General features: G+C 67.8%; 63 protein-coding genes and 1 pseudogene (1 of these 64 only partly in view). 47 read left to right on the top strand and 17 right to left on the bottom strand.

What is annotated here, in order from left to right; all coding sequences use genetic code 11:
• The 4 genes from ACWDEW_RS37840 to ACWDEW_RS37825 form a co-directional block, all read left to right on the top strand.
• Window positions 1-956 carry the 3' portion of a glycosyl hydrolase 115 family protein gene (locus ACWDEW_RS37840; RefSeq protein ID WP_450519175.1) on the top strand. Its footprint begins 2,122 nt before the window's first position, so the window shows 956 of its 3,078 coding nt (coding positions 2,123-3,078); its start codon lies off the left edge, out of view; the stop codon is at window positions 954-956.
• A 55-nt stretch (window positions 957-1,011) separates the two neighbouring features.
• Entirely contained in the window at window positions 1,012-1,431 is a 420-nt protein-coding gene (locus tag ACWDEW_RS37835; protein ID WP_450519173.1) for a hypothetical protein, read from the top strand.
• Between the two features lie 169 nt (window positions 1,432-1,600).
• Window positions 1,601-3,520 carry a hypothetical protein gene (locus tag ACWDEW_RS37830; protein ID WP_450519171.1) on the top strand — a complete coding sequence of 640 codons (1,920 nt, stop codon included), beginning with the start codon at window positions 1,601-1,603 and terminating at the stop codon, window positions 3,518-3,520.
• A complete protein-coding gene (locus ACWDEW_RS37825) occupies window positions 3,517-4,038 on the top strand; it encodes a hypothetical protein (protein WP_450519169.1) in 522 nt (173 codons plus the stop codon). Before ACWDEW_RS37830 ends, ACWDEW_RS37825 begins: the two co-directional genes overlap by 4 nt.
• Window positions 4,039-4,111: 73 nt before the next feature.
• Here ACWDEW_RS37825 and ACWDEW_RS37820 read toward each other — a convergent pair whose 3' ends face one another.
• The 5 genes and pseudogenes from ACWDEW_RS37820 to ACWDEW_RS37800 form a co-directional block, all read right to left on the bottom strand.
• A complete protein-coding gene (locus ACWDEW_RS37820) occupies window positions 4,112-5,284 on the bottom strand; it encodes a hypothetical protein (RefSeq protein ID WP_450519167.1) in 1,173 nt (390 codons plus the stop codon).
• Window positions 5,285-5,301: 17 nt separating this feature from the next.
• Entirely contained in the window at window positions 5,302-7,914 is a 2,613-nt protein-coding gene (locus ACWDEW_RS37815) for a hypothetical protein (protein ID WP_450519165.1), read from the bottom strand.
• Between the two features lie 108 nt (window positions 7,915-8,022).
• On the bottom strand, window positions 8,023-8,583 hold the full coding sequence (locus ACWDEW_RS37810; protein ID WP_450519163.1) for a Uma2 family endonuclease: 561 nt from the start codon (window positions 8,581-8,583) through the stop codon (window positions 8,023-8,025).
• 34 nt (window positions 8,584-8,617) lie between these two features.
• Window positions 8,618-9,484, bottom strand: a pseudogene (locus ACWDEW_RS37805) (helix-turn-helix domain-containing protein); the annotation flags it as partial.
• Window positions 9,485-9,690: 206 nt separating this feature from the next.
• On the bottom strand, window positions 9,691-10,182 hold the full coding sequence (locus ACWDEW_RS37800; RefSeq protein ID WP_450519161.1) for an ATP-binding protein: 492 nt from the start codon (window positions 10,180-10,182) through the stop codon (window positions 9,691-9,693).
• A gap of 140 nt (window positions 10,183-10,322) precedes the next feature.
• On the opposite strand from ACWDEW_RS37800, the gene ACWDEW_RS37795 reads away from it, so the two are divergent.
• Window positions 10,323-11,192, top strand: a complete 870-nt coding sequence (locus ACWDEW_RS37795) for a helix-turn-helix domain-containing protein (RefSeq protein WP_450519159.1) — start codon at window positions 10,323-10,325, stop codon at window positions 11,190-11,192.
• Window positions 11,189-11,380 (top strand): DUF397 domain-containing protein, encoded by a 192-nt coding sequence (locus tag ACWDEW_RS37790; protein WP_450519157.1) that lies wholly within the window; start codon window positions 11,189-11,191, stop codon window positions 11,378-11,380. The genes ACWDEW_RS37795 and ACWDEW_RS37790 overlap by 4 nt, the downstream gene beginning before the upstream one ends.
• Window positions 11,381-11,395: 15 nt before the next feature.
• On the opposite strand, the gene ACWDEW_RS37785 is transcribed toward ACWDEW_RS37790, so the two are convergent.
• Window positions 11,396-12,568 (bottom strand): right-handed parallel beta-helix repeat-containing protein, encoded by a 1,173-nt coding sequence (locus ACWDEW_RS37785; RefSeq protein ID WP_450519155.1) that lies wholly within the window; start codon window positions 12,566-12,568, stop codon window positions 11,396-11,398.
• Between the two features lie 598 nt (window positions 12,569-13,166).
• On the opposite strand from ACWDEW_RS37785, the gene rpsJ reads away from it, so the two are divergent.
• From rpsJ to truA, 31 genes are all read left to right on the top strand, one after another.
• On the top strand, window positions 13,167-13,475 hold the full coding sequence (rpsJ, locus tag ACWDEW_RS37780) for a 30S ribosomal protein S10 (protein WP_003948644.1): 309 nt from the start codon (window positions 13,167-13,169) through the stop codon (window positions 13,473-13,475).
• A 17-nt stretch (window positions 13,476-13,492) separates the two neighbouring features.
• Window positions 13,493-14,137 carry a 50S ribosomal protein L3 gene (gene rplC, locus ACWDEW_RS37775; RefSeq protein ID WP_019072287.1) on the top strand — a complete coding sequence of 215 codons (645 nt, stop codon included), beginning with the start codon at window positions 13,493-13,495 and terminating at the stop codon, window positions 14,135-14,137.
• A gap of 5 nt (window positions 14,138-14,142) precedes the next feature.
• A complete protein-coding gene (gene rplD, locus ACWDEW_RS37770) occupies window positions 14,143-14,799 on the top strand; it encodes a 50S ribosomal protein L4 (protein WP_037747970.1) in 657 nt (218 codons plus the stop codon).
• On the top strand, window positions 14,799-15,218 hold the full coding sequence (rplW, locus tag ACWDEW_RS37765) for a 50S ribosomal protein L23 (RefSeq protein ID WP_033280018.1): 420 nt from the start codon (window positions 14,799-14,801) through the stop codon (window positions 15,216-15,218). Before rplD ends, rplW begins: the two co-directional genes overlap by 1 nt.
• A gap of 38 nt (window positions 15,219-15,256) precedes the next feature.
• Window positions 15,257-16,093: a 50S ribosomal protein L2 gene (gene rplB / locus ACWDEW_RS37760; RefSeq protein WP_007384068.1), complete on the top strand. Its 837-nt coding sequence runs from the start codon at window positions 15,257-15,259 to the stop codon at window positions 16,091-16,093.
• A 12-nt stretch (window positions 16,094-16,105) separates the two neighbouring features.
• A complete protein-coding gene (rpsS, locus tag ACWDEW_RS37755; protein WP_019072284.1) occupies window positions 16,106-16,387 on the top strand; it encodes a 30S ribosomal protein S19 in 282 nt (93 codons plus the stop codon).
• 40 nt (window positions 16,388-16,427) lie between these two features.
• Window positions 16,428-16,775, top strand: a complete 348-nt coding sequence (rplV, locus tag ACWDEW_RS37750; protein ID WP_003974262.1) for a 50S ribosomal protein L22 — start codon at window positions 16,428-16,430, stop codon at window positions 16,773-16,775.
• The gene (gene rpsC, locus ACWDEW_RS37745; RefSeq protein WP_093627312.1) at window positions 16,775-17,626 is read left to right on the top strand and encodes a 30S ribosomal protein S3; all 852 of its coding nucleotides are present in this window, start codon (window positions 16,775-16,777) and stop codon (window positions 17,624-17,626) included. Before rplV ends, rpsC begins: the two co-directional genes overlap by 1 nt.
• Before the next feature lie 5 nt (window positions 17,627-17,631).
• Window positions 17,632-18,051, top strand: coding sequence for a 50S ribosomal protein L16 (gene rplP / locus ACWDEW_RS37740; protein WP_010986348.1), 420 nt, complete (start codon window positions 17,632-17,634; stop codon window positions 18,049-18,051).
• Window positions 18,051-18,275, top strand: a complete 225-nt coding sequence (gene rpmC / locus ACWDEW_RS37735) for a 50S ribosomal protein L29 (RefSeq protein WP_005481220.1) — start codon at window positions 18,051-18,053, stop codon at window positions 18,273-18,275. Before rplP ends, rpmC begins: the two co-directional genes overlap by 1 nt.
• Window positions 18,275-18,562, top strand: coding sequence for a 30S ribosomal protein S17 (rpsQ, locus tag ACWDEW_RS37730; RefSeq protein WP_019072282.1), 288 nt, complete (start codon window positions 18,275-18,277; stop codon window positions 18,560-18,562). The genes rpmC and rpsQ overlap by 1 nt, the downstream gene beginning before the upstream one ends.
• 96 nt (window positions 18,563-18,658) lie before the next feature.
• Window positions 18,659-19,027, top strand: a complete 369-nt coding sequence (gene rplN / locus ACWDEW_RS37725; protein WP_003998823.1) for a 50S ribosomal protein L14 — start codon at window positions 18,659-18,661, stop codon at window positions 19,025-19,027.
• Window positions 19,028-19,029: 2 nt separating this feature from the next.
• On the top strand, window positions 19,030-19,353 hold the full coding sequence (rplX, locus tag ACWDEW_RS37720; protein WP_019072281.1) for a 50S ribosomal protein L24: 324 nt from the start codon (window positions 19,030-19,032) through the stop codon (window positions 19,351-19,353).
• Window positions 19,353-19,910, top strand: a complete 558-nt coding sequence (gene rplE, locus ACWDEW_RS37715) for a 50S ribosomal protein L5 (RefSeq protein ID WP_019072280.1) — start codon at window positions 19,353-19,355, stop codon at window positions 19,908-19,910. Before rplX ends, rplE begins: the two co-directional genes overlap by 1 nt.
• 5 nt (window positions 19,911-19,915) lie before the next feature.
• A complete protein-coding gene (locus tag ACWDEW_RS37710; RefSeq protein WP_003948630.1) occupies window positions 19,916-20,101 on the top strand; it encodes a type Z 30S ribosomal protein S14 in 186 nt (61 codons plus the stop codon).
• 210 nt (window positions 20,102-20,311) lie between these two features.
• Window positions 20,312-20,710 (top strand): 30S ribosomal protein S8, encoded by a 399-nt coding sequence (rpsH, locus tag ACWDEW_RS37705; RefSeq protein ID WP_013001411.1) that lies wholly within the window; start codon window positions 20,312-20,314, stop codon window positions 20,708-20,710.
• 22 nt (window positions 20,711-20,732) lie between these two features.
• The gene (gene rplF / locus ACWDEW_RS37700) at window positions 20,733-21,272 is read left to right on the top strand and encodes a 50S ribosomal protein L6 (protein ID WP_019072279.1); all 540 of its coding nucleotides are present in this window, start codon (window positions 20,733-20,735) and stop codon (window positions 21,270-21,272) included.
• A gap of 3 nt (window positions 21,273-21,275) precedes the next feature.
• A complete protein-coding gene (gene rplR, locus ACWDEW_RS37695; RefSeq protein WP_019055526.1) occupies window positions 21,276-21,659 on the top strand; it encodes a 50S ribosomal protein L18 in 384 nt (127 codons plus the stop codon).
• Between the two features lie 37 nt (window positions 21,660-21,696).
• Entirely contained in the window at window positions 21,697-22,302 is a 606-nt protein-coding gene (gene rpsE / locus ACWDEW_RS37690) for a 30S ribosomal protein S5 (RefSeq protein ID WP_006376045.1), read from the top strand.
• Window positions 22,302-22,484, top strand: a complete 183-nt coding sequence (gene rpmD, locus ACWDEW_RS37685) for a 50S ribosomal protein L30 (RefSeq protein ID WP_006376032.1) — start codon at window positions 22,302-22,304, stop codon at window positions 22,482-22,484. Before rpsE ends, rpmD begins: the two co-directional genes overlap by 1 nt.
• A gap of 2 nt (window positions 22,485-22,486) precedes the next feature.
• Window positions 22,487-22,942 carry a 50S ribosomal protein L15 gene (gene rplO / locus ACWDEW_RS37680; protein WP_043676833.1) on the top strand — a complete coding sequence of 152 codons (456 nt, stop codon included), beginning with the start codon at window positions 22,487-22,489 and terminating at the stop codon, window positions 22,940-22,942.
• A gap of 168 nt (window positions 22,943-23,110) precedes the next feature.
• On the top strand, window positions 23,111-24,424 hold the full coding sequence (secY, locus tag ACWDEW_RS37675) for a preprotein translocase subunit SecY (protein ID WP_019072277.1): 1,314 nt from the start codon (window positions 23,111-23,113) through the stop codon (window positions 24,422-24,424).
• Complete coding sequence (locus ACWDEW_RS37670; RefSeq protein ID WP_026179094.1) at window positions 24,424-25,083, top strand: adenylate kinase; 660 nt, start codon at window positions 24,424-24,426, stop codon at window positions 25,081-25,083. Before secY ends, ACWDEW_RS37670 begins: the two co-directional genes overlap by 1 nt.
• A 103-nt stretch (window positions 25,084-25,186) precedes the next feature.
• Window positions 25,187-26,023: a type I methionyl aminopeptidase gene (gene map, locus ACWDEW_RS37665; RefSeq protein WP_450519148.1), complete on the top strand. Its 837-nt coding sequence runs from the start codon at window positions 25,187-25,189 to the stop codon at window positions 26,021-26,023.
• 247 nt (window positions 26,024-26,270) lie between these two features.
• Window positions 26,271-26,492 carry a translation initiation factor IF-1 gene (infA, locus tag ACWDEW_RS37660; RefSeq protein WP_003948620.1) on the top strand — a complete coding sequence of 74 codons (222 nt, stop codon included), beginning with the start codon at window positions 26,271-26,273 and terminating at the stop codon, window positions 26,490-26,492.
• 59 nt (window positions 26,493-26,551) lie between these two features.
• Entirely contained in the window at window positions 26,552-26,665 is a 114-nt protein-coding gene (gene rpmJ, locus ACWDEW_RS37655; protein WP_003998809.1) for a 50S ribosomal protein L36, read from the top strand.
• Window positions 26,666-26,871: 206 nt separating this feature from the next.
• Complete coding sequence (gene rpsM, locus ACWDEW_RS37650; protein WP_019055531.1) at window positions 26,872-27,252, top strand: 30S ribosomal protein S13; 381 nt, start codon at window positions 26,872-26,874, stop codon at window positions 27,250-27,252.
• Window positions 27,253-27,321: 69 nt separating this feature from the next.
• On the top strand, window positions 27,322-27,726 hold the full coding sequence (rpsK, locus tag ACWDEW_RS37645) for a 30S ribosomal protein S11 (RefSeq protein ID WP_003956432.1): 405 nt from the start codon (window positions 27,322-27,324) through the stop codon (window positions 27,724-27,726).
• A gap of 116 nt (window positions 27,727-27,842) precedes the next feature.
• Window positions 27,843-28,865: a DNA-directed RNA polymerase subunit alpha gene (locus tag ACWDEW_RS37640; protein ID WP_019055532.1), complete on the top strand. Its 1,023-nt coding sequence runs from the start codon at window positions 27,843-27,845 to the stop codon at window positions 28,863-28,865.
• 83 nt (window positions 28,866-28,948) lie between these two features.
• A complete protein-coding gene (gene rplQ, locus ACWDEW_RS37635) occupies window positions 28,949-29,446 on the top strand; it encodes a 50S ribosomal protein L17 (protein WP_450519146.1) in 498 nt (165 codons plus the stop codon).
• 125 nt (window positions 29,447-29,571) lie between these two features.
• Window positions 29,572-30,411, top strand: coding sequence for a tRNA pseudouridine(38-40) synthase TruA (gene truA / locus ACWDEW_RS37630; RefSeq protein ID WP_450519144.1), 840 nt, complete (start codon window positions 29,572-29,574; stop codon window positions 30,409-30,411).
• Between the two features lie 5 nt (window positions 30,412-30,416).
• On the opposite strand, the gene ACWDEW_RS37625 is transcribed toward truA, so the two are convergent.
• From ACWDEW_RS37625 to ACWDEW_RS37600, 6 genes are all read right to left on the bottom strand, one after another.
• Window positions 30,417-32,453, bottom strand: a complete 2,037-nt coding sequence (locus tag ACWDEW_RS37625; RefSeq protein ID WP_450519142.1) for an acyltransferase family protein — start codon at window positions 32,451-32,453, stop codon at window positions 30,417-30,419.
• Window positions 32,454-32,502: 49 nt separating this feature from the next.
• A complete protein-coding gene (locus ACWDEW_RS37620; protein ID WP_450519140.1) occupies window positions 32,503-33,603 on the bottom strand; it encodes a sugar phosphate nucleotidyltransferase in 1,101 nt (366 codons plus the stop codon).
• A 16-nt stretch (window positions 33,604-33,619) separates the two neighbouring features.
• Window positions 33,620-34,849, bottom strand: a complete 1,230-nt coding sequence (locus tag ACWDEW_RS37615) for a glycoside hydrolase family 113 (RefSeq protein ID WP_450519138.1) — start codon at window positions 34,847-34,849, stop codon at window positions 33,620-33,622.
• Between the two features lie 25 nt (window positions 34,850-34,874).
• Window positions 34,875-36,326 carry a glycosyltransferase family 2 protein gene (locus tag ACWDEW_RS37610; RefSeq protein WP_450519136.1) on the bottom strand — a complete coding sequence of 484 codons (1,452 nt, stop codon included), beginning with the start codon at window positions 36,324-36,326 and terminating at the stop codon, window positions 34,875-34,877.
• A 233-nt stretch (window positions 36,327-36,559) separates the two neighbouring features.
• Entirely contained in the window at window positions 36,560-37,939 is a 1,380-nt protein-coding gene (locus ACWDEW_RS37605; protein ID WP_450519134.1) for a glycoside hydrolase family 26 protein, read from the bottom strand.
• Window positions 37,940-38,012: 73 nt separating this feature from the next.
• On the bottom strand, window positions 38,013-38,891 hold the full coding sequence (locus ACWDEW_RS37600) for a hypothetical protein (protein ID WP_450519132.1): 879 nt from the start codon (window positions 38,889-38,891) through the stop codon (window positions 38,013-38,015).
• Window positions 38,892-39,236: 345 nt separating this feature from the next.
• Here ACWDEW_RS37600 and rplM point away from each other — a divergent pair, with 345 nt between their 5' ends.
• The 3 genes from rplM (at window position 39,237) to glmM (ending at window position 41,805) form a co-directional block, all read left to right on the top strand.
• Entirely contained in the window at window positions 39,237-39,680 is a 444-nt protein-coding gene (gene rplM, locus ACWDEW_RS37595; RefSeq protein ID WP_013001400.1) for a 50S ribosomal protein L13, read from the top strand.
• A gap of 44 nt (window positions 39,681-39,724) precedes the next feature.
• Window positions 39,725-40,252 carry a 30S ribosomal protein S9 gene (gene rpsI, locus ACWDEW_RS37590; protein WP_093627302.1) on the top strand — a complete coding sequence of 176 codons (528 nt, stop codon included), beginning with the start codon at window positions 39,725-39,727 and terminating at the stop codon, window positions 40,250-40,252.
• Between the two features lie 194 nt (window positions 40,253-40,446).
• The gene (gene glmM, locus ACWDEW_RS37585) at window positions 40,447-41,805 is read left to right on the top strand and encodes a phosphoglucosamine mutase (protein ID WP_093627301.1); all 1,359 of its coding nucleotides are present in this window, start codon (window positions 40,447-40,449) and stop codon (window positions 41,803-41,805) included.
• On the opposite strand, the gene ACWDEW_RS37580 is transcribed toward glmM, so the two are convergent.
• Together ACWDEW_RS37580 and coaA are read right to left on the bottom strand one after the other, a co-directional pair.
• Window positions 41,802-42,743 carry a DUF389 domain-containing protein gene (locus ACWDEW_RS37580; RefSeq protein ID WP_450519129.1) on the bottom strand — a complete coding sequence of 314 codons (942 nt, stop codon included), beginning with the start codon at window positions 42,741-42,743 and terminating at the stop codon, window positions 41,802-41,804. The two genes, glmM and ACWDEW_RS37580, sit on opposite strands and share 4 nt — an antisense overlap.
• 22 nt (window positions 42,744-42,765) lie before the next feature.
• Window positions 42,766-43,734 (bottom strand): type I pantothenate kinase, encoded by a 969-nt coding sequence (gene coaA, locus ACWDEW_RS37575; RefSeq protein ID WP_450519127.1) that lies wholly within the window; start codon window positions 43,732-43,734, stop codon window positions 42,766-42,768.
• A gap of 178 nt (window positions 43,735-43,912) precedes the next feature.
• Between coaA and glmS the strand changes: the two genes are divergently transcribed.
• Window positions 43,913-45,760, top strand: coding sequence for a glutamine--fructose-6-phosphate transaminase (isomerizing) (glmS, locus tag ACWDEW_RS37570; RefSeq protein ID WP_450519125.1), 1,848 nt, complete (start codon window positions 43,913-43,915; stop codon window positions 45,758-45,760).
• A gap of 128 nt (window positions 45,761-45,888) precedes the next feature.
• Here the strand turns inward: glmS and ACWDEW_RS37565 are convergent, their stop codons facing one another.
• From ACWDEW_RS37565 to ACWDEW_RS37555, 3 genes are all read right to left on the bottom strand, one after another.
• On the bottom strand, window positions 45,889-46,656 hold the full coding sequence (locus ACWDEW_RS37565; RefSeq protein WP_450519123.1) for a DUF5995 family protein: 768 nt from the start codon (window positions 46,654-46,656) through the stop codon (window positions 45,889-45,891).
• A gap of 90 nt (window positions 46,657-46,746) precedes the next feature.
• Window positions 46,747-48,240 carry a ricin-type beta-trefoil lectin domain protein gene (locus ACWDEW_RS37560; RefSeq protein ID WP_450519121.1) on the bottom strand — a complete coding sequence of 498 codons (1,494 nt, stop codon included), beginning with the start codon at window positions 48,238-48,240 and terminating at the stop codon, window positions 46,747-46,749.
• 210 nt (window positions 48,241-48,450) lie between these two features.
• Window positions 48,451-49,335, bottom strand: coding sequence for an RNA polymerase sigma factor SigF (locus ACWDEW_RS37555; protein ID WP_450519241.1), 885 nt, complete (start codon window positions 49,333-49,335; stop codon window positions 48,451-48,453).
• Window positions 49,336-49,635: 300 nt separating this feature from the next.
• On the opposite strand from ACWDEW_RS37555, the gene ACWDEW_RS37550 reads away from it, so the two are divergent.
• The 6 genes from ACWDEW_RS37550 (at window position 49,636) to ACWDEW_RS37525 (ending at window position 54,910) form a co-directional block, all read left to right on the top strand.
• Window positions 49,636-50,007: an STAS domain-containing protein gene (locus ACWDEW_RS37550; RefSeq protein ID WP_019072255.1), complete on the top strand. Its 372-nt coding sequence runs from the start codon at window positions 49,636-49,638 to the stop codon at window positions 50,005-50,007.
• Window positions 50,008-50,158: 151 nt separating this feature from the next.
• Complete coding sequence (locus ACWDEW_RS37545; RefSeq protein ID WP_450519119.1) at window positions 50,159-50,686, top strand: ATP-binding protein; 528 nt, start codon at window positions 50,159-50,161, stop codon at window positions 50,684-50,686.
• Between the two features lie 172 nt (window positions 50,687-50,858).
• On the top strand, window positions 50,859-51,572 hold the full coding sequence (locus tag ACWDEW_RS37540) for an LPXTG cell wall anchor domain-containing protein (RefSeq protein WP_450519117.1): 714 nt from the start codon (window positions 50,859-50,861) through the stop codon (window positions 51,570-51,572).
• 31 nt (window positions 51,573-51,603) lie between these two features.
• Complete coding sequence (locus tag ACWDEW_RS37535; RefSeq protein WP_450519116.1) at window positions 51,604-52,464, top strand: COG1470 family protein; 861 nt, start codon at window positions 51,604-51,606, stop codon at window positions 52,462-52,464.
• Window positions 52,461-53,582 (top strand): hypothetical protein, encoded by a 1,122-nt coding sequence (locus ACWDEW_RS37530; RefSeq protein ID WP_450519114.1) that lies wholly within the window; start codon window positions 52,461-52,463, stop codon window positions 53,580-53,582. Before ACWDEW_RS37535 ends, ACWDEW_RS37530 begins: the two co-directional genes overlap by 4 nt.
• Entirely contained in the window at window positions 53,579-54,910 is a 1,332-nt protein-coding gene (locus ACWDEW_RS37525) for a hypothetical protein (protein ID WP_450519112.1), read from the top strand. The genes ACWDEW_RS37530 and ACWDEW_RS37525 overlap by 4 nt, the downstream gene beginning before the upstream one ends.
• Window positions 54,911-54,978: the final 68 nt, after the last annotated feature.

Genomic DNA, 54,978 nt, shown 5'->3' with positions numbered 1-54,978 from the left:
TGCCGGATGTGCTGTTTCCGGCGGTGCGGCGGATTGCGGTGGGGGAGGGGGCGGAGATGGGGGTGGCGGTGGAGGGTCCGGAGACGGCGGTGTGGTGGCCAGGGGGTGCGTCGGGGACGGGGGCGGCCGTGCTGCCTGTGTTCAGTCCGTATCAGACGCGGCCGCAGCAGTTCGTCGAGGTGTTCAACCGGGGGCGTACGCCCTTCGATTACCGGATCGACACGTCGGCGGTGCCGTGGTTGGCGGTGGAGCGGTCGCGGGGGCGGGTGGAGCGGCAGGTGCGGGTGGAGGTGGGGGTGGACTGGGCGCGGGTGCCGGTCGGGCGTGCGGAGGGGGTGCTGACGGTGACCGGTGCGGGGGCGTCGGTGGCTGTCACGTGCGTCGCGGAGAAGCCGTCGGCTCGGGAACAGCGAGGGCTGCGGGGGTTCGTGGAGGCGGGCGGTTACGTAGCGATCGACGCGGAGCACTACGACCGGGCGGTCGGCGGGTGGCGTCGTATCGACGGCATCGGGCGGACGGGTGCGGGGGTGACGCCGTGGCCCGTGACGCTGCCCAGACAGACGCCGGGTGGGGCGGGTTCGCCACGGCTGGAGTACGAGGTGGGTCTGGTGTCAGCGCCCTCCGGGGGTGAGGTGACGGTGTGGGCGTACCTGTCCCCTCGTAACCCTGCGTTGCCGACGGGCGGTCTGCGCTACGGCGTCTCCCTGGACGGCGGCCCGATCGAGACCGTCGACATCAACGTCGGTGCTGATGACGGGCTGTTGAACACGGTGTGGGCCCGCAACACCTCCGACAACGTCAATGCGACGTCGACGAAACACTCCGTGACGAAGGCGGGGGTCCACCGGTTGAAGTTCTGGATGGTGGACCCGACGGTGGTGCTGCAGCGGCTCGTGATCGACACGGGGGGTCTGCCGGCGCTGTACCTGGGGCCGTTGGAGAGTCGGCGGGTGTAGCGAAGGGGGCGTGGTGGGCGTGCTGAGTGGGTCGAGGGTGCCGGGTGTGGTGGGTATGTCGAGTGTGCCGGGCGTGCTGGGTGTGTCGGGTGTGCCGAGGGAGTTGGGCGTTTCGGCTCCGGGCTCGGCACTGAGCTCGGCACCGGGGAAGCTGGTGTCCTCGCCGGGGGAGAAACGGGCGGCGGCGAAGGCGATCGAGGAGCGCATCGAGCCCGACACGCTCGCGGCGGGGCGCTGGGCGGACGAGGAGAACGGCGCCGCCGTACGGGAGTTCGCGGCGAAGGACGGGGACGGGTGGCTCACCTCGGCCGCTCTCAAGAAGGCACAGGGGGCGTGGGCGGACCAGGTGAAGAACCTGATGGACCGGCTCGGCGCGGAGAAGGACGCGCTGCGGAGCGGGAACGCGGTGCTGACGAGTACGGATCTGGCGGTGGGGCCGACGTTGCGACAGCAGTCCTCGCTGGACACGTACTGAGGTCGGCTGGAGACGTGTTGAGGTCATCGGAACCATTGGGGCGACTGGGCGCATGCCGACGTATCACGAGATCATGACCACCGACCTCGCCGCGCTGACCACGGCGGCCGAGTGCTGGGACGGCATGGCGGGCGAGTTCGAGAAGCAGGAGACGGCGTACCGGCGGGACGTGCACGGCATCTCCATGGGCACGACGTGGACCGGGCTCAGCGCTGACGCGGCGAACGCCCGCTTCGACACCACGCTCAAGGAGTTCCAGTACGCGCAGACCGAGGCCAAGGGGATCGCGTCGCTGCTGCGGGACGCGCACGAGCGGTTCGTGGAGCTGCGGGGCCGGGTGGAGGCGGCGCGCTGGGACGCGATCCGGGCGGGCATGCGGGTCTCGGAGCAGGGGGTGGTGAGCCCCGGCCCCGACCAGCCCGCCACCCCCGCCGATCCGTATGCCGTGCAGTCGTGGCAGGACCGGATCGCCAAGGCGGTGCGTGATGTGACAGATGCGGACACGGGCGTCCGGATCGCGCTGGCGGGCGTCGTGGTCGACTCCGAACTGCTCGCCGGCGGGCGGGGGTTCAACGGCAGGGCGATGGGTGACGTAGAACGGTACGAGGCCGAGGAGACGGACCGGTACCTGGAAAGGCTCAGCAGGGGCGACGAGTTGACGGACGCTCAACTCGCCGAACTGGAAAGGTCCTTCCGCGACAACAGCGGCGACGAGGTGTTCGCGCGGACGCTTCTGGACGACCTGGGCGCGACGGACACGCTCCGACTCACGAACGAGCTGAACGACCGTATCCATGTCCGGGGCGGTGCCGGTGCGGGCACGTACGCGACGATCGAGACGGGCTTGGCGGACACGCTGGCGGCGGCGACGAGGCATCCGAACTCGGACTGGTACCGGAAGTGGCGCACCGACATGCGGCACGCGGGCCTCCAGCACTACGCCACCGACGCCCAGGGCCTCCACCTCGACAAGGCGGTCGGCTACCAGTCGCTGGTCACGCTGATGCGGAACGGCCACGGGTACGCACCCGAAATGGTCGAGGACCTCACCGACGACATGATCGCGGCGGAGAAGAAGCACCCCGGGATCTGGCGGGTGAAGGGTACGTACGCCGGGGCGCGCGACGGTTGGTTCGCCAACGACCCCGTCGACGGCATGCTCGGCATCATGAGCCGCGACCCCGCCGAGGCCGCGCGCTATCTCCATTCTGACGCCCACATGAAATACCTCATGAAGGACCGCGACTGGAATGTCACCCTGAACGACGAGGGCCTTTCGAAGGGCGGCCACCATGTCCCCCGGTTGGACGGTGACGACCGGGCGGGATTCGGGGCGGCGTTGCAGGCGGCGACGACGGGGATCGATCCGGCGGATCCGCATGGGGCACGGGTGGGGGACCGGGCGACGAACGATGCGGTGTTCAAGTCGGCGTTGACGTATCTGTCGGACAGTGGCGACGAATTTCCGCCGTCGCTGCGGAAGCCGATGGCCAATGTGCTGATCAGTCATGGGGATACGGTGCATGCGGCCATGAGCGAGGTCGATGTCGCCCATTCTCCCTTGGACCAGCATCGGCTTTTCGAGGTCGCGAAGCAGGTGTCCAAGGACGAGGGGGCGTACGGCACGTTGAACGGCGGAATGAACCAGGCAATGGTGTCCGCTATCCACAACGACCACTCCAACTCGGCCGCTTCCCTCAGCGCGGCCGGCCGCACCGTCGGTTTCCTGGAGGAGGCCCGGGTCCAGGCCGCGGGGGACCCGAAGGTCGCAGAGTTCGAGACCAAGCCGCTCTTCGACAAGGCGATCAGCTTTATCCCTGTGGTTAGCGGGGATGTGCAGACGGGGTTTGACTATGTGACGGACCAGTGGCTGGCTGATGAGCAGCGGCGGCTGGACAGTAAGCAGGCGGACGACAATGTCCAGGCGTACACCAAGAGGAACGGTCAGCTGATGGCCCTTGCCAATGAATGGAAAAGGGCGCATTCGCAAGATGGTGGCGTGCACTTTGATCCGCAGGCGGAGATCAGCCGATCAGCTGAGGACGGTATGGATCGTGCGACCGGGATGTCTGGGGAGCGATCTAGGTGAAGGTGCGTCTCTGTATCCTGTTCCTCTCATCTGCTCTCGTTGTGTCCTGCGGTAGTTCCAGCGACAAGGGAATTCCAGGCGTGATCTGTGGTACACGTATCGATCCCAATCTGGCGCGTCCGCTTGTGACGTCTACCCAGGACTGGCATGAGTACGATCGCGTTGACCGGGCAGAGGCAATCACCGCTCCCTGCTTGGTGCTGTCCGGGCGAGATGTAGTGCTTGGCTTCCGCTTTTCATGGCGCGACAGCGAGACGGACCTCATGTATCTGGCCAAGAACACCGGATCGGTCTCGCGTGTGACGGAACCCCGGAGCATGGACTCCACCTACAAGACGATCGTCGGCACTGACGGGGCCATCTCGATCGCCCCCTGCAAGACCAAAGGTGGCAAATACTTCACCCTCACCCTCCAAGTCCCCCAGATCCGCCTCATGGACCACACCCACCGCAAAGACATCGAGAAGTTCATGCGGGCCTACTTCCCGGCGACCCTCAAGACTTTGGGGTGCAGGTGACAGACGAAGCATGACGATGCGGTGGCCCTGGCTGCGGGGGCCGGTGCGGTAACCGCAGCCAGGGCGACGACTGTCAGGGCATCTCCAGGATGGTGTCGATGATTCCCTGGGCGTACGCCTGCAGTTGCTCGGACCGTGTCTTGTTGAACTTCGCCGGCAGGATCTTCCGCCCGGGGTTCTTGGCCGCCCGTAGCTCCGGAGACGGGGTCTGCACCAGGGCTTCTCCCTTCTCGGACATCATCTGAACCCCGTCGAGGAAGGCCCAGCTCTCCTGGTTGTCGTCGACCTCGACGGTGAACACGGGGGCGCCGGGACGTGCGCCGAGGCCCTTCGAGGAGGGGACTTCGACGGGGCCCCAGTCGCCGAGGGAGAAGGCCTCGGGCGTAGTGCTCGCCTTGGCGTAGTGGACGACGGGAACGGCCTCGGCCACGTGATTGCCGCGTACGAGCGTCGGGTCCAGCTTGGCGATGGCCTGTGCGGCCTTGAGGGCGAGAGCGTCGTCCGCCCTGCCTTCCTGGGTGCGTGCCGAGTCGAAGCGCCGGTCCGTCCCCTTGCCGTCCTTTCCCGCGCTCTGCACCGGGAAGGCCGGGTCCAGGAGGGGGTCGAACTTGCAGATCTCCAGATCGAACTTCGGGCAGTCCTTGCCGAGTTTGTATCTCGGGTCGACGAAGATGCCCGGGAAGTTCACCCCCTTGATGGCGGAGACGCCGTCCCAGTTCTTGATGTCGTCGTTGCTCATGCCGGTCTGGGCCTTTTTGCCCGGCAGCTCGTCCCTGGTCACCGGATGGGTGCCGTGGACGCTGACGATTCTGATCGGCTGGAACTGCTCGACGAACTGGATGACGTACCGGATCTCCGGCAACTGGGGCAGCGTCAGTTTGCTTTCCCGCAACTCAGTGCCGTCCCGGCCGATCAGCAGCCCTCTCTTCAGGGCGCTCAACGGCTCTCCCGGCGGGGGGAAATGGCGGGAGGGGTGAAAGTCCGCACCGCCGGGGCGCGGGATGTCCCGCCAGGTGTTGTCCGTGTCTCCGCGCTTCCACTCGTCGGCGCGGGCAAGGAGCCCCCGTTCGGGAAAGACGTCGGGGATGACGACCGCCCCGAAGCGGGTCGGCTTCTTCCGGGCCGCCAGCTTGGTCCGGATCCAGTGCGCCACCTCGATGCCGCCCTGCTCGCTCTCGTGGATCCCCGCCACGATGAGGACGAACTGCGGCTCCGAGCCGAAGAAGACATAGCTGTTCGCGGTCACGAAGGGTCACCGGCCCTTCACTGAGGGGTCCAGTTGCCGTGGCTGTCGAGTTTCCCGAAGTCGGGGATCCATTTGCCGGCCACGATGCGGCCGGGCACCCAGAAGTCACGGCCGTCGACCTGGAACTTGCGCCACTCCGGCAGCGTCTCGTCCGCCCTGAGCCTGACGAGGGTGGTCGGCAGCGAGACCTCCCAGGGATCGCCCTGCGGTACCTCGTCGCCGGGCGCGTCGTCGCGGGCGCGGATCTCCTCGGTGATCGGGAGGTAGTCGGTGTCGGTGATGCCCGGCACGGCACCGCCGCTCCAGATCTGCCCGATCATGAGGAAGTACCGTACGTCGCCTTCAAGTTGAGGGCGGACGGGTACGACGACCCGGGCGGCGCCCGCCTTGAGGAACTCGGCGAACAGCGGGTCGGGGTCGTCCGCGAGCGCGTTGGCGTACCACGTCTCGCGACGGGCCCAGTAGTACGGGTAGAACACGTACATCATGTGTTCCCACTCGAAGGCCTGCTCGAAGAAGCGGATGAACGCCTCCTGGTCGGAGCCGACGACGTTCTGGTTCGAGTGCGGCGGAACGTTCGGGCGCGGGAACGCGGGCACGGTGGTGTTCACCTTGACGTCGTCGATGTTCGCGTCGTAGAGATCGGTGCCGGAGAGGAGGGCGATGCACGCCTTCTTGAGTTCCGCGCGTTCGATCAGCCTGTTCTGCGCCGGATTGCCGCCGAGCGACACGGTGGTGGCCGCCTGCACCGCCTGGGCCTTCACCTTGTCCTGGTAGACACTCACCAGATTCTCGTGGGCGTTGACCAGCGAGTTGTACGTGTCGAGCCGCCACTGCTCCAGCGCGGTGTCGGTCCGTGCGCACGCCACCTCGACCGTGACCGCGAAGTCCCGCGCCTGCTGGGTCTCCACGGCGATGGGCATGCTGCCCTGCTCGTTGACCACCGTGTTGGTGGGGTCGGGCAGCAGCGCGGCGCCGGGCGGCAGGCTGCCGGCGCCCTTGCACTCGAAGCGGTGCTTGCCGACGAACACCCACATCCGCTCGTCGCCGTCCTCCTCCTCGAAGAGGGTGAAGGCGCCCTGGGCGGTGATGGCCGTCGCCTGGTAGCCCTGCGGGATCGTCAGATCGTCCACGACCGCCAGGTGGTCGTGGTCGTCCTTGTTCCCGGTGAGGCTCTTCGTGACGGTGGTGAAGGGTTCCGGGGGCGCGTTGACACCCATGGCGCCGTACTTGCCCATGAACGTGCCGTAGTACGTGGCCGAGTCGGGCTCCGAGGACACGTCGGCGGGCGTGAGCGGCCGGGAGACGACGCCCGACTTGAGGAGCCCGTCCGGGCCGAGGTCACCGGGCTGGACCGCGCGCCAGTGCGGTGCGTTCGTACCGTCGTTGACGACGACGAAGGGCTCGGGCGGTGTGATCGTCGCCTGGACGCCCTTCACCGTGGTGGCATCGACGATGAAGGCCGCCGGTTCCGGGACCGTGAGGTCGAACATCAGGCGGCTGCCGTAGTTGAAGGTCTGTGCCTCGTAGACCTTGTTCACCCACTGGTAGACGCCGCTCACGTTCGCGTTGCCCGGGCCGGTGTTCTCGAACGAGTGGAGTTCCCGGTCCTTGAGCACCTCGATGGTGCGGGTCGTCTCCTGCCGCCGCACGGTCTCGGTGACCTTCGTCGCCGCCCGGTTCGTCACGTCCCGCGCGTGATCGGTCGCGACCTTGGTGGACTCCTCCTTCGACAGCTTGTAGGCCACGCTCGCATTCGCGTTGATCTCCACGGCGCCGTACTTCGCGGAGACGTTCACACCGCCGTTGATCGACAGATCCTCGCTGACGGTGTTCTGCACCTCGTTCTTGAAGTCGAACCGCTCGGTCACGTCGAGCGAGGTCGTCGTCTCCGTCGTCTTCGAGGTCTCCGTCACCACGGTCGTGTCGAGTGTCAGGTTGTGGTGTGTGAGCTTCTCCCGCTTCTCGCCCTTGAGGATGTTCTCGATGTTCGCGACATCCCCGGGCTCGTACCGGGTGAGCTGCTGCTTGACGACGAGCAGGTCCCCGACACCGACCGGCTGCGGCAGACCGCCCCGCAAGGGGAACACCGCGGTCGGCAGTACCAACGATTCGCTCAGCGCGCGCTGGATCTCACCGGCGTTCTCCAGCGAGGTGTCGGCCGCCGCCACCCGTGTGATCAGCCCTGTCAGACGGGTGAGCTGGGCGAGATCGCTGATCGGGTGCGAGCGCGTGGCCGGCAGCAGGAAAAGGGCGACGATCGTGTCGTGCACGTTCTGCACGAAGAGCTTGAAACCCGCGTCGGCGACCAGGACCTGCGGCGTCTTCCCGAACCCCGACTTGATCACGGCGGTCAGATCCGCGGCGTGCTGAGCGGTCGCGGCGGTCGCGGTGAGCTTGTCGTAGGCGCCCTGGTCCGGGATCGCGTCGCTCTCCTTGATGAACCCCGGCCCGTAGTCGCCGATCAGATACCGCCCGGCCACCTGCTGCGCGGCGTCGACCGGACTCTCGCTCTGCCGGGCCGCGGCCAGCGCCTTCTGGAACGCGCTGGACGACTGCAGGTCTATGGAATGTGTCGGTGCGGTGCGCACGGGCGCGCGCAGCGCAACAAAACGGAACAGGTCAGTCACTTTTTCCCCCGTTGTACGCATCTATGGCGTGTGCGGGGAGTCTTGTGCTTCGCCTTTGTTGATCGGTACCCCTGTGGCCGGATCGGGGTCGTTTGTGCCGGTGAGCGGTCAGTGGTGTTTCGCGGAGCCCTGATCCGGGTACCACGGCAGGCCCTCCGTCGAGATGGTCCACTCGGCGATGGTGACGGCCTCGCCGTAGACGAAGTCCTTACGGGTGGCGTAGCGGGGGCCGTCGGGGGTGGCGTGGATGTCGGTGAGGACGGCGCCCATGCCGGTGCGGGGGTCGAAGACGGCGTAGGTGGGGATCCCGATCAGGGGATAGTCGCGCATCTTGCCGACCCAGTCGTTGTCCGGGGTGGAGCGGGAGACGACTTCGATGGCCGCGACGAGTGTGTGCGGATCGATGGAGGCCTGGGTGTCCAGGTCGCTCCAGGCGATCACCATGACGTCAGGGTCACGCATGATCCCCTCGGGCTCGTCCTCCACGTCGGGGGTCCCGTTGTGAGCCAGGAACTCGTCCGGCATGACTTTTTCAAGGCGCCGACTGATGCGTGCTGCCGTGACCTCGTGCGGTCCTCCCGGCGACACCATGTCGTGGACGATCCCTTCCTTGGTGATCTCGAACCTGCCGGGAAGGGTGTCGTCCATCGACCGCAGAAAGTCCCTCATGGCCCGGTACTGGATCGTCCCCTTCACGCTGGGTGGCCTCCGGGAGATCGGTTCGGCAGTCGTGGCAGTGGCCTGGGGTGGGGGAGCGGAAGGCGCGGTCGCAGCTGTCGCAGTTCTGGAGGGGGTGCCGGACCGGCGGTGGTGGGGCCGGGGCGCGGAACGGTGGTGGGGGCGGGAGTTGGGCCGTCAGGCGGTGGGCCAGGAGGGCTGTCGGCCGTCGCAGTCCTTCGGGGGGCAGATCCGTGGTCAGTGCGTTGCGTACGGCTGTGGGGCTGACGTCTCGCTCCAGCCAGGCCGCGACCCCCGGGGCCAGGTGGGCTGTGTCGCAGGCCGACAGGAGCAGGTCGGGGGCGTGGCGGCGGAGATCTGTGAGCAGGTCTGTGGCCGTCTGGAGGAGGGCAGGGGCCGGGTACGCGGGGCGCGGTACGGCGGGCAGGGGCTTGCGGGGTGCCCGTTCGCGCCGGGGCGCGGGTGCTTTCGGCGGCGCGTGGGATTCCATGTGGTCTCTACGGCCGCCGGGCTGGTTGCAGGAGATCGTGCGGGTGATGATGCGGCCGTTGGGGATGCGGTGGCGTTCGCGGCGGAGGTAGCCGTGGGTCTCCAACTCCCGTAGCGCGGCGGCGATTCGGGTCCTGCCCTCGGGGAAGCGGGCGGCGAGGGTGTTGATGTCGGCGCGGGAGCCTGCGGGGAGCGACTGGATGTGGACGCCGAGGCCGATCGCCAGGGCCGACAAGTCCGGGCGCTGGGCGAGGTGGTTGCCGATCACCGTGAAGCGGGTGGTGTGGCGGGAGTTGTCGTGCGTGAGTCCACTGCCGGTTGGCCGGTGCCGCTGGTTCGGGTGTTTGTCGGCGGTGTGCCGGGACTCGACGTGCGGGGTCGCGGTAATGTCGCGTGTATCCATCGGGAAGCTGTTCTCTTCCTTGGTGGTCAGGCCCTCGCTTTGGGATGCCAGTCCCGGCGAGGGCCGTCGTATGTCTGGAGTTGTTTGCGCTGAGCGTAGATCACGCAACCTGCCCGGAATCCAGCCGAGTTGGTCATGTTCACCCACATGGGTGAGGCCCGCGTCCGGCTGCCGGGAGGGTGGGGTGGGGCTTGGTGGGGGTTCTTTCACCGTCGTGGTTCTTGGGAAAAGGCGCCACGTGCACCGGAGTTCGGGTTTCCGGAGTCCGGTGCGTGGTCCAGTGCCACTTCCGCCCAGACCGTCTTGCGGGGGCGGCGGCCCGGGGACCAGCCCCAGCGGTCGGCGAGCGCGTCGACCAGGAGCAGGCCGCGGCCCGACTCCCCGTCCGGTGTGGGGTCTTGGGGGTATGGCGGGCAATCGCCGCGGGTGTCGGTGACCTCAATGCGCAGGGTGTTGTCGATGACGCAGAGCATGAGCCTGAAGTCCCGGCCTGGGACGCGGCCGTGGGTGCTCGCGTTGGTGGCGAGTTCGGCGACGAGTTGGCGGGCCGGGTCCAACGGGAGGCCCCAGGCGCGGAGTTGTTCTGTCGCGAGGAGGCGGGCCAGGCGGGCGCCTCGTGGGGTGGAGGACAGCTGCACGCTGAAGTTGCGCGTGGAGTAGTCGGGTTGGATTTCGGGGGTGGAGGTTTCCTGAATCACGTCACTCAGCGTGGCCGACGCTGCTTGCCTTGACGTGCGATGACGCCTGTACGTATCCGCGCTGTCCCGTCGTTGTCTCGTGTTGTCTCGGCTGTCTCGGACGACGTACGGGTACGGGTGCGCGTTGGAGGTGGGTGGCCATGAGTGACGAGAGCGTGAGCAACGAGAACGAAGGCGTGGACGAGGCCGGCTGGGACCTCGAACCCGGGGACGAGAGCGCGCCGTTGGTGGAGGCGGTGGGGCGACTCGTCAGGTTCTGCCGGGAGCAGGTCGGGATGCGGGTGGCCGACTTCGCCCACGTCATGGGGTACGGCGAGGACATGATCCGCAAGATCGAGCGCGGAGTGCGGATCCCTCGGGTGGAGTTCCTGGACCGGGCCGACGACGTCCTGAACGCGGGTGGGCATCTGAGGGCGTTCCGGGAAGACGTGGAGAAGGCCCAGTATCCGAAGAAGGTGCGGGACCTGAAGAAGAAGGAGGACATGGCGGTCGAGCTTCAGCTGTACAGCAACCACAACATTCATGGGTTGTTGCAGACACCGGAGTACGCGCGGGCGCTGCTGGGGACGTGGCGGCCGGCGTACTCGCAGGGCGAGCTGGAACGCATGCTGGCAGGACGTATGGCGCGCAAGTCCATCTTCGAGCGTGAGCCCGCGCCTGAACTGAGCTTCGTGCAGGAAGAGGTGACGCTGCGCCGCCCGGTCGGAGGCACAATGGTGCTGCGCCGACAGCTTGAACACATGCTGGCGGTGGCTCAGTTGCCTTACGTGGAACTCCAAGTGATGCCGACCGCCTGCGCGAGCCATCCGGGAACGGGCGGGCGGATCCAGGTGCTGAAGTTCGCAGACGGTTCGGGGGCGGGGCGTATGGACGACGACTTCGGAGGCCGACCGGTCGACAGCCCGAGGCAGCTCCGGGTCCTTGAGCTGCGGTATGGCATCATCCGGGCCCAGGCTCTCACGCCAGAGGAGTCGCTGGCCTTTATCGAGCAAGTGCTGGGAGAAACATGATCGGCAAGCCTACTGAGTTGCTGTGGTTCAAGAGCAGCTACAGCGACAGCAGCAACGGCAACGACTGCGTCGAGATAGCCACCACCCCCCACACCATCCACATCCGCGACTCCAAGAACACCCAGGGCCCCCGCCTCGCCCTCGCCCCCACCGCCTGGACCGACTTCGTGGCGTACGCCGCCGAATAGCGGCGCCGCCAACCCCTACGGGTTCACCACCGTCCCCCCGAACGTCACCCTCAACGCCCCGCTCGACGCGAACGACCACCCCAGTGCGCCGCTGTACGACGCGCACCGCGCCCCGTTCGTCCCCGTCCAGAACTGGTTCGAACTGTCCGCGTCGCCCACCGTCTTGTCGTTCGAGCCGCTGACCGCGAACCGGCACGACGTATTCGTGCGGAACACCGAAGTCCCCGTGTCGAACGAGAAGTTGCGCTCCGCGTTGTCGATGCCGACGTTGTTCGAGACCGTCATCGTGCCCGGGTTGCTGTTGTAGGTGAATCCGTGATGGCCGTTGCCGTAGGCGATGTCGTGCCGGACGACGTGGTTGACGGCGATGTCGTCGCCGCCGAGCTTGTAGCCGTTGCGGTCGCCGTTGGCGTTCTGGGTGCCGTCGGTGAGGGTGCCGTTGCCGTAGGAGAGGGAGTACTCGATGGTCACCGGGCCGATCGCGCCGGTGTCGGTCTTGGTGTAGAGGTCCCAGCCGTCGTCGATGTTGTTGTGGGAGACGTCGTAGCGGAAGACGTTCCCGGTGCCGGTGGTGAGCTTCGAGGCGAAGCCGTCGGCGTTCTCGCCGCCGGAGTCCTCGTTGTCGTGCGACTCAGAGCTCACGATCAGGTTGTTCGAGGGCCACTGGGAGCTCGGCGTGCTGGAGGAGATGCGGCCCAGTTGCAGACCCGTGTCGCGGTTGTACGACGTCACCGTGCGCTCGATGACGTTGTTGCTGCCTCCGACGTAGATCCCGTTGTCGCCCGCGTGCGACACCGTGAGGCCGTAGACGTGCCAGTAGTTGGCGTTCAGCTGGAGCCCGCGGTTCGACGAACTCTCGCTCTGCGAGGCAAAGTTGAGGACCGGGGTCTCGCCGTTGTAGGCGGTGAGCGTGGTGCGGGCGGACGCCGTGCCGTCGGCGCCCGCCGGGATGGTGATCGTCGAGCCGTAGGCGTACGTCCCGCCGCGCAGGTAGATCGTGCCGCCGGACGCGATGCGGCTGATCGCCGTGGCGAGGGTGGTGGGGGCGGCGAGGGTGCCGGCCGCGCTCGCGGTGCCGGTCGTTGACACGTACTGGGTGGCGCTCGCGGCCTGTGCCGGGGTGCCGGAGAGTGCTACGAGCGTGCCGGCCACCAGGCCGACACACGCCATGACTGGTCTCGCTTGCATCGTTCTGCCTCCAGGGTCGTCCCATGACCAGGGGTGCCGTGCAAGGGAAAGCGCTTTCCCGCGTTCTCGTGTGGGACCGTAAGCGCTTGCTATGAACGCGTCAAGGTGCGCGTACTTGATTCTTGTTCACGGGGGTGAACTCGCCGGAGCGCCTCCCTGGCGCGCGTGTTTGACCTGCGTCACTCCCCGGGTAATCTCTACGCCCCGATTGGCCAGCCCCCTGCCCCATATGGCAGACTGTCCGAGTTGCTCGGTCGAGTGTTGATGCTGCGCGCCTCCCGTCGGGAGGACCGGAAGCGAGTCCCACGGTACTCGTCGTCCCAACTGTCTTAACGGCAGCGCTGGGACGGACGTACGGGAATCTTTCGGGAAGTGTCAGTGCGGCGCCGGCCAGGCACCCGGTGGGCTTCTTCGCCCTCGGCCTGCGGTTCCGGAAGGGCCGTGCTTTCCCAGTAGGGAAGTTCCGAACCTTGGGACTTCTGTGTCGGTGAGAGCGCGACACACCCGACCGCGTGGGTCGGAGGAATCGAAGAGTGAAGCGAGCAGAAGAGCTTGCCGGGGTGCAGAGCGTTACTAGAGACAGGACTACTGAGTAGCCATGGCGGGACAGAAGATCCGCATCCGGCTCAAGGCCTACGACCACGAGGTCATCGACAGCTCGGCGAAGAAGATCGTCGAGACGGTGACCCGCACTGGTGCGTCGGTCGCGGGCCCGGTGCCGCTGCCCACTGAGAAGAACGTGTACTGCGTCATCAAGTCGCCGCACAAGTACAAGGACTCTCGCGAGCACTTCGAGATGCGCACGCACAAGCGCCTGATCGACATCCTCGACCCCACCCCCAAGACCGTTGACTCTCTGATGCGACTCGACCTCCCGGCCGGTGTCGACATCGAGATCAAGCTCTAGGGGTCGGTGAGCTGAAGATGGCTAAGCAGATCAAGGGCATCCTGGGCGAGAAGCTCGGCATGACGCAGGTGTGGGACGAGAACAACCGTGTTGTTCCGGTCACCGTCGTCAAGGCCGGCCCCAACGTCGTGACCCAGGTCCGTACGAACGACAGTGACGGCTACGAGTCGGTCCAGATCGCCTTCGGCGAGATCGACCCGCGCAAGGTGAACAAGCCCCTCAAGGGCCACTTCGCCAAGGCCGACGTCACGCCCCGCCGCCACCTCGTCGAGATCCGTACCGCTGACGCCAGCGAGTACACCCTCGGCCAGGAGATCACCGCCGCGACCTTCGAGGCCGGCGTCAAGGTGGACGTGACCGGCAAGAGCAAGGGCAAGGGCTTCGCCGGTGTCATGAAGCGTCACAACTTCAAGGGCCTCGGCGCCGGACACGGTACCCAGCGCAAGCACCGCTCTCCCGGCTCCATCGGTGGCTGCGCCACCCCGGGTCGTGTGTTCAAGGGCCTCCGCATGGCGGGCCGTATGGGCAACGAGCGGGTCACCACCCAGAACCTGACCGTTCACGCCGTTGACGCGGAGAAGGGCCTGCTCCTCATCAAGGGCGCGGTTCCTGGTCCGAACGGCGGCCTCGTCCTGGTCCGCACCGCGGCCAAGGGGGCCTGAGGACTATGAGCACCATTGACATTCTGTCGCCCTCCGGCGACACCGCCGGGACCGTAGAGCTCCCGGCCGAGATCTTCGACGTAGAGAAGATCAGCATCCCGCTGCTTCACCAGGTCGTCGTCGCACAGCTGGCCGCCGCCCGTCAGGGCACGCACAAGGTCAAGCGTCGTGGCGAGGTCCGCGGTGGCGGCAAGAAGCCGTACCGCCAGAAGGGCACCGGCCGCGCCCGTCAGGGTTCGACCCGCGCCCCGCAGTTCGCCGGCGGTGGCGTCGTCCACGGCCCCACGCCGCGCGACTACTCGCAGCGGACCCCGAAGAAGATGAAGGCCGCGGCCCTGCGCCACGCCCTCACCGACCGGGCCCGCAACGCTCGCATCCACGTCATCACCGGCGTGATCGAGGGCGAGACCCCCTCCACCAAGGCCGCCAAGAGCTTCCTCGGCAAGGTCAGCGAGCGCAAGAACGTGCTCCTGGTCATCGAGCGCTCCGACGAGGCCGCGCTGCTTTCCGCGCGCAACCTGCCCCAGGTCCACATCCTGGAGCCGGGCCAGCTGAACACGTACGACGTTCTCGTCTCGGACGACGTGGTCTTCACCCAGGCCGCTTTCGAGTCCTTCGTGTCTGGCCCCCAGGCCGCTGACACCGAAGGGAGCGAAGCCTGATGGCTACGCGTCACCCGAGCATCGCCTCCAAGGCGGCCAAGGCCGCCAAGGCCGCGCGCGTCGCCAAGGCGAAGCGCCACGAGGCCGAAGGCAAGAACACCGTCGAGACGCCGATCAGCAAGTCGTTCACGGACCCCCGTGACGTGCTGCTGAAGCCGGTCGTCTCGGAGAAGAGCTACGCGCTCCTCGACGAGGGCAAGTACACCTTCATCGTCGCCCCGGGCGCCAACAAGACCCAGATCAAGCAGGCCGTCCAGGCGGTCTTCTCGGTCAAGGTCACCGGGGTCAACACGATCAACCGCCAGGGCAAGCGCAAGCGCACCAAGACCGGTTTCGGTCAGCGCGCGGGCTCCAAGCGCGCGATCGTGACCCTCGCTGAGGGCGACCGTATCGACATCTTCGGCGGTCCGGCCGCGTAAGCGGGTCGGATCGTCCGATATCGGACGAGGACTGAGAAATGGGAATCCGCAAGTACAAGCCGACTACGCCGGGCCGTCGTGGCTCCAGCGTCGCCGACTTCGTCGAGGTCACGCGGTCCACGCCGGAGAAGTCGCTGGTCCGCCCGCTGCACAGCAAGGGCGGCCGTAACAACGCCGGTCGTGTGACCGTTCGCCACCAGGGTGGCGGACACAAGCGCGCCTACCGAGTGATCGACTTCCGTCGTCACGACAAGGACGGCGTGCCGGCGAAGGTCGCGCACATCGAGTACGACCCCAACCGCACCGCGCGCATCGCGCTGCTGCACTACGCGGACGGCGAGAAGCGCTACATCCTCGCCCCGCGCAACCTGCAGCAGGGCGACCGCGTGGAGAACGGTCCCGGGGCCGACATCAAGCCGGGCAACAACCTGGCGCTCCGCAACATCCCGGTCGGTACCACGATCCACGCGATCGAGCTCCGTCCCGGTGGCGGCGCCAAGTTCGCCCGCTCCGCCGGTGCCTCCGTGCAGCTGCTGGCGAAGGAGGGCACCATGGCCCACCTTCGTATGCCCTCCGGTGAGATCCGCCTGGTCGACCAGCGCTGCCGCGCCACGGTCGGCGAGGTCGGCAACGCCGAGCAGAGCAACATCAACTGGGGCAAGGCCGGCCGCAAGCGCTGGCTGGGCGTCCGCCCGACCGTCCGCGGTGTGGCGATGAACCCGGTCGACCACCCGCACGGTGGTGGTGAGGGCAAGACCTCCGGTGGTCGCCACCCGGTCAGCCCGTGGGGTCAGAAGGAGGGTCGTACTCGTTCGCCGAAGAAGGCATCGAACAAGTACATCGTCCGCCGCCGCAAGACGAACAAGAAGCGCTAGGAGCGGGTTTAGATGCCGCGCAGTCTCAAGAAGGGGCCCTTCGTCGACGGACACCTCATCAAGAAGGTGGACGCCCAGAACGAAGCCGGTTCCAAGAACGTCATCAAGACCTGGTCCCGCCGCTCGATGATCGTCCCGGCCATGCTCGGCCACACGATCGCGGTGCACAACGGCAAGACCCACATCCCGGTGTTTGTCACCGAGTCGATGGTCGGCCACAAGCTCGGCGAGTTCTCGCCGACGCGCACCTTCCGGGGTCACGTCAAGGACGACCGGAAGTCGAAGCGCCGCTAGCGCGGGGTGAACGACCATGACAAACACTGAAGGGACAACCATGGAAGCCAGGGCCCAGGCGCGGTACATCCGCGTCACGCCCATGAAGGCCCGCCGCGTGGTGGACCTCATCCGTGGCATGGACGCCACGGAGGCTCAGGCGGTCCTGCGTTTCGCCCCGCAGGCCGCGAGCGTGCCGGTCGGCAAGGTGCTGGACAGCGCCATTGCCAACGCCGCGCACAACTACGACCACACCGACGCCGACAGCCTCTTCATTTCCGAGGCCTACGTCGACGAGGGCCCGACCCTGAAGCGGTTCCGTCCGCGTGCCCAGGGCCGCGCCTACCGGATCCGCAAGCGGACCAGCCACATCACCGTGGTCGTCAGCAGCAAGGAAGGAACCCGGTAATGGGCCAGAAGGTTAACCCGCACGGGTTCCGGCTCGGCATCACCACGGACTTCAAGTCCCGGTGGTACGCCGACAAGCTGTACAAGGACTACGTCAAGGAAGACGTCGCCATCCGTCGGATGATGACGTCCGGCATGGAGCGCGCCGGCATCTCGAAGGTGGAGATCGAGCGCACCCGTGACCGCGTGCGTGTGGACATCCACACCGCTCGCCCGGGCATCGTCATCGGCCGCCGCGGCGCCGAGGCCGACCGCATCCGCGGTGACCTGGAGAAGCTGACCGGCAAGCAGGTCCAGCTGAACATCCTCGAGGTCAAGAACCCGGAGACGGACGCTCAGCTGGTGGCCCAGGCCGTCGCCGAGCAGCTGTCCTCCCGCGTCTCCTTCCGCCGTGCCATGCGCAAGAGCATGCAGTCGGCGATGAAGGCCGGCGCCAAGGGCATCAAGATCCAGTGCGGTGGCCGCCTCGGCGGCGCCGAGATGTCCCGCTCGGAGTTCTACCGCGAGGGCCGTGTGCCCCTGCACACGCTCCGCGCGAACGTCGACTACGGCTTCTTCGAGGCCAAGACGACCTTCGGCCGTATCGGTGTGAAGGTCTGGATCTACAAGGGCGACGTCAAGAACATCGCCGAGGTCCGCGCCGAGAACGCCGCTGCCCGTGCGGGTAACCGCCCGGCTCGCGGTGGCGGCCCGGGCGGCGACCGCCCGGCCCGTGGCGGTGGCCGCGGTGGCGAGCGTGGCGGCCGCGGCCGCAAGCCGCAGCAGCAGTCCGCGCCGGCTGCCGAGGCCCCCAAGGCCGACGCTCCCGCCGCCGCTGCCGCTCCGGCTGAGAGCACCGGAACGGAGGCCTGACCGAAATGCTGATCCCCCGTAGGGTCAAGCACCGCAAGCAGCACCACCCCAAGCGTCGTGGTCAGGCCAAGGGCGGTACGCAGGTTTCGTTCGGCGAGTACGGCATTCAGGCCCTCACGCCGGCGTACGTGACGAACCGCCAGATCGAGGCCGCCCGTATCGCGATGACCCGCCACATCAAGCGTGGCGGCAAGGTCTGGATCAACATCTACCCGGACCGCCCGCTCACGAAGAAGCCTGCCGAGACCCGCATGGGTTCCGGTAAGGGTTCTCCCGAGTGGTGGATCGCGAACGTGCACCCGGGCCGGGTCATGTTCGAGCTGTCCTACCCCAACGAGAAGATCGCCCGTGAGGCCCTCACTCGTGCAGCGCACAAGCTGCCGATGAAGTGCCGGATCGTCAAGCGCGAGGCAGGTGAAGCGTGATGTCGGCCGGTACCAAGGCGTCCGAGCTGCGCGAACTGGGTGACGAGGAGCTTCTCAACAAGCTCCGCGAAGCCAAGGAAGAGCTGTTCAACCTCCGCTTCCAGGCGGCGACCGGTCAGCTCGAGAACCACGGTCGGCTCAAGGCCGTCCGGAAGGACATCGCGCGGATCTACACCCTGATGCGTGAGCGCGAGCTGGGCATCGAGACGGTGGAGAGCGCCTGATGAGCGAGAGCAACGTGACTGAAGAGCAGACCGCGAGCCGCGGCTTCCGCAAGACCCGTGAGGGTCTCGTCGTCAGCGACAAGATGGACAAGACCGTCGTCGTCGCCGTCGAGGACCGCGTGAAGCACGCGCTGTACGGCAAGGTCATCCGCCGTACGAACAAGCTCAAGGCCCACGACGAGCAGAACGCCGCAGGCGTCGGCGACCGCGTCCTCCTCATGGAGACGCGTCCGCTGTCCGCGACGAAGCGCTGGCGCATCGTCGAGATCCTCGAGAAGGCCAAGTAATTCCTGCGGGGTAATTCCGCAGGACAGTTCCGCCAGGCTCCAAGGGCCGTTCACTGAACGGCCCTTGGGGAACCGGCAGACGATCAGGAGATAGACGTGATCCAGCAGGAGTCGCGACTGCGCGTCGCCGACAACACTGGTGCGAAGGAAATCCTTTGCATCCGTGTGCTCGGTGGCTCCGGTCGCCGCTACGCGGGCATCGGTGACGTCATCGTCGCCACCGTCAAGGACGCGATCCCCGGTGGCAACGTGAAGAAGGGTGACGTCGTCAAGGCCGTCATCGTTCGCACCGTGAAGGAGCGCCGCCGTCCGGACGGCTCGTACATCCGCTTCGACGAGAACGCCGCCGTCATTCTGAAGAACGACGGCGACCCTCGCGGCACCCGCATCTTCGGCCCGGTCGGGCGCGAGCTGCGCGAGAAGAAGTTCATGAAGATCATCTCGCTGGCTCCGGAGGTGCTGTAAGCATGAAGATCAAGAAGGGTGACACGGTTCAGGTCATCACCGGCAAGGACAAGGGCAAGCAGGGCAAGGTCATTGCCGCTTACCCGCGCGACGAGCGCGTCCTGGTCGAGGGTGTGAACCGGGTCAAGAAGCACACCAAGGCCGGCCCCACCGCCAAGGGCTCGCAGGCCGGTGGCATCGTCACGACCGAGGCGCCGATCCACGTCTCCAACGTCCAGCTGGTCGTTGAGAAGGACGGCAACAAGGTCGTCACGCGTGTCGGCTACCGCTTCGACGACGAGGGCAACAAGGTTCGCGTTGCCAAGCGGACGGGTGAGGACATCTGATGACTACCACCACCACTCCGCGTCTCAAGACGAAGTACCGCGAGGAGATCGCGGGCAAGCTGCGTGAGGAGTTCTCCTACGAGAACGTCATGCAGATCCCCGGCCTCGTCAAGATCGTGGTGAACATGGGTGTCGGCGACGCCGCCCGTGACTCCAAGCTCATGGACGGTGCCGTCCGTGACCTGACCACGATCACCGGTCAGAAGCCGGCCATCACCAAGGCCCGCAAGTCCATCGCGCAGTTCAAGCTGCGCGAGGGTCAGCCGATCGGTGCCCACGTCACGCTCCGTGGCGACCGCATGTGGGAGTTCCTGGACCGCACCCTGTCGCTCGCGCTTCCGCGCATCCGCGACTTCCGTGGTCTGTCTCCCAAGCAGTTCGACGGTCGTGGCAACTACACCTTCGGTCTCACCGAGCAGGTCATGTTCCACGAGATCGACCAGGACAAGATCGACCGCGTCCGGGGTATGGACATCACCGTGGTGACCACGGCGACCAACGACGCCGAAGGCCGTGCCCTTCTCCGTCACCTCGGCTTCCCCTTCAAGGAGGCGTAAGCGAGATGGCGAAGAAGGCTCTGATTGCCAAGGCTGCTCGTAAGCCCAAGTTCGGAGTACGCGGCTACACGCGCTGCCAGCGCTGCGGCCGTCCGCACTCCGTGTACCGCAAGTTCGGCCTCTGCCGCGTGTGCCTTCGTGAGATGGCTCACCGTGGCGAGCTGCCGGGCGTGACCAAGAGCTCCTGGTAATCCCTGTAATCAGGGGTTCCCGAAGCTCTCGGTAAGTAAAGGGTTCGGTCAGGTGCCCACCTCTCCATGGCTTAGGCTAGGAGGGTTGGGCGCCTGACGCCCAAACGACTTACTACGCCGTAGGTCCACCGCACCGCACCCGCCTCGTCTCGGATCGAGGAGAGGGATGGGCACCTGGAAACCCCGGCGAGAGAGGCCGAAGGCCAATTCATGACCATGACTGATCCGATCGCAGACATGCTTACGCGTCTGCGGAACGCGAACTCGGCATACCACGACTCCGTGACGATGCCGGCGTCCAAGATCAAGTCTCACATCGCGGAGATCCTCCAGCAGGAGGGCTTCATCACGGGCTGGAAGGTCGAGGACGCCGAGGTCGGCAAGAACCTCGTCCTCGAGCTGAAGTTCGGCCCGAACCGTGAGCGCTCCATCGCGGGCATCAAGCGGATCTCCAAGCCCGGTCTCCGGGTTTACGCGAAGTCCACCTCCCTGCCCAAGGTGCTGGGTGGCCTCGGCGTGGCGATCATCTCCACGTCGCACGGTCTCCTCACCGACAAGCAGGCCGGCAAGAAGGGCGTAGGCGGAGAAGTTCTCGCCTACGTCTGGTAGCGGAAAGGAATCGGAAGAAGCTATGTCGCGTATTGGCAAGCTCCCCATCACGGTTCCCGCCGGCGTGGACGTCACCATCGACGGCCGTACGGTCTCGGTCAAGGGCCCCAAGGGCACCCTGACCCACACCGTCGCTTCGCCGATCGACATCGCCAAGGGTGAGGACGGCGTTCTCAACGTCACCCGCCCCAACGACGAGCGTCAGAACAAGGCCCTGCACGGCCTGTCCCGCACGCTGGTGGCGAACATGATCACCGGCGTGACCGAGGGTTACGTGAAGAAGCTCGAAATCAGTGGTGTCGGTTACCGCGTCGCGGCCAAGGGTTCCAACCTTGAGTTCGCGCTCGGCTACAGCCACTCGATCACGGTCGAGGCGCCCGAGGGCATCTCGTTCAAGGTCGAGAACCCGACCCACTTCTCGGTCGAGGGCATCGACAAGCAGAAGGTCGGCGAGGTTGCGGCCAACATCCGCAAGCTGCGCAAGCCCGACCCGTACAAGGCCAAGGGCGTCAAGTACGAGGGCGAAGTCATCCGGCGCAAGGTCGGAAAGGCGGGTAAGTAAGCCATGGCATACGGTACGAAGATCGCTAAGGGCGACGCTTACAAGCGTGCTGCCATCAAGCGTCGTCACATCCGCATCCGGAAGCACATTTCCGGTACGGCTGAGCGTCCGCGCCTGGTCGTGACCCGCTCCAACCGCCACATCGTGGCCCAGGTCATCGACGACATCAAGGGTCACACCCTGGCGTCGGCGTCGACCCTGGACACCTCGATCCGCGGCGGCGAGAGCGACAAGTCCGCGCAGGCCAAGTCGGTCGGCGCCCTGGTCGCCGAGCGCGCCAAGGCCGCCGGTGTCGAGGCTGTCGTATTCGACCGCGGTGGCAATCAGTACGCGGGGCGCATCGCCGCCCTGGCGGACGCCGCCCGCGAAGCCGGACTGAAGTTCTAGTCGCTTCCGTAGCTAGCGGAAAGAGAGAGGTAATCCAATGGCTGGACCCCAGCGCCGTGGAAGCGGTGCCGGTGGCGGCGAGCGGCGGGACCGGAAGGGCCGTGACGGCGGCGCTGCTGCCGCCGAGAAGACCGCGTACGTTGAGCGCGTAGTCGCGATCAACCGCGTCGCCAAGGTTGTCAAGGGTGGTCGTCGCTTCAGCTTCACCGCGCTCGTCGTGGTGGGCGACGGTGACGGCACCGTCGGTGTCGGTTACGGCAAGGCCAAGGAGGTGCCGGCCGCGATCGCCAAGGGTGTTGAAGAGGCCAAGAAGCACTTCTTCAAGGTCCCCCGTATCCAGGGCACCATCCCGCACCCGATCACGGGCGAGAAGGCCGCGGGCGTCGTCCTGCTCAAGCCTGCCTCCCCCGGTACCGGCGTTATCGCCGGTGGCCCGGTGCGAGCTGTCCTGGAGTGCGCCGGCGTGCACGACATCCTGTCGAAGTCGCTCGGCTCGTCCAACGCGATCAACATCGTGCACGCGACCGTGGCGGCCCTCAAGGGCCTGCAGCGTCCCGAGGAGATCGCGGCCCGCCGCGGTCTGCCCCTCGAGGACGTCGCCCCTGCGGCTCTCCTTCGTGCACGTGCCGGGGCGGGTGCGTAATGGCTCGCCTCAAGGTCACGCAGACGAAGTCGTACATCGGCAGCAAGCAGAACCACCGTGACACACTGCGGTCCCTTGGTCTCAAGGGGATCAACACCGTGGTCGTCAAGGAGGACCGCCCCGAGTTCCGCGGAATGGTGCACACCGTCCGCCACCTCGTGACGGTTGAGGAGGTCGACTGATCATGGCGGAGAACAACCCGCTCAAGATCCACAACCTCCGTCCCGCCCCGGGCGCCAAGACCGCCAAGACCCGTGTGGGTCGTGGTGAGGCGTCGAAGGGTAAGACGGCCGGTCGTGGAACCAAGGGTACGAAGGCCCGTTACCAGGTTCCGGAGCGCTTCGAGGGTGGCCAGATGCCCCTCCACATGCGTCTTCCGAAGCTCAAGGGCTTCCGCAACCCGTTCAAGACCGAGTACCAGGTCGTGAACCTCGACAAGCTGGCGTCCCTGTACCCGGAAGGTGGCGAGGTCACCGTAGAGGGTCTCGTCGCCAACGGTGCCGTTCGCAAGAACAGCCTCGTCAAGGTCCTCGGCCAGGGCGAGATCTCCGTGGCGCTGCAGGTGACGGTGGACGCCGTCTCCGGTTCCGCCAAGGAGAAGATCACCGCCGCTGGCGGTACCGTCACCGAGCTCGTCTGAGCGCGATGACATAAGCGATCCCGACCGGGGATACCCCATAACGGGGTATCCCCGGTTGGTCGTTCCACGGGGGCAGAGTCGCCGGTAAGGTGGCCTGCACTGTTCTTATTCGTCGAACCTCAAGACCGTCACCCTTGACGCACTGGCGCGGGGGTCGCAGGAGGCACCGTGCTCACCGCGTTCGCCCGGGCGTTCAGGACGCCCGACCTGCGCAAGAAGCTGCTCTTCACGCTGGGCATCATCGTGGTCTACCGGGTCGGTACCCACGTCCCGATCCCCGGCGTCAACTACACGGCCGTACAGCAGTGTGTGACCGAGGCCTCCGGCAACCAGGGCCTCTTCGGACTGGTCAACATGTTCTCCGGCGGTGCGCTGCTGCAGATCACGGTCTTCGCGCTCGGCATCATGCCGTACATCACGGCGAGCATCATTCTTCAGCTGCTGACCGTGGTGATCCCGCGTCTGGAGGCCCTCAAGAAGGAGGGCCAGGCCGGTACGGCGAAGATCACGCAGTACACGCGCTATCTGACCGTGGCGCTCGCCATCCTGCAGGGCACCGGCCTGGTGGCCACCGCCCGCAGCGGCGCCCTCTTCTCCGGCTGCACGGTCGCGACGAGCATCGTCCCGGACCGTGCCATCTTCACGACCATCACCATGGTCGTCACCATGACCGCCGGCACCGGCGTCGTGATGTGGCTCGGCGAGCTCATCACCGACCGCGGCATCGGCAACGGCATGTCGATCCTGATGTTCATCTCGATCGCGGCCACCTTCCCGTCCGCGCTGTGGGCCATCAAGAAGCAGGGCACGCTGGCCGACGGCTGGATCGAGTTCGGCACCGTCATCCTCGTCGGCCTCGTCATGGTCGGCCTGGTGGTCTTCGTCGAACAGGCCCAGCGCCGCATCCCCGTCCAGTACGCGAAGCGCATGATCGGCCGCCGTTCCTACGGCGGTACGTCGACCTACATCCCGCTGAAGGTCAATCAGGCGGGTGTGATTCCCGTCATCTTCGCGTCCTCGCTGCTCTACATCCCGGCTCTGGTCGCGCAGTTCTCCAGCGGAGACTCCGCCTGGAAGACCTGGGTGACACAGAACCTGACCAAGGGCGACCACCCGATCTACCTGGTCAGCTACTTCCTCCTCATCGTTTTCTTCGCGTTCTTCTACGTGGCGATCTCGTTCAACCCCGAGGAAGTCGCCGACAACATGAAGAAGTATGGTGGCTTCATCCCGGGCATCCGGGCTGGCCGGCCCACCGCTGAGTACCTGAGTTACGTACTCAACCGGATCACCTGGCCGGGTTCGCTGTATCTGGGTCTGATCGCTCTCGTACCGACGATGGCGTTGGTCGGTTTCAACGCAAGCGGCAACTTCCCGTTCGGCGGGACCAGCATCCTCATCATCGTGGGTGTCGGTCTCGAGACGGTGAAGCAGATCGAGAGCCAGCTCCAGCAGCGCAATTACGAAGGGTTCCTCCGCTGATGCGAATCGTCCTCGTCGGGCCGCCGGGTGCCGGTAAGGGAACGCAGGCTGTGCGACTGGCCAAGACGCTGCACATCCCGCACATCTCCACCGGCGATCTCTTCCGTGCCAACATCAGTCAGGCCACGGAACTCGGCAAACTGGCGAAGTCCTACATGGACGCGGGCAACCTGGTCCCGGACGAGGTCACCATCGCGATGGCCAAGGACCGCATGGAGCAGCCGGACGCTGTCAACGGCTTTCTCCTGGACGGTTTTCCGCGCAATGTGTCGCAGGCCGAGGCGCTGGACGAACTGCTGAAGACCGAGGGCATCAAGCTGGACGCGGTGCTGGACCTGGAGGTCTCCGAGGAAGAGGTGGTCAAGCGCATCGCCGGCCGCCGCATCTGCCGGAAGGACTCCAGCCACGTCTTCCACGTGACGTACAGCCCGCCCAAGCAGGACGGTGTCTGTGACACCTGCGGCGGCGAGCTGTACCAGCGCGACGACGACTCCGAGGACACGGTCCGCACCCGGCTGGAGGTCTACCACACGCAGACCGAGCCGATCATCGACTACTACAAGGCCCAGGGCCTGGTGGTCACGATCTCCTCGCTCGGCCCGGTGGACGAGATCACCCAGCGCGCGCTGGACGCGCTGAAGCGCGACGACGACAAGTAGTCGCCCGGCAGAACCGGCCGCGGTGCCCCCAGGGGCGTCGCGGCCGTACTGTTGTGTACAGCCATATCCCATGTGACGCGGAAGACGGAGAGCGCAGGCCCCCATGGTGCAGATCAAGACCCCCGAGCAGATCGTCAAGATGCGCGAGGCGGGGCTGGTCGTCGCCGCGATCCACGCGGCAACGCGTGAAGCGGCCGTACCCGGCGCGAGCACGAAGGATCTGGACGAGGTCGCCCGCAAGGTCCTCGCCGACCACAACGCGAAGCCCAACTTCCTCGGCTACGGCGGCTTCCCGGCCACCATCTGCACCTCGGTGAACGAGGTCGTCGTCCACGGCATCCCGTCCGACGAGGTGGTGCTGAAGGACGGCGACATCATCTCCATCGACTGCGGCGCGATCATCGACGGCTGGCACGGCGACGCGGCGTACACCGCGTTCGTCGGCTCCGGCCACGCCCCGGAACTCATCGAGCTCTCCCGGGTGACCGAGGAGTCGATGTGGGCCGGCATCGCCGCGATGAAGCTGGGCAACCGGCTCGTCGACATCTCCCGCGCCATCGAGACGTACATCCGCCGCCAGCCGAAGCCGGGCGGCGGCAAGTACGGGATCGTCGAGGACTACGGCGGTCACGGCATCGGCACCGAGATGCACATGGACCCGCATCTGCTGAACTACGTGGAGAAGCGGCGGGGCAAGGGGCCGAAGCTGATTCCCGGGTTCTGCCTGGCGATCGAGCCGATGGTGTCGCTCGGTACGCCGAAGACCGAGGTGCTGTCCGACGACTGGACGGTGATCACGACCGACGGGACGTGGTCGTCGCACTGGGAGCACTCGGTTGCCCTGACCGAGGAGGGGCCGCTGGTACTGACGGCTCCCGACGGGGGTAAGGCGAAGCTGGCTGAGCACGGGATCACGGCTGCGCCGGATCCCGTTGCGTAGTTTCGGCCGCGGGCCCGGTGGGGGTTGGTCGCGCAGTTCCCCGCGCCCCTTCAGGGCGCTTCTCTCAGGGCGCTGCAGAGCCCCGCGTGCTTAATGATCTCTGGACCGGGGCATCCTCCATCGATTCGTCTTTCCGAGGGCCCTGACGTAGACTGACTCGTCGGCTCTCGTGCACCCGCATGTCCGCATGCACCCCGCAAGGGGAACGCACTGAGTCGATCAAGGTAGTCGATTCGAAGGGCGAAGCGTGGCCAAGAAGCAAGGTGCCATCGAGATCGAGGGCACTGTCGTCGAGTCTCTTCCGAACGCCATGTTCAAGGTCGAGCTCCAGAACGGCCACCAGGTCCTGGCACACATCAGCGGCAAGATGCGTATGCACTACATCCGTATCCTCCCTGACGACCGGGTCGTGGTGGAGCTGTCTCCGTACGACCTCACGCGTGGCCGGATCGTCTACCGCTACAAGTAGATCTTGCCCAGGTTCCGCGCGAGCGGTGCCGAAAGCAACTGACCCGGAGAACCTCACCAATGAAGGTCAAGCCGAGCGTCAAGAAGATCTGCGACAAGTGCAGGGTGATCCGCCGTCACGGTCGGGTCATGGTCATCTGCGAGAACCCGCGCCACAAGCAGCGCCAGGGCTGACGCACGACCTTCCCTCTGCATCTTTTCGCAGAGTTTCGCGCGACGCGAGCAGTACATGTTCATACGCAGGACCCGGGCGTAGTAGGCGCCCGACACCCCCGGCTCGGAGGCTGGGGACCCACGCCGTACCAAATCTTCGACAGAAGAGGCCGGCGGCTGGGATCCGGTTCTGCGGAAGACCTCCGAAGATCAACTGGAGCCATTGAATGGCACGCGTTTCCGGTGTCGACATCCCGCGCGAAAAGCGCGTGGAGGTCGCCCTCACCTACGTGTTCGGCATTGGTCGGACCCTTTCCCAGCTGACGCTGGCCGAGACCGGCATCGACCCCAACACCCGCGTTCGCGACCTCTCGGAAGAGCAGCTCGTCGCGATTCGTGAGTACGTCGACGCCAACATCAAGACCGAGGGTGACCTCCGTCGCGAGATCCAGGCCGACATCCGCCGCAAGGTGGAGATCGGCTGCTACCAGGGTCTCCGTCACCGTCGTGGTCTGCCCGTTCGCGGTCAGCGCACCAGCACGAACGCTCGTACCCGCAAGGGTCCGCGTCGCGCCATCGCCGGCAAGAAGAAGCCGGGCAAGAAGTAGTCCACAGCGGACAACGCTTCACCAGCGGTCTTCGCTGTAGGACCGACCACCTCCCCGTAGGAGTAATAGATGCCCCCCAAGGGTCGTCAGGGCGCTGCCAAGAAGGTGCGCCGCAAGGAAAAGAAGAACGTCGCTCACGGCCACGCGCACATCAAGAGCACGTTCAACAACACGATCGTCTCGATCACGGACCCCTCGGGCAACGTGATCTCCTGGGCCTCCGCCGGCCACGTCGGCTTCAAGGGCTCGCGCAAGTCCACCCCGTTCGCCGCGCAGATGGCCGCCGAGTCGGCTGCCCGTCGCGCGCAGGAGCACGGCATGCGCAAGGTCGACGTCTTCGTGAAGGGCCCGGGCTCCGGTCGCGAGACCGCGATCCGCTCCCTCCAGGCCACCGGTCTTGAGGTCGGCTCCATCCAGGACGTCACCCCCACCCCGCACAACGGCTGCCGTCCGCCGAAGCGCCGCCGCGTCTGACGCACGGTTGTCTTGAGGATGCGGGCGGTACGGCACTTCGGTGCCGTATCGCCCGTACCCTTGTAGGAACAGCAGGACATCAAATAGTGGGTGTCCATGACTGAAGGAATCACCTCATGCTGATCGCTCAGCGTCCGTCTCTGACCGAAGAGGTCGTTGACGAGTTCCGTTCGCGGTTCGTGATCGAGCCGCTGGAGCCCGGCTTCGGCTACACCCTCGGCAACTCCCTCCGTCGTACGCTCCTCTCCTCGATCCCCGGAGCCGCTGTCACCAGCATCCGGATCGACGGCGTTCTGCACGAGTTCACCACCGTGCCGGGCGTCAAGGAGGACGTCACCGACCTGATCCTCAACATCAAGCAGCTGGTCGTGAGCAGTGAGCACGACGAGCCGGTCGTGATGTACCTGCGCAAGCAGGGTCCGGGTCTGGTCACCGCCGCCGACATCGCGCCCCCGGCCGGTGTCGAGGTGCACAACCCCGACCTCGTCCTCGCCACGCTCAACGGCAAGGGCAAGCTGGAGATGGAGCTGACGGTCGAGCGTGGCCGCGGCTACGTCTCCGCCGTGCAGAACAAGCAGGTGGGTCAGGAGATCGGCCGTATCCCGGTCGACTCGATCTACTCGCCGGTGCTGAAGGTCACATACAAGGTCGAGGCGACGCGTGTCGAGCAGCGCACCGACTTCGACAAGCTGATCGTCGACGTCGAGACCAAGCAGGCGATGCGTCCCCGTGACGCGATGGCGTCGGCCGGCAAGACCCTGGTGGAGCTGTTCGGTCTCGCCCGCGAGCTGAACATCGACGCCGAGGGCATCGACATGGGCCCGTCCCCGACGGACGCCGCCCTGGCCGCCGACCTCGCCCTGCCGATCGAGGAGCTGGAACTCACCGTCCGCTCCTACAACTGCCTCAAGCGCGAGGGCATCCACTCCGTGGGTGAGCTCGTGGCTCGTTCCGAGGCCGACCTCCTGGACATCCGCAACTTCGGTGCGAAGTCCATCGACGAGGTCAAGGCGAAGCTGGCCGGCATGGGCCTGGCGCTGAAGGACAGCCCGCCCGGATTCGACCCGACGGCCGCTGCCGACGCCTTCGGCGCCGACGACGACGTGGACGCGGGTTTTGTGGAGACCGAGCAGTACTGATCGGTTGTTGCCGGTGAGCGTCCGCTCACCGGGTCCTGACCCCGGTACCTCATACGGCCGGGGCAGATACCAAGGAGAAAGAAATGCCGAAGCCCACCAAGGGTGCCCGTCTGGGCGGCAGCGCCGCGCATGAGAAGCTGCTCATCGCGAACCTCGCGAAGAGCCTCTTCGAGCACGGCCGTATCACCACCACCGAGGCGAAGGCCCGCAAGCTGCGGCCCTACGCCGAGCGTCTGGTCACCAAGGCGAAGAAGGGCGACCTTCACAACCGCCGTCAGGTGCTCCAGGTGATCACGGACAAGAGCGTCGTCCACACGCTCTTCACCGAGATCGGCCCGCGCTACGAGAACCGTCCCGGTGGCTACACCCGTATCACCAAGATCGGTAACCGTCGTGGCGACAACGCGCCCATGGCTGTCATCGAGCTCGTCGAGGCGCTGACTGTCGCACAGGCCGCGACGGGTGAGGCCGAGGCGGCGACGAAGCGTGCCGCGAAGGACGCCGAGGCTGTTGTCGAGGCTCCGGTTGAGGACGCGAAGCCGGCTGAGGTTGAGGCCGACGAAGAGGCCAAGGACGCGTAACGCCGTTTTTGGCTGACCCGCCGTCGTGGCTGGTCGCGCAGTTCCCCGCGCCCCTGAAGGGGCGCTCCAGTGGGCCCGCTCCTTTTGGAGCGGGCCCGCTTTTGTGTAGGTGAAAGGATCTCGGTGTGAGTGATGACGTAGCGGCCGGGTTTGTTCGTGTGCGGCTGGACCTCTCCTACGACGGGACCGCGTTCTCCGGGTGGGCCAAACAGGCCGGGGGGCGGCGGACCGTGCAGGGGGAGGTCGAGGACGCGTTGCGGACCGTGACTCGGTCGGGGGCTGCGGCGTACGACCTGACTGTTGCCGGGCGGACCGATGCCGGGGTGCATGCGCGGGGGCAGGTGGCGCATGTCGATCTGCCGGTGGAGGTGTGGGCCGAGCACCGGGAGAAGCTGCTCAAGCGGCTCGCGGGGCGGCTGCCGAAGGACGTGCGGGTGTGGGGGGTCGCGGAGGCTCCCGAGGGCTTCAACGCGCGGTTCGCGGCGCTGTGGCGGCGCTATGTGTACCGCGTTGGGGACCGGCCGGGGGGAGTGGACCCCCTGCTGCGGAACCATGTGCTGTGGCACGACTGGGAGTTGGACGTCGACGTGATGGATGCCGCCGCCAAGTCCCTTGTGGGGGAACATGACTTCGCCGCTTATGCGAAGAAGCGTGAAGGGGCGACGACGATCCGGGAGATCCTCGACTTCGGGGTGCGGCGGCGGGGCGACGGTGTCGTCGAGATCGAGGTCCGGGCCGATGCCTTCTGCCACAACCAAGTGCGGTCCATGGTGGGGGCGTTGCTGTTCGTCGGCGACGGGCACCGGGGTGCGGACTGGCCGCGGAAGGTGCTGGACGCGGGGGTGCGGGACAGTGCCGTGCATGTCGTACGGCCGCACGGGCTGACGCTGGAGGAGGTCGCGTACCCGGCGGACGAGCTGCTGGCGGAGCGGCAGCTGCAGGCCCGCCGGGTACGGGGGTCGTGAACTGATCAGCCGGCCAGAGCCTTCCGCAGGGTCGGCTTGAGGTAGGGCGCCAGGGACTTCGCGTAGCCGGCCGTGATGTGGCTGGAGTCGAAGTAGACGATCTGGTGGGAGATCACCGTCGGGCAGACGCCGCTCGCGCAGAACGCGGGCAGCACGTCGATGACCTCGGCGCCGTGCCGTACGGCCACCTTCTGCTCGGTGGCCCGGAACTCGGGGAACTGGATCGCCGCGTCCTGCTTGGGGTTGCAGGCGGGGACGTCGTCGGTGTGGGTGGCGAGGCAGTCCGGGACGTTCCGGCCGGGCTGGGGTGTGTCCGTGATGTAGATGAGCTTGGCGCCGGACGCCTCCAGGACCTTGAAGGCCTTCTCCGCGCCGGACTCCGTCACCTCCTGGCGGATACGGCTGGTGACGACGACGACCTCGGGGTGGAGTGTCTTGATCTCCTCGAACGCCGACTGCCGCCAGCTGTCGCACTCGGAGTACTCGCGGTTCAGCTCGGGGTTGGTGATCGAGTAGATCTCGGGGGAGCAGCCGCCCTTCGCCATGGTCACCACCTTGGTGTGCAGCTGCCGGCCGAGCTGGTGGAAGGCGTCGCCCCACTGCCAGGCGTGCGAGTCGCCGATGACGACCGTCGTGGTCCTGCCCGCGGTGTCGCCGATGACGCAGTTGTCGCGCATGACGAACTTCTTGACGTCGGTGTCGTCGATGCAGCCGTAGTGGGTGTGGTCCTCCTTGGAGTTCGGGAGGGCGTTGAGGGTGGTCGCCGAGAGCTTCTTCTGCAGTACGGAGCTCTTCACCGAGTCGGCGTCGGAGTAGCCGACGCTGCCCGAGTCGGCGACGGAGCCCGAGGTCGAGAGGTTCAGCGGGGCGACCATCGCGAAGGCCATGGCCCCGGCCGCGGTGGCGATGGCGGTGGCGCCGGTGAGGATGCCCTTCCAGGGGCGGGCGACCAGTTCCTTGTTCGTCCTGAAGCGGAGTTCGAAGGCGTAGTACATGAGGATCGCGAGGAAGAAGGACAGGAAGACGACGCGGAAGCGGTCCGAGTACGACATGTCCCGGCCCACGATGTCCGGCCAGAGGATGAGGATCGGCCAGTGCCAGAGGTACCAGCCGTAGCTGACGTTGCCGATGAAGTTGAACACCGGGTTGTCCAGCAGCCGTTCCACGCCCAGGCGGGGAGCCGCGCAGCCGCCGGCGATGATCATGCAGGCGCCGAGCACCGGGCCGCCCACCGCGTATCCGGGCAGGGGCGTCTCCTTGGTGATGAGGAGCGCGGTGCCGATCGTGGTGACGAGGCCCAGCCAGGAGACGACGCCCGCGAGAGCGACGTTCATGCGGGACAGGAGGGGCGCGCTCAGGGCGAGGAGGATGCCGGAGGCGAGCTCCCAGATGCGGGTCTGGGTGCCGAAGTAGGCGAGGGGCTGGTTCGAGACGGTCTGCTTGACGGACAGGTACAGCGAGCCGGCGATCACGGCCATCAGGAACACGGCGACCAGGGCGCGGTTGCGGAAGATCAGGCGGCTGAGCCAGGCCACGGCGACGAGGGCGAGCGGGGCGGCCAGATAGAACTGCTCCTCGATGCCCAGGGACCAGAAGTGCTGGTACGGGGACTGGGTGCCGTCGTTGGCGAAGTAGTCGGTGCCGGTCTCGGCGAGGCGCCAGTTCATGACGCTGAGCGCCGAGGAGAGACCGTCCTTCATGTCGGAGCGGAACCTGAGCGGGCTGGCGTAGAGCCACGCCAGGGCCGCGGTGACGACGATGACGAGCGCCATGCCCGGGGCGAGCCGGCGCATGCGGCGCGCCCAGAACTTGCTCAGCGACACCTTGCCGGTTCTGTCGATCTCGGCGAGCAGCTGGCTGCCGATCAGGAAGCCGCTCAGCACGAAGCTCACATCCACACCGCCGTGGATGTCGACCAGACCGACGTGCATGGCGACCACCATCATGATGGCGACGGCACGCAGGCCCTGGATGTCCGGCCGGTACTTGCGAAGACGCTCTGTCTGCGGGGCCGTTGTTCGATGGCGGGTGAGGGTCGTCACGGTTCTCCAGTAACTGTCCGGACGGGCCGGTAGGGGCGGGCCGGTGAATTCAGTGGGCCGTCAGGCAGGCGGCGGCCGTGCCGCTGACGCGGACGCCTTGGGCGGGGATGCGGATGCCGCACGACAGCCGCAGCTGGGCGGGCAGTTCGTTCTCCGCGCCGATGTGCGCGTGGCAGCCGACGACGACCTCGCGCAGGAGCGACTCCCGGCCGATCGTGGAGTCGTGGTCCACCACGGATTCGTGGATCCGGGTGCCTTCGGCCACGGTGACGCCGCCGCCGATGATGGAGCGGTCGACGACCACGTGCGGGCCGATGACGGCGCCCGGGCCGATCGTCGAGCCGCCCGTGACGCGGGCGGTCGGGGCGATGGTGGCCGTGGGATGGATCAGGGCCTCGGCGTACCGCTCCACGAGGGGGGAGGTCACCTTGCCGGTGACGAGGTCGGCTGAGCCGTGGACGAAGGCCAGCGGGGTGCCGAGGTCGCGCCAGTAGTCGTCGGTGGTGTGGCCGAGGATGGGCCGGCCCTGGGCGACGAGCTGCGGGAAGGTCTCCTGCTCGACGGAGACCTCGCGGTCGGCCGGGATGGCGTCGAGGACGGACCGGCGGAAGACGTAGCAGCCCGCGTTGATCTGGTCGGTGACGCACTCCTCGGCGGTCTTCGGCTTCTCCAGGAAGGACAGCACCCGGCCGGCCCCGTCGGTGGGGACCAGGCCGAAGGCGCGCGGGTCGGCGACCCGGGTGAGGTGCAGGGTCACGTCCGCTTCCCGGGACTCGTGGAGTTCCACGATGCCGCCCAGGTCGACGCCGGACAGGATGTCGCCGTTGAGGACGAGGACCGGGGCCTCGGGGTCGTCGCCGCGCAGCAGCCGGCCGGCGTTGCGGATCGCGCCGCCGGTGCCGAGCGGTACCTCCTCGACGGCGTAGGAGATCTCCAGGCCCTGGGCGAAGTTCCTGAACTCCTCCTCGAAGAGGCCGGCGAGATAGGAGGTGGCGAACACGACGTGCTCGACGCCGGCGTCCATCAGCTTGGCGATCTGGTGCCGGATGAAGGAGGAGCCCGCCACGCCGAGCAGCGGCTTCGGGGTGTGGTTCGTCAGGGGGCGCAGCCGGGTTCCCTTGCCGCCCACCAGAATGATGGCTTCGCGCATGATTGCCTCGCTCTCGTCAGCCGGCGGTCGTGGTACCGGGACCCGCGTAGTCGGAGGTGAAACAGGACGTGATGGCCTTCTCGGAGAGCGGGCGACCGGCGAAGTCGAGCCGGGAGGCGATCTTGTCGTCGGGTTTGACGTTCGGGTTGGTGTCGAAGTAGATCGACCACCAATAGACGCCGCTCATCTTCCGTTCCTGGACGACCTTGCAGACGGCCGTGTACCAGTTGGCCTGCACCTGCGGGTTGACGGTCCGCTTGGCGTAGAAGTTGCCGGGGGAGTGGTAGGCGCCGTTCATGGCACCGATGCCGGCCTCGGAGATGGTGATCTTCGGCAGCGGGCCGGTGGCCTTCTTGTCCAGCCAGTCGTTCCAGCCGGCGACTAGGGTGCTCACCGACGCGGTGTCCGCGACCTTCACCGGGAAGTACGCGTCGACGCCGAGGTGGCTGACGGGCATGGTGATCGGGCCCTCGACGTAGTTGTCCCAGTTGGCGTCGTAGGCGACCTCGCCGCCGAAGGTCTTCTCGGCGCCGTCCACGAGCGTCTCCCAACGGGGGTCGCCCTCCATGGAGTTGAGCTCGGTGCCGATGACGAAGGTCGCCGCCCGCTCGCTGTGTGCCGCCTTCAGATAGGGCGTCATGAACGCCTTGTAGGAGGCGAACCAGGCGGTGCGGTCGGTGGGCTTGATGTTTCCGCGCCAGCCGCCGTTGGCGGTGTCGAGGGACTTCTCGTCCATGAGCGGCCGTACGGTCGTCCGCAGTCCGGCCTCGTGGAAGATCCGCAGGACCTGGGCGATCCGCTCGGGCGTGGGGGTCTTGTCGCCCCGCCTGATCTCCGTGGACGTACGGGTGCCGGTGTAGAAGGGGAAGCTCAGGCTGATCGAGTTGGCGTGCAGGCCGACCACGTAGTCGGCCTGGGTCCTGGCCTGCTGCTCGATGTACTTGAGGGAGTGCTTGGGGTTGTCCTCCCAGTAGAGCTGGACGCCCCACTGCGGCATGCCCTTCTTCCACTCCTGGGCGACCTTGGCGGGGCTCGCGGCGGCCGGGGCGGAGGCGTCCGAGGTGGTGCCGTCGGCGGTGGGGGTCTTCTTCGCCGCCGTCTGGTCGCCCTTGAGGACGAGGGTCGGCAGCAGCGAGCCGGATTCCCAGCGCAGCGGATGGTCACCGGCGACCAAGGGCACCGCGAGCACGAAGGAGATGACGGATACGGGCAGCACGGCGAGCAGAGGCAGGCGGGCGCGCTTCATGAAGATTCGTTTCTTCTCTTCGGTGTCAGGCGGGCTTGGCGATGACGACGAACTTGTTCTCCTCGCGGCGGACGAACTTCCACAGGCCCTTGATGCCGCCGATGCCTTCGAGCAGGGAGAAGAGGGGCAGCATGAGGAGAACCGCCATGGGCTCCCACCACTTGCGCCTGCCGTTCGCCGAGGCGATCGCGTTGAGCCGCAGCCCTTCCCAGTACGCCCAGATCACATAGGCGAAGCTGATCGACCACAGGATGACGACCGACTGGGTCACGGGCGAGGTGTTCATGTTCCCGATGAACCAGCCGACGAAGATGATCGTGCCGACGTGCTGCAGCGGGCCCAGGATCCAGCTCGTCACGCAGATGGTCAGGAACCAGCGGTAGCGGAGCGGCACCTTGCGGTTGCAGCAGAGGGCGACCAGGCCCCAGGCCCAGCGCTCGCGCTGCTTGATGAAGTCCTTCGCGTTGGCCGGCGAGGCGCCGTAGCAGCGGCCGTTGAACCAGTCGCTGCGGCCGGGGTAGATACGGCAGAACGTCAGCGCCAGGCGGGCGTCCTCGACGATCTCCTTCGGGCCGAAGTCCCAGCCGATCTCGGCCTCGATGGAGGCCCGCAGCACCAGCAGTTCGCCGTGCACGCCCGCGGCCGGGGTGCCGAGGCCGGTGAAGGCGCGGAACCGCGCGATGTCGTCGGCGGGGCGGATGGCGTCGGCGAACCAGGTGAGCAGGCTCACCGCGTTCTCGCGCGGATATGTGAGGATGCCCTGCGCCATGTGCTTGACCTCTTCCGGGGTCGCACGGCGCTGGCGGTTGATGAACTGGGCGAGGGAGGCCGCGGTGTCGGGGCCCACACCGGTGTCGTCGTCCATGTGCAGCACCCACACGTGGTCGAGGGCCTCGCCCTCCTCGATGCGCAGCTCATGGGCGTAGTTGTTGGCGCGGGCCTTGAAGCGGGTGCCGTTCTTGGTCTCGTAGGCCTTCGGCACGGTCACCACCCGGATCAGGGGGGAGGTCGCCGCCAGCGCGTCGATCCGCTCGGCCGCCTCGCAGCCCTCCTCGGTGAGGACGTCCACGCGCATGTACGGGAACCACTCGGGGAGGTGCTCCACGTAGGAGAGGACGGACCGCTCCAGGGCCGGGTACGTGTCGTGCCGGCCGATGGTGGGCACGAGCGTGATCAGGAAGTCCTGGTCGACCGGGGCGGGCGGGGTCATCAGATGGGCCTTGCGCAGCCGCCGGCGGATCAGCATGAAGCCCTGGAAGGAGACCAGGACACCGGGTACCGGAAGGGCCCAGCAGATGGTGATCACCCAGGCGAGCGGTGAGTCGCTCGGGGTGTACGACCACAGACTGAAGATGAGCAGGAACACCAGGGGGACGACGAACGGCAGGATCCCCGGCTTCCACGAGGCGGTGCGCTGTGCCAGTTTCGCGTTGTGCCGCGAATGCGGCATACCCCCGTCGACCAGTGTCGTTGTCACGACTGCGGAACTCCCATGAGATCGGTGGTGCGTCGAGGCAGCAGCAGATCTCGGCACGGCACGCTACGCGCGTCGCGCTCACATACTTCGGGTTCTGCCCCCAACGCCTTCATTGGCGTCTCGGCCACTCAGAAGCCCCCCCGGGCGCCCAGAAAACGCTGGCCGAACAGCTGCACGATCCTCGCACACTTGCTTCACGCAAGGAATGCGGGTGTGAAAGGTGTAGTCAAAAGTTAATCAAACTGGCTCTTGTGCAGTGATGTCCATGTATCCGCCGACGCCGTGATCACCTGCGTGGAAGCGTAGGTTCCGCGGACGTCGGCCACCGTGTTCTTTCCCGTCGGCGCGGAGACGTTGGCGTACGACAGCGCCTGCCCCCACACACTCCACAGCACCCAGGGCGTCCGGCTCAGGGTGTGCGGCTGGGCCGCGTTCAGCGGGACGTGGAAGGACTCGGCCATGGTCCGGGGCCTGCGGTACCGCTCCAGACCCCGGTACCAGACCTCCGTCCAGGCGCCCGGCCCGTACGGCTTCTCCGGGGAGCCGCTGTAGTCGTCGACACCGACCACGTCCACATAACGGTCGCCGGGGTAGTAGGCGTGCGGCGACGGGTGGCGCGAGCCGTCCCAGGCGACCGGCGCCCACACGAAGATCAGATTGTGCAGACCGCGCCGGGTGACGAGGTGGTGGTATGCCGTACGCCACAGTTTTTGGTATACGGCCGGATCCTGCCCCGACCACCAGAAGCCGTGGCCCGGCGCCGTGTTCATCTCGTGGTACGGCCGCAGCAGCACCGGCACACCGCGGTCCGCCAGGTAGCCGAGGTGGTCCGCGAGAAAGTCCAGGTCGTGCAGCAGGGCCCGGTGCTCGGCGGTGCCCTCGGTGACGACCCGGGTGAACCAGCCGGGGTCCTTCGCGGCCGGCGAGTTGCTGTGCAGGGTCTGCGGGAAGCCCTTGGTCCCGCTGCCCGGATACGGCTGGTGGAAGGAGAAGCCGACGATGCCCGCCGGTGCGCCCCCGTTGTGCGGCAGCGAGATCTCCGCGCCGCCCGCACCGCAGTCCGCGTGTGTGCCGGAGGGCCGGTAGGAGCCGTCGGCAGCACGGGGCAGGCCCGCCCACACCCCGACCGCGAGATCCACCGCGTCCTCGGCGTACCCCCACAGTCGCCGGCAGCTCGGCCAGGAGCGCGAGTACGAGCGGGACTCGCCCACCGCCCAGCCCGGCCGGCCGTACCCGGGTCCCAGGTCCAGCTCCACGAAGCCGGGCAGTCGGCCGGTGATGTCCTGGGCCTTCTTGTAGTAGTAGCCCGGCTGCTTCGGGCCCCGGTAGTCGCCGTACGCTAAGTTGTACCGCTCGTTCTGCAGCTCCACGTGCTGGCCGATGACCGTCCGGGAGGCCTCGCCGCGCCGGGCCCTGTTCTCCAAGCCGGCCAGCAGCGCGTAGACGTTCCGGGCCGCGGGCGTCGCCTCCGGGTCCCGGTCGCGCAGGTCCGTGGGGACCTCGCCCGGTTCCTGCCCGGCGGACTCGTGCCGGGTCGCCCACCAGGCCAGCGGGGCGAGTGCGGCGGCGGACACCCCCGCCCCGATGAGCTGAACCCGCCCACGCATCCGCATGATCCCCGACCCCTCCCCGACCGACCCCGGGGTGATTCTGCCCCGGATCGGGAGAAGGCGGCCGGCGCGGGCGCTAGTTCTGCGCCGCCGCCGAGGCCTGCGCCTCGCCCCGCCTGCCGATCTGGCGGAAGGCGAACTCGGCCAGGTCGTCGCCGATGGTGAAGACCTGGGTGTCCTTCGTCGTCACGTCCGTGCCGTTGGTGAAGCCGGCGATCGTGAAGTAGGCGTAGCGGCCGTAGGAGTTGGTGGTCGTGCGGCACACCGCGCCGTCGCAGAACGGCTTGACGCCCTTGCCGGACAGCGAGCGGATGATGGCCTTCTTGTCCGCCTGGGTCTTGACCTTCGTCGCCTGGGCCTCGGAGTCGAAGACGGCCACGCCGACCGTCACCGCGACATTGCCCTTGGTGTAGGTGACGCGCATCAGGCGGGTGCAGCTGTTGGCCGTGAGGACCTTCGGGAGGGTCGACTGGGCGGCCGAGGCACAGTTGGTGGTGTCGGCCGTCGGGCCCTTCTTGTACACGGTCGAGCCCATGGTCAACTGCGTGCCGGGGAACAGGAGTTCCGCGCTGAGCGGCGCGGTGTCCTTGGCCTTGCTGGAGATGAACTCCTTCGGGTCCAGCGGCGGCGGCGCGCTGGTCGGTGCGAAGGACGGCGAGGTGGCGCCGACGCTCGGCAGGGACCCGCTCGCGGGCAGGTTCGTCGGCTTCCCAGACGCCGTGTCGTCGCCGTTCGCCGACATCACGGCCATGGCCACGGCCGTCCCGACGGCTATCGTCGCGACCGCGCCGCCGCCTATGAGCAGCACTCTCTTGCGCCGGTTGCGCGTCTCCGCCCGGTCGGCGAGCGCGGCCCAGTCCGGGGTCTCGTCGTCGACGTTGCCGCCCCACGGCTGCTGCGATTGCGGTTTCCAGGGATCCCACTGGGACTGGGGTCCCCCCTGCCCGAAGCTCATGGGTCGCATCCTAGACGGGGCGACGCGTGTGCACGCCCGTCTCAATGAGCCCTGGAGCAACAGACGTTGAGGCTGTCACGGTACGTGCCCGATCGATCGCTGTGCGCTGCCGGCCGGAGTGCTCCGGCCCCGTTTTGACCCGTCCGGGGCAGCGCGAGTACTCTTGCGGTTTGTTATACGTATCGGCTTGGTCGTTCTCACACGAGAAGTCCTTACGTAGGTTCCCTGGAGCAGTTACCAGTGGGCGGCATACGGGCGCTGGACCCGGCAGTGTCGTCCCCAGCTGCACGATCGCTTCAGTGATGCCAATTTCAGCACCCATCCACTGAAGAAGAAGGCTGCGAAGTGCGTACGTACAGCCCCAAGCCCGGCGATGTGACTCGCCAGTGGCACGTCATCGACGCGCAGGACATCGTCCTGGGCCGTCTGGCTACCACTGCCGCGAACCTCCTCCGTGGCAAGCACAAGCCGACCTATGCCCCGCACATGGACATGGGCGACTTCGTCATCATCATCAACGCCGACAAGGTTCACCTGTCCGGCAACAAGAAGACCCAGAAGCTGGCGTACCGCCACTCCGGCTACCCGGGTGGTCTGCGCTCCGTCCGCTACGACGAGCTGCTGGCGAAGAACCCCGAGAAGGCCGTCGAGAAGGCCATCAAGGGCATGATCCCCAAGAACACCCTGGGCCGTCAGATGATCAGCAAGCTGAAGGTCTACTCGGGCGACCAGCACCCGCACGCTGCCCAGCAGCCGGTGCCGTTCGAGATCACCCAGGTCGCGCAGTAGTTCCGGCCACACCCCCTAAGACAGAAAAGAATCTGAGGAGAACCGTGGCCGAGACCACCGTTGAGCAGCCGGTCGAAGACACCGAGACCGAGCTCGTCGACATCGAGAGCTACACCACCGAGTCCGAGGTGCCCGTCGAGGGCGAGTACACCTCCGAGTCGCTCGCCGGCCGCTTCGGCGACCCGCAGCCGGCCGCCGGCCTGGGCCGCCGCAAGAACGCCATCGCGCGCGTTCGCATCGTGCCCGGCACCGGCAAGTGGAAGGTCAACGGGCGCACGCTTGAGGACTACTTCCCGAACAAGGTCCACCAGCAGGAAGTCAACGAGCCCTTCAAGGTGCTCGAACTCGACGGCCGCTACGACGTCATCGCCCGCATCTCGGGTGGCGGCGTCTCCGGCCAGGCCGGCGCCCTGCGCCTCGGCGTGGCCCGCGCGCTGAACGAGGCCGACGTGGACAACAACCGCGGCGCCCTGAAGAAGGCCGGTTACCTCCGTCGCGACGACCGTGCGGTCGAGCGCAAGAAGGCCGGTCTCAAGAAGGCCCGCAAGGCTCCGCAGTACAGCAAGCGCTAGATCTCGCCTGCTGTCTGTACTCCGAACGCCCCGGCGGCACGCCACTCGTGCCGTCGGGGCGTTCGTTTATCACAGTCCGGGGCGTATAACGGCACAAGGCGCTCAAAGGCTTGTGTGATCGGATGACCAGGCATCCTATGCCTGGAACGCAGGACTTTCGCCCTGCAGAACTTTCGCCTTCCTCAGGAGGACAAGTGGGACGACTCTTCGGCACGGACGGCGTGCGCGGTGTCGCCAACGCGGATCTGACGGCCGAGCTGGCCCTCGGCCTCTCCGTCGCGGCGGCGCATGTGCTCGCCGAGGCGGGCACGTTCGCAGGCCACCGGGCAACGGCCGTGGTCGGGCGGGATCCGCGCGCGTCCGGGGAGTTCCTGGAGGCCGCCGTGGTCGCCGGCCTCGCCAGCTCGGGAGTGGACGTACTGCTCGTCGGTGTGCTGCCCACCCCCGCGGTGGCGTATCTCACCGGTGTGCTGGGCGCCGACCTCGGTGTGGTGCTCTCCGCGAGCCACAACGCCATGCCCGACAACGGCCTCAAGTTCCTCGCGCGCGGCGGGCACAAGCTCGACGACGAGCTGGAGGACCGGATCGAGAAGGTCTACGAGGAGCACCGCACCGGCGCCCCCTGGGACCGCCCGACCGGCTCGGGCGTCGGCCGGGTCCGGCACTACAACGAAGGCTTCGACCAGTACGTCGCCCATCTCATCGGCGTGCTCCCGAACCGGCTCGACGGGCTGAAGATCGTCCTGGACGAGGCGCACGGCGCCGCCGCCCGCGTGTCCCCGGAGGCCTTCTCCCGGGCCGGTGCCGAGATCGTCACCATCGGCACCGACCCCGACGGCCTCAACATCAACGACGGCTGCGGCTCCACCCACCTCGGGCTGCTCAAGGCCGCCGTCGTCGAGCACGGCGCCGATTTCGGCATCGCGCACGACGGGGACGCCGACCGCTGCCTGGCCGTGGACCACACCGGCGAAGAGGTCGACGGGGACCAGATCATGGCCGTGCTCGCGCTGGCGATGCGGGAGCGTTCCGCACTGCGCTCCGACACCGTCGTCGCGACCGTCATGTCGAACCTCGGCTTCAAACTGGCCATGGAGCGCGAGGGCCTCACCCTCGTCCAGACCGCGGTCGGCGACCGCTACGTCCTGGAGGAGATGAAGGAGCACGGCTACGCGCTGGGCGGCGAGCAGTCCGGCCACGTCATCATCCTCGACCACGCCACCACCGGCGACGGCACGCTGACCGGCCTGATGCTGGCGGCCCGGGTCGCCGAGACCGGCCGTACGCTCAAGGACCTCGCGTCCGTGATGGTGCGGCTGCCGCAGGTGCTCATCAACGTGCCGGACGTGGACCGGACCCGGGTGGGTACGTCCGCGGACCTGGCGGCCGCGGTCGCCGAGGCCGAGCGTGAACTCGGGTCCACGGGGCGGGTGTTGCTGCGGCCGTCCGGTACCGAGCCGTTGGTGCGGGTGATGGTCGAGGCCGCTGATATCGACCAGGCGCGGTCGGTGGCGGGGCGGTTGGCCGACGCGGTCAAGTCGGCGCTGGGCTAAGCCGGTTCGGGGGTGCGCTTGCGCTGCCAGGCCCAGAACGCCTTCTGGGCGAGCAGCGTGAGCGTGCCCGCCAGCACGATGCCGCCGAGGTTGGCGAGGAGCTGCCAGGTGGAGCCCCAAGTCTGGGAGTAGTCGGTGTAGTTGAGGGAGACGGCGGCGTTCGCGGCGGCCGGGACCGTCGTCACCGAGATCGCCACGCCGATCAGGGCACCCGACTTCGCGGACGTGAGGGACAGGGTGCCCGCGATACCGGCCAGGAAGGCGACGACGAAGGACATCCAGTCGGGATTCCAGATGAAGGCCGTGTTGGGCCGGGGCCCATCGATCATCGACCGGTCGAAGAGTCCCAGGACGTCCATCAGCCAACTGAAGCCCGCCGTCAGCGCCATGGCGGCGGCGAACCCGGCCAGCAGCGCCCACAGCGACCGCCACACCAGTCGCGGCGCCCGCTGCACCAACGCCGTCGAGATCCCCGCGAGCGGCCCGAACTCCGGTCCCACGGCCATCGCGCCCACGATCAGGATCGCGTTGTCCAGCATCACGCCGCAGGCCGCGAGCATCGTGGCGACGGACAGGAACGCGACATAGGTGACGTTGAGCGTCGACTCCTCGTGCGTCGCGTCCACCAGGTGCTCCCACAGCACCGCGTCCGCGCCCTCGCCGGGCGCGTCGTCCTCGGCCTTGTCGGCCCGCTCCGACAGCGACAGGTCGATGTTCTCGACGGCGATCGAGCCGGTCCGGTCGACCCCCAACTCCCGCAGCCCGCCGATGAGTTCGTCACCGGCCTCGCGGGCGACATCGCACATCACGACATCGCCGGTCGGGTTGCGGGCGGCGCCGGTCAGCACGACGAGGTGCGTGGTGCCGACGGTCGTCTCGATCAGCCGGACGACGTCGCCGGTCCGGTCGGCGGGGGTGATCAGGCGCAGGTGCAGCATGAAGCACTTCTATCAGGCGGCTCTACAGCTTCCGCAGGCTCAGTCGCCGCACCTTGTGGTCGGCGCCCTTGCGGATGACGAGGGTGGCGCGGCCCCGGGTGGGGGCGATGTTCTCGACCAGGTTGGGCTTGTTGATGGTGCGCCAGAGTGTGCGGGCGTAGTCGACCGCCTCGTCCTCGGAGACCTGGGTGTACTTGCGGAAGTACGAGTCCGGGTTCTGGAACGCGGTGGCCCGCAGCTTCCGGAACCGGTTCAGATACCAGCGCTCGATGTCCTCGGCGCTCGCGTCGACGTACACACTGAAGTCGAAGTAGTCGGCGAGACCGACGCGCGTACGGCCGTCCTTGCCGGGGAGTGCGGGCTGCAGCACGTTCAGCCCCTCCACGATCAGGATGTCGGGGCGCCGGACCGTGAGCCGCTGATCAGGCACGATGTCGTAGATGAGGTGCGAGTAGACGGGTGCCGTGACCTCGTCCTTGCCCGCCTTGATGTCGGCGACGAAACGGGTGAGCGCACGGCGGTCGTACGACTCCGGGAAGCCCTTGCGCGACATGAGCCCGCGGGCTTCGAGATCGCGGGTGGGGAGCAGGAACCCGTCGGTGGTCACCAGCTCGACGCGGGGATGCTCGGGCCAGCGGGAGAGCAGCGCCTGGAGGAGACGCGCCACGGTCGACTTTCCTACGGCCACCGACCCCGCGACGCCTATCACGAACGGGGTGCCGGACTGGGAGCCCTGTTCGCCCAGGAAGGTGTTCAGGGCGCTTCTGAGGCCGTCCGTGGCGCCGACGTAGAGGTTGAGGAGTCTGGACAGCGGGAGGTAGATGTCCCGCACCTCGTCGAGGTCGATGACATCACCGAGGCCGCGCAGCTTCTCGACCTCGTCGGCGGTGAGCGGCAGCGGCGTCTTGTCGCGCAGCGCGCTCCACTCGGCTCGGGTGAGGTCGACGTAGGGAGTCGCCTCCGGCTTGTGCCGGTGGGCGCTCCGGGGCATCGGGGAGACCGGAGAGATCACAGTCCATTGTTAACGGAGTTTGAACGGGGTGGTGGGTGGGGTGCGTCACCCCGGGTGTCCGGAAGCCGTAGCAGACGCTGCTTCCGGCGGCCGGAATTTCCGAAATCGGGCACGAAGTGCCGTGTTCGGGCGGGCCTCGGCGCCTAGGCTGCCGCGCATGTGTGGAATCGTGGGATACGTGGGGTCGCAGTCGGCGCTCGATGTGGTGATGGCCGGGCTGAAGCGACTGGAGTACCGGGGCTACGACTCGGCGGGCGTCGCCGTGCTCGCCGACGGCGGGCTGGCGGCGGCCAAGAAGGCCGGGAAACTCGTCAATCTGGAGAAGGAACTGGTCGACCGCCCGCTGCCGGCGGGGTCGACCGGCATCGGGCACACACGCTGGGCCACACACGGCGGCCCGACGGACGCCAACGCCCACCCGCACCTCGACAACGCGGGCCGGGTCGCCGTCGTCCACAACGGCATCATCGAGAACTTCGCCTGCCTGCGCGCCGAGCTGGCCGAGCGCGGGCACGACCTCGCCTCCGACACGGACACCGAGGTGGTCGCGCATCTGCTGGCCGAGGAGTTCTCGGCGTGCGCGGACCTCGCGGAGGCGATGCGGCAGGTGTGCCGGCGGCTGGAGGGCGCGTTCACCCTGGTCGCCGTACACGCGGACGAGCCGGACGTGGTCGTCGGCGCGCGCCGCAACTCGCCGCTCGTGGTCGGCGTCGGCGAGGGCGAGGCCTTTCTCGCCTCCGACGTCGCCGCGTTCATCGCCCACACCCGGTCCGCGATCGAGCTCGGGCAGGACCAGGTGGTCGAGCTGCGCCGCGACGGGGTGACGGTCACCGGTTTCGACGGCGCTCCGGCCGAGGTCCGCTCGTACCACGTCGACTGGGACGCCTCCGCCGCCGAGAAGGGCGGCTACGACTACTTCATGCTCAAGGAGATCGCCGAGCAGCCGAAGGCGGTCGCGGACACGCTGCTCGGCCGGATCGACGCGGCCGGCCTGCTCACGCTGGACGAAGTCCGCATCCCCGTCCATGAGTTGAGGGAGATCGACAAGGTCGTCATCGTCGCCTGCGGTACGGCCTTCCACGCCGGGCTGATCGCCAAGTACGCCATCGAGCACTGGACGCGCATCCCGTGCGAGGTGGAGCTGGCGAGCGAGTTCCGCTACCGGGACCCGATCCTGGGCGCGCGGTCCCTGGTCATCGCCATCTCGCAGTCCGGCGAGACGATGGACACGCTGATGGCGCTGCGGCACGCGAGGGAGCAGGGCTCAAAGGTCCTGGCCATCTGCAACACCAACGGGTCCACGATTCCCCGTGAGTCGGACGCGGTGCTGTACACGCACGCCGGTCCCGAGGTCGCCGTGGCGTCGACGAAGGCGTTCCTGACGCAGCTGGTGGCGTGCTACCTGGTCGCCCTGTATCTCGGCCAGGTGCGGGGCACCAAGTGGGGCGACGAGATCCAGGCCGTCATCCGCGACCTCTCGCAGATCTCCGGCGAGGTCGAACGGGTGCTGGAAACCATGGAGCCGGTAAGGGAGTTGGCGCGATCGGTGGCCGCCAAGAACACCGTGCTCTTCCTGGGACGCCACGTCGGCTACCCCGTCGCTCTCGAAGGCGCCCTGAAACTCAAGGAGTTGGCGTACATGCACGCCGAGGGCTTCGCGGCGGGGGAGCTGAAGCACGGCCCGATCGCACTGATCGAGGAGGGCATGCCGGTGGTGGTCGTCGTTCCCTCCCCGCGCGGCCGTTCCGTCCTCCACGACAAGATCGTGTCAAACATCCAGGAGATCCGGGCGCGGGGCGCGATGACCATCGTGATCGCGGAGGAGGACGACGAGACGGTCGTCCCCTACGCCGACCACCTCATCCGCATCCCCGCCACCCCGACCCTGCTGCAACCCCTGGTCGCCACCGTCCCGTTGCAGGTCTTCGCCTGCGAACTGGCCACGGCCCGCGGCAACGAGGTGGACCAGCCGCGCAACCTGGCGAAGTCGGTGACGGTGGAATGAGCGGCCGTAAGCCAACGGGGCTGCGGGGTGCTCGGCGCTTCGGGTAGGCGAGGTCAGGAAGTGTGACGCTCCGTGCTGAAGTGTCACACTTTCTGGGGTGAGGGTCGCTTCGGGGGTGGCGTAGCGCCCTACCCTGCCTTCTGCACCGCGTTGTCCAGATGCGTGATGACAGCCGCTACGTCGTTGTTCTCGGTGTGGCGGATCAGTTCCAGGGCCGGGCGGACCAGGGCGCCCGGGCGGGCGATCAGGCGGGCCAGTACGGCGGCCCGGATGTCGAGGCGGTCGATGGTGGCCTCGCGTTCCGCTTCGGTCTGGCCGGAGAGGACGACGGTGTTGTGCCAGGCCTCCTGGCGGGACTGGACGATGCTGAAGTCGAGGATCTGTTCGTCGGTGCGGCCGCCGACCTTGTCCAGGAGGGACAGGAGGGGGGACAGGGCGTCCACCGAGTCCTGTACCGCCAGCACCACCCGCGCGAGGATGTCGTTGATCAGCAGGTAGTCGTGCTGGAGGGCGTGGATGTCCGCGCCGGGACTGGTCCGCGCGGCGGCGACGGCGAGGTCCAGGTTGATGTGCGCGTTCACGCCGAGGATCAGGTGCTGGACGATGACGGTGTCGCGGTCGTCCAGCAGTCCGAAGGTCTCGCGCCAGCAGCGCGGTCCGCCGCGGTCGCGGAGCCAGGCGTCGTGGGCCTCGAAGTAGCGGTTGCCGAAGAGGGTGTCGAAACGGTCCATCCGGGGGCCGTCCTCGAACTGTCCCTCGTGGATGGCCTTACGGATCTCGACGGTCACCTGTCGGTACAGGGCCGCGAAGTAGCCGATCCGGTCACCGGTGCGGGTCGCCTCGCGCACGATCTCCGCGAGACCGTCCACAACCTCGTCGATGTTCTGTGCCGCCACGTCCAACTCCCTTTGCCGGAGCCATGGTTCGGACTGCCCAGTCTCACCGATGTCGGCCGCTCCGGTACGGCTCACACACACATGCGTGCTTCACCCCGCCCGCCACCGCTGCTCCACGCCCCCGGTCAGCGGTACCAGCGAAACCCCGTCACCGTCCCCCGGCGTCATCCCCGTCAGGATCGCGATCGCCGGGCGGATCACTCCGTCACTGTCCACCGTGAACCTCAGGTTGTCTCCGTGGCTCCCGTCCACCGAATCGCACTCCCAGATGCCGACCCCCTTGTCCACGGACCCCCGGCTGTCCAGGCACAGGTCGGAGTCGGCGGACGACTGCACCACCCCGCGGGTCGCATCCACGCGCCACAGCTGGGTGCCGGACGAGGTGCAGGGGGCCGTGATCACATCCGTGCCCTCCGTCAGGTCGCCGTCCCGGATGTCCAGGCACCGGCCCGTGGAGGCATTCACGATCCGGGCGTAGGTGCCGTCGGGCGCGTGGGCGGCGGGAGAAGGGGAGGGAGTGGGGCTCGCCGAGCGCGTCGGCTTCGAACTCCGGGTTGGGGACGGCGATTTGGAGGGTGACGTCGACGGCGTCACCGGGACCGTCGCCGTCACCGTCACCTCCGACGGGGTCGACGGGACCGCCGCCGCGCCCGGACGCGGTGAGTCGCCCGGCCGCAGCAGGAAGAACAGCAGCGGCACCAACGCGACGCCCAGCGCCGCCGAGGCCAGCACCAGCCGGCGCGCGGGCGACCAGGTCGAGGGCGCCCAAGTCGCGGGAGTCCCAAGGGGGTTGCCCCTCACCTCGGCACGGTCCCGCAGCGCGTACGACGCCCCCGCCCACGGCAGCAACCCCTCCGCCAGCGTCGCCCGCGGAGCGTCCCGCAGCGCCGTCAGTTCCTCGTACGCGCCCGTGCAGTGGGCGCAGTGCGCCATGTGGGCGTGCAGGTCGGCGCTTTCGCGGGGGTTGTCGGGGCGTACCGACTCCTCGATCAGGCGCCGGAAGTCACCGCAGCGCGGGTCGTCGGAGGCGGCCAGGCGGGACTTCAGGCAGGCCTGGGCCATGGCCTGCAGGGCTCGTTCGGTGCCGTGGACGACGTCCTCGTGGGTGAGGCCGAGGAACGCGGCGGTCACGGTTTCCGGTTCCCGCTCGACGACGCCGTACCAGACCAGGCCCTGGGTGCGGGCGGGGAGGGACTGGAAGGCCGGGAGCATGGTGGGCGTCGGGGCCGCCGTGTTCAGGAGCAGGAGCAGGCCGGAGTCCAGGCCGGCCGAGCGGTCGCCCAGGAACCACGATGTGGCCACCCGCCCTGTCAGCAGCAGGAGTTGGTGCCGCCAGGGGACTCCCGGTTCCACCCCGCGTGCCGTCTCGCGGGCCGCGAGGGTGAACGCCTGCGCCGCCAGCTGCCGTGCCGCCGACTCGCCGGTGGTGCACAGGCGGGCGTAGGACAGCACGGAGGGCTGGTGCCGGGTGCGGAGTTCCTGGAGCGCCGGATAGACCGCGGACGGGCCGGCGCGCAGCAGTTCTGTGAGCCGCGCGTCGGAGGCGTCGGCGGGTGCGCCGCCGTACTCCTCGGAGTGAACCATTCACCCGCCTCCTCGCGCCCGTCCTGACGTACCAGCCAGTTTGCCGGGTGACCATAGTGGTGGAAGAGGACCGGTGGGGAAAGAGGTTTCCGTCAGTAACCCGGTTGCGTCGGGGCGGGGAACGCCTGAGCGCGGCGCACGCACACGCGCGCCGCGCTCAGCACGGGCAACAGGCAGGGAGGTCGACTTCCCCGGAGGGGCGGCCGGCGGTCACTCCTCGACCGTCAGTCCCCTTCGCAGCTTCACCAGTGTCCGCGACAGCAGCCGCGACACATGCATCTGCGAGATGCCCAACTCGTCGCCGATCTCCGACTGCGTCATGTTGGCGACGAAGCGCAGGGAGAGGATCTGCCGGTCCCGCTGCGGGAGTTCGGCGATCAGCGGCTTCAACGACTCGACGTACTCGATGCCTTCGAGCCCGTGGTCCTCGTAGCCGATGCGGTCCGCGAGCGCGCCCTCGGAGTCGTCCTCCTCGGGCTGGGCGTCGAGTGAGCTGGCGGTGTAGGCGTTCGACGCCGCCATGCCCTCGACGACCTCGTCGCGGGAGAGCTTCAGGCGCTCCGCCAGTTCGGCCACGGTGGGGGCGCGGTCGAGCTGCTGGGCCAGTTCGTCGCCGGCCTTGGCCAGGTCGAGCCGGAGTTCCTGCAGTCGGCGCGGGACGCGCACGGACCACGAGGTGTCGCGGAAGAAGCGCTTGATCTCACCGACGATGGTGGGCATCGCGAAGGTGGGGAACTCGACGCCGCGGCTGAGTTCGAAGCGGTCGATCGCCTTGATCAGGCCGATCGTGCCGACCTGGATGATGTCCTCCATCGGCTCGCTGCGCGAGCGGAAGCGGGAGGCGGCGAACTTGACCAGCGCGAGGTTGAGCTCGACGAGCGTGTTGCGGACGTACGAGTACTCGTGCGTCCCCTCTTCGAGGGACTCCAGCCTCTCGAAGAGGGTCTTGGAGAGGGCCCGCGCGTCTACGGCGCCGATCTCGTCGTACGGGGGGATCTCCGGGAGCCCCTCGATGATGGGATTGGGATCCAGTTGTGCCGGTGGGGGTGTCGACGTCGCTGTCGGGGTAGGCGATGCGTCGAGCCGGGGTGACATGGTGTCCTCCATCGTTCTCGGCATATGGCTGCCGGAGCCGGTGCGTGCACTGCGGAGTGCGGCGCCTCCAAAGCCGGTCGTGTCGGTCGGATCGGTCGGATCGGTCGGGCCGATCTGTCGTAATCGCATGTCCAAAAACTTGTTGCTACTAGCCCTACCCGGTTTCCGGAGCCCGCCGCAAGTGCGTTGTGTACCCATATGTCCACTTGTGGGTGGTTGTTCGGGTGTCGGAGAGTGTGAGGAAGGCGTAGTGTTCCAGCGCGAACGTCAACAGCCACGACCTCGGGAGAGAGAGACGGCATGGACCGCGGGACGGTCGGCAGCGCACAGTCTGGCCGGCTTCTGGTCGAGGTGCGGAAACAGGGCCTCAGCGCCGTCGTGACACCGGCGGGTGAGTTGGATCACCACACCGCCGATCTGTTGCGCGAACCGCTGGACGACCTGCTCGCCCATGGGTACGCACGGCTCGTCGTGGACTGCTCACGGCTGGAGTTCTGCGACTCCACGGGCCTGAACGTACTGCTCGGCGCACGCCTGAAGGCGGAAGCCGCGGACGGCGGAGTGCACCTCGCGGGGATGAAGCCCGCGGTGGCGCGCGTATTCGAGATCACAGGGGCGGATGCGGTCTTCACCGTCCACGACACCCTTGAGGCTGCTCTCGCCGACGAATAAGGGGTGTTTTGCCGGTTCGCCCGGGCAGGAGAACATCTGAACCTGTCGGCGACCGGAGCGACGAAAACGCCCATGGCCCACGTACTACCAACTGTTGAACACGTACCGACTCTTGACTCGTGAACCGGTGAATCGGTGAGGTGAAGCGCTGATGAGCACCACCCGGCCCTACCCGCCGGGCGACCGCCCGGAGCCCGGTGGCGCTACGGGGGCGCCCGCGGGGGGCGCTTCCGTGCCGTCCACCGGGGACGACACCGAACCGGCCGTCGGCCGGCACACCCGCAGACTCAGTTTCGCGGGTGAGAGCGGGGTCGTCCCCCTCGCCCGCGACTTCGCCCGCCAGGCCCTGTACGCCTGGGGCTGGCTGCCAGCCGAGGGTGCCGACCGGCGCGCCGCCGCCGAGGACGTGCTCCTCGTGGTCTCCGAGCTGGTCACCAACGCGTGTCTGCACGCCGAAGGGCCGGACGAGATGTGGATCACCTGCGAGAACAAGGTGATCCGGGTCGAGGTCTCCGACCGCGGCACCGGCCAGCCCGCCCCCAGAACCCCGCACCGCGCCGGCCGCCCCGGCGGCCACGGCATGTTCATCGTGCAGCGGCTGTGCCTGGACTGGGGGGTCGTGCGGGCCCCGGGGGTCACCGGAAAGACCGTGTGGGCGGAGCTGGGAGCACCGGCCTAGCGCGGACGGGGCGCGGGCTCCGCACCGACGAGGCCCCCACAAGAAAATCGTTTCCCCGACAACTGACGCACGCCGGATCGTCACAACTCCGGCGTGCGCTTTGCCTTCCCTCCTCACGACCCCGGGCGTACCTTGACGGCCGATCTGATGTGCCGTCAGGAATGAGGGGACCGTGTCGTACCAGAAACGAACCGCAGCGCTCGCGTCCGTCGCGGCCCTGGCCGGCTCGGCGGTATTCATGGCCGCCCCCGCAGCCCGGGCCGACGTGGTCGACGTCAACTACAAGTGCCAGACGCCGATCGGCGTCAAGACCGCCGTCTCGCCGATCGACATCAAGGGCGTCAAGAGCGGCAGCGGCTACAAGCTCACCATGTCCTGGCAGAAGGGCGTCTCCTCCAGCCCCGTCGAACTCGGCAAGGGCGCGATGAGCCCGAGCGCCACCATCAAGGTGGGCGGCGCCGACAGCGGCACGGTCTCCGTCTCGGGCCCCGCCAACGCCGCCGCCATCCCCGCCAACACCCCCATCAAGATCAACGACCTGACCGGCACCTACACCCCGAAGGCCAGCGGCAAGGTCACGTTCACGGCGGCCGTACTCACCATCAAGGCCCTCGGTACGACGACCACGTGCACCCCCACCAACAGCCCCGGCCCGTCCCTCACGCTGGACGTCACGGCGGCGGGCGGATCGTCGGGATCCAGCGGCTCGACCGGAAGCGACACCGGCAGCGGCACGGGCACCGACTCCAGCGGCACGCTTCCCAAGACCGGCCCCGACGACTCGGTCATCGCCCTCGGCACGCTCGGCGGCACGGTGCTGCTCGCCGGCGCGGCAGGCACCCTGTGGTTGACCCGGCGCAACCAGACGGCCCGCGCCCGCCGTTGACAGCCCCCGCACGTCCGCCGTGGAGCCGCCCATGCTGTCGACCGCCCGCGTCCTGTGCCTGTCCCTCCTCGCCGTGCTGACGGCCGCGCCCACCGCCACGGCCGCCGGCGGCTGGTCCCTCGCGCCCGCCGGCGGCGGACGCCCGGCCTGCTACGCCGAGGGCGAGCCCGGTACGACCCTCCAGGACGCGGTGTCCGTGACCAACCCCACCACCCGGCCGGTCACCGTACGACTGCGCGGCACGGGCGTGCCGATCACCCTCGCCGCAACGGCGGTTCGCGTACCCGCCCGCACCCGGGCCGACATCCCGTTCGCGGTGAACGTCCCCGCCACCGCCGCACCCGGCGACCGCACCGGCACGATCGCGGCCCGCGACACGGACGGCCGGGAGGCGACGGTACGACTCCAACTTCACGTCAACGGACCGGAGTTGTCCGCACTGACCGTCGAGCACCTCGCGGTCCACGGCGACCGCATCACCTACGACCTGGTCAACCGCGGCACCACACCCCTCACCCCGAGCCTCGCCGTCCACGCCACCGGCGTCCTCGGCACCCACCTCGACCGAGCCCCGCGCACCCTCCCCGCCCAACTCCCGCCCGGCCGCCGCCTGAAGCTCACCGAACCCTGGCACCACCCCGCCCTCGACGCGGTCGACATCCGCCTCACGGTCACGGCACCGGGCGGCGCCCACGCCACGGCACAGACGTCGGCACGCTTCGTGCCGTGGGGCGCGGCGGCGGGCACCGCGAGTGTGCTGACGGCCGGGGGCGCGCTGCTTCTCGTACGACTACGACTACGACTACGACGTCGTCGGCGCAGTAGGGAAGACGGCGGTCGGGCGGCCGAACCTCCGCGTACGGAAGCCGAGTTGACGGGAGCGGTGATGTGAGCGGCAAGGCGCGGATCTCGGCGCTGGTGGCGGTGGTCGCGCTGCTTCTGCTGCCGTTGGCGGGGGCGACGCCGGTCGCGGCGGCCGACGGACCGAAGGTGACGCTCTCCAAGTCACAGGCGGGGACCGGCGGTTCGATCACCGTCTCGGGCAGCGGCTGGCGGACGCACGCCCTGCTGATGGTGCTGATCTGCGGGCAGGCCACGCCCGCGCGCGGGGTGATCGGCGGCACCAACTCCTGCGCCAACGCGGACGGCCGGGCCGTCACGACCGACGCCAAGGGCGTCTTCAGCAAGAAACTGCCGGTGTCCGAACCGCCGGTGCCCTGCCCGTGCGTGGTGCATGTGGCGACGGTGACGGGGGCGAGCGCGTCGGCGGACGCGGTCTTCCAGGTGGCGGGCCACGCGGTCGAACCACTGCCCGCGGAGCCGTCGACCGGACGGCTGTCGGTCCTCTCCGACACCCGACTGGACGGTTCGAGCGGGCTGCTGACCTGGTTCGGGGCGCCGGCGTCCCGCACGCTGGTCTTCACCGTCGGCAACGCAGGAACGTCGCCCGTGAAGAACCCGGTGTTCCAAGTCGGCACCTCCCACGGGGTGTTCGCGCCGCAGTGGGACGACCAGCAGTTCAGCGGCACGATCGCGCCCGGCGGCAAGGCGGAGATCAAACTCCCGGTCGAACTGTCGGCCGGGGCGCACGGCGACTACAGCGTCTCCCTCAAGTACGGCGGCCGGGTGCTCGCCGAGGAGCCGTGGGGCGTGGCCCGCCCCTGGGGCGTGACCCTGTTCTGGATCCTGCTCTGCGTGGTCGTACCGGCGGCGGTGTTCCGCGTCGGCATGGCCGTGGTGGACCGGATACGGCCGCGCAAGGCGGGCCGCAGCAAGGGCCCGGCCCGGCACCGGGGCCTGCGCCTACGGCTGCGACAGCGGCTGCCCGAACAACTCGCCCTGCGCCTGCCGAAGTCCGGCACGGCCGCACCACCGCACACCACCCCCGTGACCTCGACCCTGCCGTGGTTCACCCCGGACTCCGATCCGGGCACGGCCGGCCGGCTCTCCGCACCGCACGACGACAGTCCGACGAGTCCAACGACTCCCACCAGGAAGGGACTTCAGTGAGAAAGCGAAGGAGAGTCATACCGGCCGGCGGACGGAGGGCGGGTGCGGCGGCCGCCGCGATGATCCTCGGCGGCGCGGGCGTCCTGCTCGGCATGAGTGCCGGGTCCGCGCAGGCCGCCGAGGTGTCCTACGCCACCCACTGCGTGCCGCCCGCGGGCATCGACCCGGTCGACGGCACCACCAAGGTCGAGATCACCGCGCCCGCCACGGCACACGTCGGCGACACGGTCGACATCGTGTGGAAGTTCACGCAGGCCGCGTCCAAGAACCCCGACATCATTGACCTGCCCGCCAACTCCGTTCAGCCGTCGGGGACTTTGAAGGCGGGAGGCGCGCAGACCGCCGACATCGCGATGCTGGGACCGCGCGAGAACCCGGCGATCCCCAAGGGCGGCGCGATGACGCTGTCCGACATGAAGGGCACCCTGAAACTGACGACCGCCGGCCAGGTGACGCTGACACCGGGCGCGTACACGGTCAACGCGTTCGGGACGGACACGAAGTGCGCGCCGACGGTGACGGTTCCGACGTCGGCGACGATCGACGTCACGGCGGGGGGCGGCAGTTCGTCGAGCACATCACCCACCCCCACGGACTCGGCATCCGCATCGGCGTCGGAGTCCGCGTCCGAATCGGCATCCGAGTCCGCGTCGAGCAGTCCCAGCGACTCTGTGTCCGCGAGCTCCAGCGACGGCACCGGCAGCGGCCAGACCGACTTCACGGGCAAGGAGGTCTCCGTCCCGTACGCGTGCAAGACGCCCATCGGTGACAAGAGCGCGACCTCGCCCGTGCAGATCAACGCCAAGAAGGACGGCGGGAGTTACGACCTCACCGTGCAGTTCAACGGCTCCGTGATGGACAGCCCCGCCGACATCCCGGCGAACTCCGTCAGCCCGTCGATGGAGGTGGTCCTCGGCGGCGCCGACAAGGGCACCGTGCATGTGGAGGGACCGACGAACTCCTCCGCCATCAAGTCCGGCGACCCGATCGAGATCCCCGACCTCACCGGCACGTACAAGCCGGGCGCGAGCGGTACGTCGACACTCGCTCCCGGGGTCCTGACGGTGAAGGCCCTCGGCACGACGACGACCTGCACGCCGACCAAGTCCGAGGTCTCCCTGACGCTGGACACCACGGAACAGGCGAGCGGCGCGTCCGGCAGTACGTCGTCTTCTGGCGGTACGTCGACGTCGACCTCGGGCGGGCTGGCGGAGACGGGATCCGACAGTCACGGCGGTCTCAAGGCGCTCGGTCTGGTGTCCGGGACGGCGATCCTGTTGGGTGTGGCGGTGTTTACGTTCCTGCCGGGGCGGAGGCGACTGCGGTAGACAAGTGCGGGTTGGCCACTCGCTTCTTTGTCAGTGTCGGGCTTCCGCGGGCCGAGTAAAGGGCGCTG

This window comes from Streptomyces sp. NPDC001100, from assembly GCF_053598575.1.
The sequence above is the reverse complement of the archived record's forward strand: the minus strand, read 5'-3'. Positions and strand labels throughout refer to the sequence as shown.

Coding starts and splice junctions, on each gene's coding strand:
- rplP (WP_010986348.1), top strand. CDS start 17,632: ATGCTGATCCCCCGTAGGGTCAAGCACCGCAAGCAGCACCACCCCAAG.
- ACWDEW_RS37605 (WP_450519134.1), bottom strand. CDS start 37,939: ATGCGGATGCGTGGGCGGGTTCAGCTCATCGGGGCGGGGGTGTCCGCC.
- rpsM (WP_019055531.1), top strand. CDS start 26,872: ATGGCACGCGTTTCCGGTGTCGACATCCCGCGCGAAAAGCGCGTGGAG.
- ACWDEW_RS37620 (WP_450519140.1), bottom strand. CDS start 33,603: ATGCGCGAAGCCATCATTCTGGTGGGCGGCAAGGGAACCCGGCTGCGC.
- ACWDEW_RS37535 (WP_450519116.1), top strand. CDS start 51,604: ATGCTGTCGACCGCCCGCGTCCTGTGCCTGTCCCTCCTCGCCGTGCTG.
- rplX (WP_019072281.1), top strand. CDS start 19,030: ATGAAGATCAAGAAGGGTGACACGGTTCAGGTCATCACCGGCAAGGAC.
- ACWDEW_RS37580 (WP_450519129.1), bottom strand. CDS start 42,743: ATGCTGCACCTGCGCCTGATCACCCCCGCCGACCGGACCGGCGACGTC.
- ACWDEW_RS37785 (WP_450519155.1), bottom strand. CDS start 12,568: ATGCAAGCGAGACCAGTCATGGCGTGTGTCGGCCTGGTGGCCGGCACG.
- map (WP_450519148.1), top strand. CDS start 25,187: ATGGTGCAGATCAAGACCCCCGAGCAGATCGTCAAGATGCGCGAGGCG.
- rplD (WP_037747970.1), top strand. CDS start 14,143: ATGAGCACCATTGACATTCTGTCGCCCTCCGGCGACACCGCCGGGACC.
- rplO (WP_043676833.1), top strand. CDS start 22,487: ATGGCGGAGAACAACCCGCTCAAGATCCACAACCTCCGTCCCGCCCCG.
- rpsK (WP_003956432.1), top strand. CDS start 27,322: ATGCCCCCCAAGGGTCGTCAGGGCGCTGCCAAGAAGGTGCGCCGCAAG.
- rpmC (WP_005481220.1), top strand. CDS start 18,051: ATGTCGGCCGGTACCAAGGCGTCCGAGCTGCGCGAACTGGGTGACGAG.
- rplC (WP_019072287.1), top strand. CDS start 13,493: ATGGCTAAGCAGATCAAGGGCATCCTGGGCGAGAAGCTCGGCATGACG.
- rplW (WP_033280018.1), top strand. CDS start 14,799: ATGGCTACGCGTCACCCGAGCATCGCCTCCAAGGCGGCCAAGGCCGCC.
- ACWDEW_RS37640 (WP_019055532.1), top strand. CDS start 27,843: ATGCTGATCGCTCAGCGTCCGTCTCTGACCGAAGAGGTCGTTGACGAG.
- rplF (WP_019072279.1), top strand. CDS start 20,733: ATGTCGCGTATTGGCAAGCTCCCCATCACGGTTCCCGCCGGCGTGGAC.
- glmS (WP_450519125.1), top strand. CDS start 43,913: ATGTGTGGAATCGTGGGATACGTGGGGTCGCAGTCGGCGCTCGATGTG.
- rplE (WP_019072280.1), top strand. CDS start 19,353: ATGACTACCACCACCACTCCGCGTCTCAAGACGAAGTACCGCGAGGAG.
- ACWDEW_RS37710 (WP_003948630.1), top strand. CDS start 19,916: ATGGCGAAGAAGGCTCTGATTGCCAAGGCTGCTCGTAAGCCCAAGTTC.
- rpmJ (WP_003998809.1), top strand. CDS start 26,552: ATGAAGGTCAAGCCGAGCGTCAAGAAGATCTGCGACAAGTGCAGGGTG.
- coaA (WP_450519127.1), bottom strand. CDS start 43,734: ATGCCCCGGAGCGCCCACCGGCACAAGCCGGAGGCGACTCCCTACGTC.
- ACWDEW_RS37615 (WP_450519138.1), bottom strand. CDS start 34,849: ATGAAGCGCGCCCGCCTGCCTCTGCTCGCCGTGCTGCCCGTATCCGTC.
- ACWDEW_RS37810 (WP_450519163.1), bottom strand. CDS start 8,583: ATGAGGGACTTTCTGCGGTCGATGGACGACACCCTTCCCGGCAGGTTC.
- rpsJ (WP_003948644.1), top strand. CDS start 13,167: ATGGCGGGACAGAAGATCCGCATCCGGCTCAAGGCCTACGACCACGAG.
- rpmD (WP_006376032.1), top strand. CDS start 22,302: ATGGCTCGCCTCAAGGTCACGCAGACGAAGTCGTACATCGGCAGCAAG.
- ACWDEW_RS37550 (WP_019072255.1), top strand. CDS start 49,636: ATGGACCGCGGGACGGTCGGCAGCGCACAGTCTGGCCGGCTTCTGGTC.
- rpsQ (WP_019072282.1), top strand. CDS start 18,275: ATGAGCGAGAGCAACGTGACTGAAGAGCAGACCGCGAGCCGCGGCTTC.
- rpsC (WP_093627312.1), top strand. CDS start 16,775: ATGGGCCAGAAGGTTAACCCGCACGGGTTCCGGCTCGGCATCACCACG.
- ACWDEW_RS37600 (WP_450519132.1), bottom strand. CDS start 38,891: ATGAGCTTCGGGCAGGGGGGACCCCAGTCCCAGTGGGATCCCTGGAAA.
- ACWDEW_RS37670 (WP_026179094.1), top strand. CDS start 24,424: ATGCGAATCGTCCTCGTCGGGCCGCCGGGTGCCGGTAAGGGAACGCAG.
- ACWDEW_RS37795 (WP_450519159.1), top strand. CDS start 10,323: ATGAGTGACGAGAGCGTGAGCAACGAGAACGAAGGCGTGGACGAGGCC.
- ACWDEW_RS37545 (WP_450519119.1), top strand. CDS start 50,159: ATGAGCACCACCCGGCCCTACCCGCCGGGCGACCGCCCGGAGCCCGGT.
- ACWDEW_RS37790 (WP_450519157.1), top strand. CDS start 11,189: ATGATCGGCAAGCCTACTGAGTTGCTGTGGTTCAAGAGCAGCTACAGC.
- ACWDEW_RS37560 (WP_450519121.1), bottom strand. CDS start 48,240: ATGGTTCACTCCGAGGAGTACGGCGGCGCACCCGCCGACGCCTCCGAC.
- rpsS (WP_019072284.1), top strand. CDS start 16,106: ATGCCGCGCAGTCTCAAGAAGGGGCCCTTCGTCGACGGACACCTCATC.
- rplQ (WP_450519146.1), top strand. CDS start 28,949: ATGCCGAAGCCCACCAAGGGTGCCCGTCTGGGCGGCAGCGCCGCGCAT.
- rpsH (WP_013001411.1), top strand. CDS start 20,312: ATGACCATGACTGATCCGATCGCAGACATGCTTACGCGTCTGCGGAAC.
- rpsE (WP_006376045.1), top strand. CDS start 21,697: ATGGCTGGACCCCAGCGCCGTGGAAGCGGTGCCGGTGGCGGCGAGCGG.
- rplR (WP_019055526.1), top strand. CDS start 21,276: ATGGCATACGGTACGAAGATCGCTAAGGGCGACGCTTACAAGCGTGCT.
- ACWDEW_RS37835 (WP_450519173.1), top strand. CDS start 1,012: ATGTCGAGTGTGCCGGGCGTGCTGGGTGTGTCGGGTGTGCCGAGGGAG.
- ACWDEW_RS37555 (WP_450519241.1), bottom strand. CDS start 49,335: ATGTCACCCCGGCTCGACGCATCGCCTACCCCGACAGCGACGTCGACA.
- rplV (WP_003974262.1), top strand. CDS start 16,428: ATGGAAGCCAGGGCCCAGGCGCGGTACATCCGCGTCACGCCCATGAAG.
- rplB (WP_007384068.1), top strand. CDS start 15,257: ATGGGAATCCGCAAGTACAAGCCGACTACGCCGGGCCGTCGTGGCTCC.